The organism is Flexivirga meconopsidis (assembly GCF_026162425.1).
In the GTDB taxonomy this organism is placed as follows: Bacteria; Actinomycetota; Actinomycetes; order Actinomycetales; family Dermatophilaceae; genus Flexivirga; species Flexivirga meconopsidis.
In genome coordinates this window covers 333695-391365 of sequence record NZ_JAOBQJ010000004.1, presented here as the reverse complement: position 1 = coordinate 391365, position 57671 = coordinate 333695, and the positions used below count along the sequence as shown (strand labels likewise).

53 protein-coding genes (1 of these 53 cut by a window edge) are annotated in these 57671 nt (G+C 69.0%); 31 read left to right on the top strand and 22 right to left on the bottom strand.

All coding sequences use genetic code 11. The annotated features are described in order from the left end of the window. The 5 genes from N2M23_RS15395 to tkt all read right to left on the bottom strand — a co-directional run. A protein-coding gene (locus N2M23_RS15395; RefSeq protein WP_265446647.1) for a glucose-6-phosphate dehydrogenase assembly protein OpcA crosses the window boundary here: on the bottom strand, positions 1-1013 show its 5' portion. 178 nt of this gene lie to the left of the window's left edge; only the first 1013 of its 1191 coding nucleotides appear in the window; it begins with the start codon at positions 1011-1013; its stop codon lies off the left edge, out of view. Then, positions 1010-2551 carry a glucose-6-phosphate dehydrogenase gene (gene zwf / locus N2M23_RS15390; RefSeq protein ID WP_265446645.1) on the bottom strand — a complete coding sequence of 514 codons (1542 nt, stop codon included), beginning with the start codon at positions 2549-2551 and terminating at the stop codon, positions 1010-1012. Before zwf ends, N2M23_RS15395 begins: the two co-directional genes overlap by 4 nt. Positions 2552-2642: 91 nt before the next feature. Further along, complete coding sequence (locus N2M23_RS15385) at positions 2643-4271, bottom strand: glucose-6-phosphate isomerase (RefSeq protein WP_265446643.1); 1629 nt, start codon at positions 4269-4271, stop codon at positions 2643-2645. Continuing rightward, the gene (gene tal, locus N2M23_RS15380; protein WP_265446642.1) at positions 4268-5380 is read right to left on the bottom strand and encodes a transaldolase; all 1113 of its coding nucleotides are present in this window, start codon (positions 5378-5380) and stop codon (positions 4268-4270) included. The genes N2M23_RS15385 and tal overlap by 4 nt, the downstream gene beginning before the upstream one ends. Positions 5381-5413: 33 nt before the next feature. After that, on the bottom strand, positions 5414-7573 hold the full coding sequence (gene tkt / locus N2M23_RS15375; protein WP_265446641.1) for a transketolase: 2160 nt from the start codon (positions 7571-7573) through the stop codon (positions 5414-5416). 197 nt (positions 7574-7770) lie between these two features. Here tkt and N2M23_RS15370 point away from each other — a divergent pair, with 197 nt between their 5' ends. The 4 genes from N2M23_RS15370 to N2M23_RS15355 all read left to right on the top strand — a co-directional run bounded on the left by N2M23_RS15370 (position 7771) and on the right by N2M23_RS15355 (position 11663). Then, positions 7771-8736, top strand: coding sequence for a heme o synthase (locus N2M23_RS15370; RefSeq protein ID WP_425270248.1), 966 nt, complete (start codon positions 7771-7773; stop codon positions 8734-8736). Positions 8737-8845: 109 nt separating this feature from the next. After that, entirely contained in the window at positions 8846-9154 is a 309-nt protein-coding gene (locus N2M23_RS15365; RefSeq protein ID WP_265446640.1) for a FeoA family protein, read from the top strand. Further along, positions 9154-11091 carry a ferrous iron transporter B gene (gene feoB / locus N2M23_RS15360; protein ID WP_265446639.1) on the top strand — a complete coding sequence of 646 codons (1938 nt, stop codon included), beginning with the start codon at positions 9154-9156 and terminating at the stop codon, positions 11089-11091. Before N2M23_RS15365 ends, feoB begins: the two co-directional genes overlap by 1 nt. 53 nt (positions 11092-11144) lie before the next feature. Beyond that, positions 11145-11663, top strand: a complete 519-nt coding sequence (locus N2M23_RS15355; RefSeq protein ID WP_265446638.1) for a NifU family protein — start codon at positions 11145-11147, stop codon at positions 11661-11663. Here the strand turns inward: N2M23_RS15355 and N2M23_RS15350 are convergent. From N2M23_RS15350 to N2M23_RS15340, 3 genes are read right to left on the bottom strand one after another with little or no spacing between them, the layout of a single operon-like run. Further along, positions 11633-12664 carry a COX15/CtaA family protein gene (locus N2M23_RS15350; protein ID WP_265446637.1) on the bottom strand — a complete coding sequence of 344 codons (1032 nt, stop codon included), beginning with the start codon at positions 12662-12664 and terminating at the stop codon, positions 11633-11635. The genes N2M23_RS15355 and N2M23_RS15350 overlap by 31 nt on opposite strands. Further along, a complete protein-coding gene (locus tag N2M23_RS15345) occupies positions 12649-13392 on the bottom strand; it encodes an ABC transporter permease (RefSeq protein WP_265446635.1) in 744 nt (247 codons plus the stop codon). Before N2M23_RS15345 ends, N2M23_RS15350 begins: the two co-directional genes overlap by 16 nt. Next, on the bottom strand, positions 13389-14039 hold the full coding sequence (locus tag N2M23_RS15340) for an ABC transporter ATP-binding protein (RefSeq protein ID WP_265446987.1): 651 nt from the start codon (positions 14037-14039) through the stop codon (positions 13389-13391). The genes N2M23_RS15345 and N2M23_RS15340 overlap by 4 nt, the downstream gene beginning before the upstream one ends. 213 nt (positions 14040-14252) lie before the next feature. Here N2M23_RS15340 and N2M23_RS15335 point away from each other — a divergent pair, with 213 nt between their 5' ends. The 9 genes from N2M23_RS15335 (at position 14253) to N2M23_RS15295 (ending at position 22071) form a co-directional block, all read left to right on the top strand. Next, positions 14253-15416 (top strand): glycoside hydrolase family 3 N-terminal domain-containing protein, encoded by a 1164-nt coding sequence (locus N2M23_RS15335; RefSeq protein ID WP_265446634.1) that lies wholly within the window; start codon positions 14253-14255, stop codon positions 15414-15416. Positions 15417-15492: 76 nt separating this feature from the next. Continuing rightward, entirely contained in the window at positions 15493-16185 is a 693-nt protein-coding gene (locus N2M23_RS15330) for a helix-turn-helix transcriptional regulator (protein ID WP_265446633.1), read from the top strand. Then, complete coding sequence (sufB, locus tag N2M23_RS15325) at positions 16182-17600, top strand: Fe-S cluster assembly protein SufB (protein ID WP_265446632.1); 1419 nt, start codon at positions 16182-16184, stop codon at positions 17598-17600. Before N2M23_RS15330 ends, sufB begins: the two co-directional genes overlap by 4 nt. 43 nt (positions 17601-17643) lie before the next feature. Next, complete coding sequence (gene sufD / locus N2M23_RS15320; RefSeq protein WP_265446631.1) at positions 17644-18837, top strand: Fe-S cluster assembly protein SufD; 1194 nt, start codon at positions 17644-17646, stop codon at positions 18835-18837. After that, positions 18834-19187: a non-heme iron oxygenase ferredoxin subunit gene (locus tag N2M23_RS15315; RefSeq protein ID WP_265446630.1), complete on the top strand. Its 354-nt coding sequence runs from the start codon at positions 18834-18836 to the stop codon at positions 19185-19187. Before sufD ends, N2M23_RS15315 begins: the two co-directional genes overlap by 4 nt. Positions 19188-19207: 20 nt before the next feature. Next, on the top strand, positions 19208-19972 hold the full coding sequence (gene sufC, locus N2M23_RS15310) for a Fe-S cluster assembly ATPase SufC (RefSeq protein ID WP_265446629.1): 765 nt from the start codon (positions 19208-19210) through the stop codon (positions 19970-19972). A gap of 5 nt (positions 19973-19977) precedes the next feature. After that, a complete protein-coding gene (locus N2M23_RS15305) occupies positions 19978-21267 on the top strand; it encodes an aminotransferase class V-fold PLP-dependent enzyme (protein WP_265446628.1) in 1290 nt (429 codons plus the stop codon). Between the two features lies 1 nt (position 21268). Continuing rightward, positions 21269-21742: a Fe-S cluster assembly sulfur transfer protein SufU gene (gene sufU, locus N2M23_RS15300; protein ID WP_265446627.1), complete on the top strand. Its 474-nt coding sequence runs from the start codon at positions 21269-21271 to the stop codon at positions 21740-21742. Positions 21743-21744: 2 nt separating this feature from the next. Beyond that, a complete protein-coding gene (locus tag N2M23_RS15295) occupies positions 21745-22071 on the top strand; it encodes a metal-sulfur cluster assembly factor (protein WP_171158087.1) in 327 nt (108 codons plus the stop codon). Positions 22072-22283: 212 nt separating this feature from the next. Here N2M23_RS15295 and N2M23_RS15290 read toward each other — a convergent pair whose 3' ends face one another. Beyond that, a complete protein-coding gene (locus N2M23_RS15290; protein WP_265446626.1) occupies positions 22284-22856 on the bottom strand; it encodes an AMIN-like domain-containing (lipo)protein in 573 nt (190 codons plus the stop codon). A gap of 129 nt (positions 22857-22985) precedes the next feature. Next, a complete protein-coding gene (ypfJ, locus tag N2M23_RS15285; RefSeq protein ID WP_265446625.1) occupies positions 22986-23975 on the bottom strand; it encodes a KPN_02809 family neutral zinc metallopeptidase in 990 nt (329 codons plus the stop codon). 180 nt (positions 23976-24155) lie between these two features. Here ypfJ and N2M23_RS15280 point away from each other — a divergent pair, with 180 nt between their 5' ends. Further along, positions 24156-25754 (top strand): ABC-F family ATP-binding cassette domain-containing protein, encoded by a 1599-nt coding sequence (locus tag N2M23_RS15280; RefSeq protein WP_265446624.1) that lies wholly within the window; start codon positions 24156-24158, stop codon positions 25752-25754. A 40-nt stretch (positions 25755-25794) separates the two neighbouring features. Here N2M23_RS15280 and N2M23_RS15275 read toward each other — a convergent pair whose 3' ends face one another. Then, positions 25795-26376: a CGNR zinc finger domain-containing protein gene (locus N2M23_RS15275; protein ID WP_265446623.1), complete on the bottom strand. Its 582-nt coding sequence runs from the start codon at positions 26374-26376 to the stop codon at positions 25795-25797. Positions 26377-26486: 110 nt separating this feature from the next. Here N2M23_RS15275 and N2M23_RS15270 point away from each other — a divergent pair, with 110 nt between their 5' ends. Genes N2M23_RS15270 through N2M23_RS15260 form a run of 3 tightly spaced genes read left to right on the top strand, consistent with a single transcriptional unit; the run spans position 26487 to position 30336 of the window. Beyond that, positions 26487-27653 carry an MFS transporter gene (locus tag N2M23_RS15270; RefSeq protein WP_265446622.1) on the top strand — a complete coding sequence of 389 codons (1167 nt, stop codon included), beginning with the start codon at positions 26487-26489 and terminating at the stop codon, positions 27651-27653. Positions 27654-27688: 35 nt separating this feature from the next. Next, positions 27689-29557 carry an ABC transporter ATP-binding protein gene (locus N2M23_RS15265; protein ID WP_265446620.1) on the top strand — a complete coding sequence of 623 codons (1869 nt, stop codon included), beginning with the start codon at positions 27689-27691 and terminating at the stop codon, positions 29555-29557. A gap of 26 nt (positions 29558-29583) precedes the next feature. Then, positions 29584-30336 carry an enoyl-CoA hydratase family protein gene (locus tag N2M23_RS15260; protein WP_265446619.1) on the top strand — a complete coding sequence of 251 codons (753 nt, stop codon included), beginning with the start codon at positions 29584-29586 and terminating at the stop codon, positions 30334-30336. 11 nt (positions 30337-30347) lie between these two features. Here N2M23_RS15260 and N2M23_RS15255 read toward each other — a convergent pair whose 3' ends face one another. Continuing rightward, positions 30348-31148, bottom strand: a complete 801-nt coding sequence (locus tag N2M23_RS15255; RefSeq protein ID WP_265446618.1) for an SURF1 family cytochrome oxidase biogenesis protein — start codon at positions 31146-31148, stop codon at positions 30348-30350. A 33-nt stretch (positions 31149-31181) separates the two neighbouring features. On the opposite strand from N2M23_RS15255, the gene moaA reads away from it, so the two are divergent. Then, the gene (gene moaA / locus N2M23_RS15250; protein ID WP_265446617.1) at positions 31182-32198 is read left to right on the top strand and encodes a GTP 3',8-cyclase MoaA; all 1017 of its coding nucleotides are present in this window, start codon (positions 31182-31184) and stop codon (positions 32196-32198) included. Positions 32199-32219: 21 nt separating this feature from the next. Here moaA and N2M23_RS15245 read toward each other — a convergent pair whose 3' ends face one another. Both N2M23_RS15245 and N2M23_RS15240 read right to left on the bottom strand, forming a co-directional pair. After that, positions 32220-32450 (bottom strand): hypothetical protein, encoded by a 231-nt coding sequence (locus tag N2M23_RS15245; protein WP_265446616.1) that lies wholly within the window; start codon positions 32448-32450, stop codon positions 32220-32222. 19 nt (positions 32451-32469) lie between these two features. Then, entirely contained in the window at positions 32470-32772 is a 303-nt protein-coding gene (locus N2M23_RS15240; protein WP_265446614.1) for a DUF3099 domain-containing protein, read from the bottom strand. A gap of 113 nt (positions 32773-32885) precedes the next feature. Between N2M23_RS15240 and N2M23_RS15235 the strand changes: the two genes are divergently transcribed. The 3 genes from N2M23_RS15235 to N2M23_RS15225 are packed head-to-tail and all read left to right on the top strand — an operon-like array spanning position 32886 to position 36627. After that, entirely contained in the window at positions 32886-33602 is a 717-nt protein-coding gene (locus N2M23_RS15235; protein WP_265446612.1) for a beta-ketoacyl-ACP reductase, read from the top strand. A gap of 52 nt (positions 33603-33654) precedes the next feature. Beyond that, entirely contained in the window at positions 33655-34422 is a 768-nt protein-coding gene (gene fabI / locus N2M23_RS15230) for an enoyl-ACP reductase FabI (protein ID WP_425270247.1), read from the top strand. 21 nt (positions 34423-34443) lie between these two features. Beyond that, complete coding sequence (locus N2M23_RS15225; RefSeq protein ID WP_265446611.1) at positions 34444-36627, top strand: tetratricopeptide repeat protein; 2184 nt, start codon at positions 34444-34446, stop codon at positions 36625-36627. 27 nt (positions 36628-36654) lie between these two features. Here the strand turns inward: N2M23_RS15225 and cphA are convergent, their stop codons facing one another. The 4 genes from cphA to glgC all read right to left on the bottom strand — a co-directional run bounded on the left by cphA (position 36655) and on the right by glgC (position 42936). Further along, a complete protein-coding gene (cphA, locus tag N2M23_RS15220; protein ID WP_265446610.1) occupies positions 36655-39486 on the bottom strand; it encodes a cyanophycin synthetase in 2832 nt (943 codons plus the stop codon). 81 nt (positions 39487-39567) lie between these two features. Further along, on the bottom strand, positions 39568-40452 hold the full coding sequence (locus tag N2M23_RS15215; RefSeq protein WP_265446609.1) for a cyanophycinase: 885 nt from the start codon (positions 40450-40452) through the stop codon (positions 39568-39570). Next, on the bottom strand, positions 40445-41689 hold the full coding sequence (serB, locus tag N2M23_RS15210) for a phosphoserine phosphatase SerB (RefSeq protein WP_265446607.1): 1245 nt from the start codon (positions 41687-41689) through the stop codon (positions 40445-40447). Before serB ends, N2M23_RS15215 begins: the two co-directional genes overlap by 8 nt. Further along, complete coding sequence (gene glgC, locus N2M23_RS15205; RefSeq protein WP_265446605.1) at positions 41686-42936, bottom strand: glucose-1-phosphate adenylyltransferase; 1251 nt, start codon at positions 42934-42936, stop codon at positions 41686-41688. The genes serB and glgC overlap by 4 nt, the downstream gene beginning before the upstream one ends. A 41-nt stretch (positions 42937-42977) precedes the next feature. On the opposite strand from glgC, the gene glgA reads away from it, so the two are divergent. Beyond that, the gene (gene glgA, locus N2M23_RS15200; protein ID WP_265446604.1) at positions 42978-44177 is read left to right on the top strand and encodes a glycogen synthase; all 1200 of its coding nucleotides are present in this window, start codon (positions 42978-42980) and stop codon (positions 44175-44177) included. A 153-nt stretch (positions 44178-44330) separates the two neighbouring features. On the opposite strand, the gene N2M23_RS15195 is transcribed toward glgA, so the two are convergent. Continuing rightward, on the bottom strand, positions 44331-45089 hold the full coding sequence (locus tag N2M23_RS15195; protein WP_265446603.1) for a hypothetical protein: 759 nt from the start codon (positions 45087-45089) through the stop codon (positions 44331-44333). A gap of 90 nt (positions 45090-45179) precedes the next feature. Here N2M23_RS15195 and N2M23_RS15190 point away from each other — a divergent pair, with 90 nt between their 5' ends. From N2M23_RS15190 to N2M23_RS15170, 5 genes are all read left to right on the top strand, one after another. Next, on the top strand, positions 45180-45992 hold the full coding sequence (locus tag N2M23_RS15190) for an ABC transporter ATP-binding protein (protein ID WP_265446602.1): 813 nt from the start codon (positions 45180-45182) through the stop codon (positions 45990-45992). A gap of 8 nt (positions 45993-46000) precedes the next feature. Further along, positions 46001-46774 carry a sulfite exporter TauE/SafE family protein gene (locus tag N2M23_RS15185; protein WP_265446600.1) on the top strand — a complete coding sequence of 258 codons (774 nt, stop codon included), beginning with the start codon at positions 46001-46003 and terminating at the stop codon, positions 46772-46774. Positions 46775-46853: 79 nt separating this feature from the next. Then, positions 46854-47555: a restriction endonuclease gene (locus N2M23_RS15180; RefSeq protein ID WP_265446599.1), complete on the top strand. Its 702-nt coding sequence runs from the start codon at positions 46854-46856 to the stop codon at positions 47553-47555. A 52-nt stretch (positions 47556-47607) separates the two neighbouring features. Then, positions 47608-48456, top strand: coding sequence for a TrmH family RNA methyltransferase (locus N2M23_RS15175; RefSeq protein ID WP_265446597.1), 849 nt, complete (start codon positions 47608-47610; stop codon positions 48454-48456). Between the two features lie 43 nt (positions 48457-48499). Then, on the top strand, positions 48500-49798 hold the full coding sequence (locus N2M23_RS15170; protein ID WP_265446596.1) for a hypothetical protein: 1299 nt from the start codon (positions 48500-48502) through the stop codon (positions 49796-49798). Between the two features lie 66 nt (positions 49799-49864). On the opposite strand, the gene N2M23_RS15165 is transcribed toward N2M23_RS15170, so the two are convergent. Then, the gene (locus N2M23_RS15165) at positions 49865-50404 is read right to left on the bottom strand and encodes a YbhB/YbcL family Raf kinase inhibitor-like protein (RefSeq protein WP_265446595.1); all 540 of its coding nucleotides are present in this window, start codon (positions 50402-50404) and stop codon (positions 49865-49867) included. A 9-nt stretch (positions 50405-50413) separates the two neighbouring features. Then, positions 50414-51451, bottom strand: a complete 1038-nt coding sequence (locus tag N2M23_RS15160; protein ID WP_265446593.1) for an LLM class flavin-dependent oxidoreductase — start codon at positions 51449-51451, stop codon at positions 50414-50416. Positions 51452-51604: 153 nt separating this feature from the next. On the opposite strand from N2M23_RS15160, the gene N2M23_RS15155 reads away from it, so the two are divergent. The 3 genes from N2M23_RS15155 to N2M23_RS15145 are packed head-to-tail and all read left to right on the top strand — an operon-like array spanning position 51605 to position 55561. Further along, positions 51605-52360 (top strand): lysophospholipid acyltransferase family protein, encoded by a 756-nt coding sequence (locus tag N2M23_RS15155; protein ID WP_265446591.1) that lies wholly within the window; start codon positions 51605-51607, stop codon positions 52358-52360. A 34-nt stretch (positions 52361-52394) separates the two neighbouring features. Next, positions 52395-54494: a RecQ family ATP-dependent DNA helicase gene (locus N2M23_RS15150; RefSeq protein ID WP_265446589.1), complete on the top strand. Its 2100-nt coding sequence runs from the start codon at positions 52395-52397 to the stop codon at positions 54492-54494. 17 nt (positions 54495-54511) lie between these two features. After that, positions 54512-55561 carry a glucose 1-dehydrogenase gene (locus tag N2M23_RS15145; RefSeq protein ID WP_265446587.1) on the top strand — a complete coding sequence of 350 codons (1050 nt, stop codon included), beginning with the start codon at positions 54512-54514 and terminating at the stop codon, positions 55559-55561. Here the strand turns inward: N2M23_RS15145 and N2M23_RS15140 are convergent. Further along, positions 55558-56640 (bottom strand): dienelactone hydrolase family protein, encoded by a 1083-nt coding sequence (locus N2M23_RS15140; protein ID WP_265446586.1) that lies wholly within the window; start codon positions 56638-56640, stop codon positions 55558-55560. The two genes, N2M23_RS15145 and N2M23_RS15140, sit on opposite strands and share 4 nt — an antisense overlap. Before the next feature lie 143 nt (positions 56641-56783). Between N2M23_RS15140 and N2M23_RS15135 the strand changes: the two genes are divergently transcribed. After that, on the top strand, positions 56784-57662 hold the full coding sequence (locus N2M23_RS15135) for a helix-turn-helix domain-containing protein (RefSeq protein WP_265446584.1): 879 nt from the start codon (positions 56784-56786) through the stop codon (positions 57660-57662). Positions 57663-57671: the final 9 nt, after the last annotated feature.

Genomic DNA, 57671 nt, shown 5'->3' with positions numbered 1-57671 from the left:
AGGTCCGGGCCGTCCGTGGTCCGCTTGCGGGCGGCGCGGGCTGCCTTCTGCGGCGACGGCGCCGCACCGGAGGCCACCGCCTTGCTGGCGGTCACGCTGACGTTGGACACCATCGGCAGCCCACGCACCAGCGCCTCGCGGTAGAGATCGTCCTCGCCGAGCCGGCCGAGTTCTTCGGCCAACGACTCCGCCGTGCCGGGACGCGTCAGGTCCAGCCGCCGGATCGGCTGCCCCGGCTGGCTGAGCGTCGCCGTACGGCGATCCGGTCGCACCAGGTCGATCGGCCCGGAGGCGCGCTCCATACGCACACTGACCAGACCGGTGCCAGGACGCGAACGCGCCCGACGCACAGGGCATTTCAGCCGTACGGCGAGCCACCCGGCTACCAGATCGCTGCTCGCCGAGTCGGACGCCCCGGTCACGGTCACCGAGGTGACCGGCTCATAGGGGGGCAGGTCGAGAGCTGTCGCCAGCAGCCCGCGCCACCGCGTGCTGCGCGACCACGCCATGTCGGTGTCACCCGGTGCGTAGTCGGCACGCCTGCGCGCCAAGGCTTTTCGCGGATCCTTCGCAAGCGACGCATCGGTGATGCGCCGGCTCGCGAGCTTGCCGATGGGGGAGGACGCCACGTCGTTCGCGGCGCCGGGCCACCAGGCGACCACGGGAGTGTCTGCCGCGAGCAGCGGCGTGACCACACTCGCGCCGTGCTTGGACAGCTCCCCGTGCAGGCGGAGGATGACGATCTCGCTGACGCCGGCCTCGCCGCCGACGCGGACCTGCGCGTCCATCCGGCTCTTGCCACGCGGGTTGCCGGTGACCACGGCGATGATCCGGCTGGGGTGCTGCCGGCTGGCGTGCGTGGCCGCCTCGAGCGCGTCGTCGGCGCCCTCCTCGTCGGTGACGATGATCAGCGTCATCACGCGGCCGAGCGCGACCGCACCGCTCTCGTCGCGCAACCGGACCAGCTGCTTGCTGACGTCCTTGGTGGTGGTGCTCGGGAGATCCACAATCACGGCAGCCGCCATTCCCTTCCGTCGCGTTCCATCAATCGGTCGGCGCTGGCCGGCCCCCAGGTGCCCGCTTCATAGCCATCCGGCTTGCCCTTGCGCGCCCAGAACTTCTCGACCGGATCAAGGATCTGCCAGGACAGCTCGACCTCCTCATGCCGGGGAAAGAGCGGCGGGTCGCCGAGCAGCACGTCGAGGATCAGTCGTTCGTACGCCTCGGGACTCGACTCGTTGAAGGCGGTGCCGTAGCCGAAGTCCATGGTCACGTCCCGCACCTCCATCGTGGCCCCGGGCACCTTGGACCCGAAGCGGATCGTGGTGCCCTCGTCCGGCTGCACCCGGATCACGATGGCGTTCTGGCCGAGCTCCTCGGTCGCGGTGTCGGTGAACGGCAACGCGGGAGCCCGTTTGAAGACCACCGCGATCTCGGTAACGCGCTTGCCGAGCCGCTTGCCGGTGCGCAGGTAGAACGGCACGCCCGCCCAACGACGGTTGTGCACGTCGAGCTTCAGCGCGGCATACGTCTCGGTCGTCGACTTGGGGTCGATACCGTCTTCCTGCAGGTAGCCCTTGACCTTCTCGCTGCCCTGCCAGCCGGCGGTGTACTGCCCGCGAGCGGTCGCCGTCGACAGGTCCTTCGGCAGCCGGACCGCCGACAGCACCTTCTCCTTCTCGGCCCGAAGCTCGTGTGCCGAAAAGGAATTCGGCTGCTCCATGGCAGTCAGTGCGAGCAGCTGCAGCAGGTGGTTCTGTATGACGTCGCGCGCCGCGCCGATGCCGTCGTAGTAACCCGCACGGCCCGCGATGCCGATGTCCTCGGCCATCGTGATCTGCACGTGGTCGACGTAGTTGGCATTCCAGACCGGGTCGAACAACTGGTTCGCAAAGCGCAGCGCCAGCAGGTTCTGGACGGTCTCCTTGCCGAGGTAGTGGTCGATGCGGAAGACGGAGTCGGCCGGGAAGACCCGCTCGACGGTCTTGTTGAGCTCCCGCGCGCTGGCCAGGTCGTGACCGAACGGCTTCTCGATGACCACCCGCTTCCACGACCCCGGCCGCGGTGTCGACAGGCCGGAGCGCTCCAGCTGGGAGGTCACGGTGGAGAAGGCGCTCGGCGGGATCGACAGGTAGAACGCGGTGTTGCCACCGGTGCCGCGCTGCTCGTCGAGCTCCTGCAACTGCCGCGCCAACTCGTCGAATGCCTCGTCGTCGTCGAACGAACCGTGCACGAAGCGCAGCCCCTCCTCGAGGCCCTGCCACACCTCCTCCCGGAAGGGCGTGCGCGCGCCGGCGCGCACGGCGTCATACACGATCTTGGTGAAGTCCTGGTCGTCCCAGTCACGCCGGGCGAAACCGACGAGCGAGAACCCCGGCGGCAACAGACCGCGGTTGGACAGGTCGTAGATGGCGGGGAGCAACTTCTTGCGGGCCAGGTCGCCGGTGACGCCGAACATCACCAGTGCGCAGGGCCCCGCGATCCGCGGGAGCCGACGGTCGTCGGCGTCCCGCAGCGGGTTGCTCCCCCTCGCTACGCGAGCGGGGCTCATTGATTGTGCCTCCAAGAAATCAGAGCAGGAGTACCGCGGCGCGCGACGCGCCTGCGCAGCGTGCTGCGGCGGGCGCCGCGGGCAGCGACGCTCATGAACCGGTTACCTCCGCAATGGCCTGCTGCAGTTGGGCGATGCCTGCGTCGTGGTCGGTCAGGTGCAGCCGCAGCACCGGGCGGCCGTGGTCGGCCAGCACCTTGGCGTCACCGCCTGCCTGCGAGGCGATGAAGTCACCGAAGGTGAACTCCCTGCCCGGGATCGACAGATCCTCGGTCGGCGCCGTGGTGATCTGCAGATAGATCCCGTCCGCCGGGCCACCCTTGTGGTACTGACCGGTCGAGTGCAGGAAACGCGGGCCGAAACCGAAGGTGACCGGCCGGTTCAGCTTGCGTGCCAACGGGATTCGCACGTCTGCCAGCGACTGGTCGGCGATCCGGTCGACGTAGGCCATCACCGCGAGGTAGCCACTGGCCGGTAGCTGCGCGAGCAACGCCTTGAGCGCCTCCGCCACGGTAGAGGCACCGCCGAGGAAGTCGGGCCCGGCCGTGCGCACCTCGACCGCGCCGTCGGTGAACGCCGGGGCGTCGGCCGAGCCGGTGCCCTTGCCGAGCAGCTCGCGAGCTGCCGCCTTCGCGCTCTCCACGTCGGGCTGGTCGAAGGGGTTGATCCCGATCAGCCGGCCGGCTGCCGCGACGGCGGTCTCCCACAACAAGAACGCTGCACCGAGTGTGCCGCCGACGTCGACGGTCGCGGCGCCCTGCGGCTGCGAGTCGTCGCCCGTCGCGACCAGGCGCACCCAAAGCTCGTCGTCCAGCTGGTCACCGGTGGGGGAGTCGCCGACGACGACCGGGAGCAGCCCCTTGCCGTCCTTGCCGGTGCTTTCGGCGATGAGCTGCTCGGCCCAGTCACCGAAACCGATGGCCTTGGTCCCGGCGTCGATCAGCACGATCTTGTCGCGCAGCGGCTTGGTGCCGCCGAGCGCCGCGCCGAGCTGCAGACCGGGGTTGCCCTCGTCATCCGCGGCGAGGATGGGCGTGGCAGCCTCGGCCTCGTCGAGCAGCTGCCCGATGTCGGCGCCGGCCAGGCCGCTCGGCACCAGGCCGAAGGCGGTCAGCGCCGAGTAACGGCCGCCGACCGCGGGGTCGGCGTTGATGACGGTGTAACCGGCCTCGCGGGCCTCCTTGTCGAGCGGGCTGCCCGGGTCGGTGACGACCACGATGCGCTCGGCCGGGTCGATGCCGGCGTCCTTGAACGCCGCTTCGTACGCCCGGCGCTGCGAGTCGGTCTCGACAGTCGAGCCCGACTTGGAGGAGACCACCACGACCGTCTGCTCGAGCCGGTCGCCGAGGGCGGCGCGCACCATGTCCGGCTGCGAGGAGTCCAGGACGGTGATCGGCACTCCGGCCGTCTCGCAGATCACCTCGGGCGCGAGCGACGAGCCGCCCATGCCGCAGAGCACGACGTGGTCGACGCCCTTGTCGGTGAGTTTGCTGCGCAGCGAGGCGATTTCGTCGACCAGCGGACGGGATGACGACGCGAGACCGACCCAGGACAGTCGCTTGCTCGACTCGTCCTCCGCGGCCGGGCCCCAGAGCGTCGGGTCCTGCGCGAAGAGCTTGCTGGCGAACTTGTCGGATACCAGCCCCGGAACGTTGGTCGAGATCGCGTCGGCCGCCGACCCGACGGCAGCGACGGTCAGCTCTGCCTGAGACTCGCTCACTTCGCCGCCTTCTTCAGCTCCGAGTCGACCGAGCCGAGCAGCTCGGCCCACGACTTGTCGAACTTGTCGACGCCTTCGTTCTCGAGCACCTCGACCACGTCGGCGTAGCTCACACCGAGCTTCTCCAGGTCGTCCAGCACCTTGGCCGCGTCGGCGTAGTTGCCGGTCACCTGGTCACCCTTGAGGTCACCGTGGTCGGCGACCGCGTCGAGGGTCTTGGGCGGCATGGTGTTGACGGTGTCCTTGACCGCCAGGTCCACGACATACAGCGTGTCGGGGTAGGCCGGGTCCTTCACGCCGGTCGAGGCCCACAGCGGACGCTGCACGTGCGCACCGTCGTCGGCGAGGGTCTGCCAGCGCGGGGTCGAGAAGACCTCCTCGAATGCCTGGTAGGCCAGTCGAGCGTTCGCCACGCCCGCCTTGCCCTTGAGGCCCTTCGCCTCGTCGGAGCCGATCTGGTCCAGGCGCTTGTCGATCTCGGTGTCGACCCGCGACACGAAGAACGAGGCGACCGACCGGATCTTGCTCAGGTCGTGGCCGTTCTCCTTGGCCTGCTCCAGACCGGTGAGGTAGGCGTTCATCACCTCGCGGTAGCGCTCCAGGGAGAAGATCAGCGTCACGTTGACGCTGATGCCCTCGGCGAGTGTCTTGGCGATCGCCGGGATGCCCTCGCGGGTCGCGGGGATCTTGATCATCGTGTTCGGCTGGTCGACCTTGGCCCACAGCTTCTTGGCCATCTCGACCGTTGCGTCGGTCTCCCGCGCCAGGCCCGGCTCGACCTCGATCGACACCCGGCCGTCCTGGCCGTCGGTCGCGTCGTAGACCGGCTTCAGCAGCTCCGCCGCGTTGTGCACGTCCTGGGTGGTGATCTCGAAGACCGCCTCGTCGACGGTCGCACCCTTGGCGGCCAGCTGCGCCACCTGCTCGTTGTATGCCGAGCCGTCCGACAGCGCAGTCGCGAAGATCGTCGGGTTGGTGGTCACCCCGACGACGTTCTTGTCGTCGATCAGCTTCTGCAGGTCGCCGCCGTTGATCAGCGGGCGGCTGAGGTCATCCAGCCAGATGGAGACGCCGAGGTCACTCAGTGCCTGTGTGTTGTCGTTGCTCATCACGTGCCTCCTAGAAGATTGCAGAGATTGAAGTCAGCGGGTGGCGGCCTGGATGGACTCCTCGGCTGCGGAGACCACGTGCTCCGGGGTGAAGCCGAACTTCTCCATCACCACCTGGCCGGCTGCGCTGGCACCGAAGTGGTCGATCGACACCGTGCGGCCCGCGTCGCCGATCAGGTCGCGCCAGCCGAAGGGGCTGGCGGCCTCGACGCTCACACGTGCCTTGACGGCGGCCGGCAGCACTTCCTCGCGGTAGGCGTCGTCCTGCTGCTCGAACCACTCACGGCACGGCATGGACACCACACGAGCCTTAACACCCTTGTCCGCCAAAGCCTTCCGGCCGGCGAGCGCGAGGCTCACCTCGGAGCCGGATGCGATCAGGATCACGTCGGGCGTGCCGTCGGTGTCGGCCAGCACATAGGCGCCGCGGGCCACGCCGTCGGCCGACGCGAACTCCTTGCGGTCCACGATCGGCAGCGCCTGCCGGGACAGGATCAGGCCGGACGGGTTGTCGAAGTGCTCCAGGATCGTCTTCCACGCGACCGAGGTCTCGTTGGCGTCCGCGGGGCGCACGACGGCCAGGCCCGGTATGGCGCGCAGCGCCGCCAGGTGCTCGATCGGCTGGTGGGTCGGGCCGTCCTCGCCGAGGCCGATCGAGTCGTGCGTCCACACGAAGGTGACCGGCAGCTGCTGGATCGCGGCGAGGCGCACGGCCGGGCGCATGTAGTCGGAGAACACCAGGAAGGTGCCGCCGTAGGGCCGGGTCAGGCCCTCGAGCGCGATGCCGTTGAGCGCCATGCCCATGGCGTTCTCGCGGATGCCGAAGTGCAGGGTGCGGCCGTAGGGGCCGCCCTTCCACTCGTTGGTCTGGCGGTCTTCGGGCAGGAAGCTCGGCTCACCCACCATCGTGGTGTTGTTGGACTCGGCGAGGTCGGCCGAGCCGCCCCACAGCTCCGGCAGCACCGGCGCGAGCGCGGTCAGGATCTTGCCCGACGCCGCCCGGGTGGCGATGCCCTTCGGGTCCGGCTCCCAGGTGGGGAAGGCGCCCTCGAAGTCGTCGGGCAGCTTGTGCGCGAGCAGCCGGTCGAGCAGCTTGGCACCCTCCGGGTTGCCCTCCCGCCACTTGTCGAAGCCGGCCTGCCACTCCTTGTGCAGCTGCGCGCCGCGGTCCTTGACCTTGCGGACGTGCTGCAGCACCTCGTCGGACACCTCGAAGTTCTTCTCCGGGTCGAAGCCGAGCAGCTTCTTGGTCGCCGCGACCTCTTCGTCGCCGAGGGCGCTGCCGTGCGCCTTGCCGGTGCCCTGCTTGGTGGGGGCGGGCCAGGCGAGGATCGTGCGCAGTGCGATCAGCGACGGCTTGTCGGTGACCTTCTCGGCGGCCTCGATCGCGGCGAGCAGCTCGTCGACGTTCTCGGTGTAGGTCTTGCTGTTGCTGTCGGGTGCGTCCCCGGTGCGCCAGTCGACGGTCTGCACGTGCCAGCCGTACGCCTCGTAGCGCTTGGCCACGTCCTCGCTGAACGACACGTCGGTGTCGTCCTCGATCGAGATCTGGTTCTGGTCGTAGAACGCGATCAGGTTGCCGAGCTGCTGCTGGCCGGCGAGCGAACCGGCTTCTCCCGACACGCCTTCCATCAGGTCACCATCGGAGGCGATCACCCAGATGCGGTGGTCGAACGGGCTGGTGCCGGGTGCGGCGTCCGGGTCGAACAGGCCGCGCTGGCGGCGCTGCGCCATCGCCATACCGACCGAGGAGGCGATGCCCGAGCCGAGCGGGCCGGTGGTGATGTCGACGCCGTCGGTGTGCCCGAACTCCGGGTGGCCCGGCGTCAGCGAGCCCCAGGTGCGCAGGGACTCCAGGTCCTTCAGCTCCAGGCCGTAGCCGGAGAAGAACAGCTGGATGTACTGCGTCAGGCTCGAGTGCCCGGCCGACAGCACGAAGCGGTCGCGGCCGATCCAGGTCGGGTCGGACGGGTCGATCCGCATGACCTTCTGGTAGAGCAGGTAGGCCAGCGGCGCGAGGCTCATCGCGGTGCCCGGGTGACCGTTGCCGACCTTCTGCACCGCGTCGGCCGCGAGGACTCGAACGGTGTCGACCGCGCGCACGTCGGTCGGGGTCCAGCCGGCATTGGTGGCGATCGGCTCGGACAGGGACGCGTCACGTCCCGTGGTGGTGGCTGAGGTGTCCTGGCTCACGACGGACTGCTCCTTCGAGGGAAGTCGACGATGGTTGACTTTTCGCCACGAGCCTAGACCCGCGGCCGGCACCCGCGCAGGGTGGTCAACGACCGGATACCCGCTGCCCAGAGGCGGTATTCACGCGAGCTAGACTTGCGATCGCCGTATGGCGAAACGACCTGCACCACCGCAGCGACGAAAGAGACTGAAGACACGTGACCGCGATCGAGCCGCGCCCGGCCGGCGGCCGAGCCGACGCCGAACGCGGCACCCGCGGAAAACGTCCGGTTGGCACGGTGATTCGCGACTACGTCTCGCTCACCAAGCCCCGCATCATCGAGCTGCTGCTGGTCACGACGTTCCCGGTGATGTTCCTCGCCGACCGCGGCGTGCCGTCACTCTGGCTGATCCTGGCCACCCTCGTCGGCGGATCGCTGTCGGCGGGCTCGGCCAACGCACTCAACTGCTACCTCGACCGCGACATCGACCGGTTGATGCACCGCACCGAGGGCCGGCCGCTCGCCACCGGCGCGATCAGCCCGCGGGCCGGTCTGACTTTCGGCCTGGTGCTGGGCGTGGTCTCCGTGCTGTGGCTCGGGCTGCTCGTCAACTGGCTGTCGGCGGCGCTGTCGCTGGCCGCGATCGTGCTCTACGTCGGCTTCTACACGCTGCTGCTGAAGCGTCGTACCTCGCAGAACATCGTGTGGGGCGGCGTCGCCGGATGTATGCCGGCGCTCATCGGCTGGTCGGCGGTCACCAACTCGCTGAGCTGGTCGGCGGTCGTGCTCTTCCTGATCGTCTTCTTCTGGACCCCGCCGCACTACTGGCCGCTGTCGATGCGTTTTCGCGACGACTACGCCAGCGCCGGGGTGCCGATGCTGCCGGTGGTCGCCGAGGACGTCGCCGTCGCCCGCCAGGTCGTCATCTACAGCTGGGTGACCGTGCTGACCACGCTGGTGCTGGTGCCGGTCGCCGACATGGGCGTGATCTACACCGCGGTCGCGCTGATCGCCGGAGCGGTGTTCCTGCGCGAGGCACACGTGCTGCTGACCAAGGCGCGGGCGGGCGCGTCATACGCCGTACTGAAGCCGATGCGGTTGTTCCACTACTCGATCAGCTATCTGACGCTGGTCTTCGTCGCGGTCGCAGTCGACCCGCTGCTGCACATCTCGCTGCACTGACCACCTCCGGGACCGATGGCGGCCCATCGAATCCGCCGGGCAGGGTGGACTTTTCAGGAACGCAGGGTAGCCTTCCCTAACGTTCCAGATAGCCATCCGAAGGTCGTCCATGTCACTCGTCTCCGAGATCCTCGCCGGCCGGCAGTTGCCGGCCGTGGAAGCCAGCCAGGCCGATGCGGACACCTCGGCGACATCGCTCGCCGGGCTGCGCGTCGGTGACGAGGCCGCCGTGACCGGTTTCGCCGCTGCGGCACCCGCCGCGACCACCCGCCGGCTGCATGACCTGGGATTCGCGCCCGGCGCGCCGATCAGCGTCATACGCAAGGCACCACTCGGTGACCCGATCGTCTTCCGGGTGGCCGGCTACGAGATCGCGCTGCGCCGGGAGCAGGCGAAGCTGATCCGCGTCGACGCCTGATGGCGCACCACCACGGCGGCACGGCGGTCAAGGTCGCGAGCGGCACCACGCGAGTCGCCCTCGTCGGCAGCCCCAACTCCGGCAAGACCACCCTCTTCAACGCACTGACCGGGCTGCGTGCCAAGACCGGCAACTACCCCGGCGTCACCGTCGCCCGCTTCGAAGGGTCGGTCCGCACCACCGACGGCGAGATCGTGCTGGAGGACCTGCCGGGCACCTACAGCCTGGACGCGATCAGCCCGGACGAGCAGATCGTCACCCAGGTCCTGGACGGCGAGGACCTCTCCGTCGCCACCCCGGACGCCGTGCTCGTCCTGCTCGACGCGACCACTCTGCGCCGGTCGCTCGGTCTGCTGGCGCAGGTGCTGCAAGTGGGTCTGCCGACCGCCGTGGTGCTCACCTTCGGTGACGAATTGGCCCGCAGGCAGGGCGAATTGGATGTGCCCGCGTTGCAGCGGGCGCTCGGTGTGCGGGTCATCCCGGTGGTCGCCGGCACGAGAGACGATCTCGGCGTCCTCCGCGAAGAGCTGGCCCGGCCGGACTCCTGGCAGGCCCCGATCGTGCCACCGCCGGTGGACAGCACCGAACTGCGCGAATGGGCCGACTCGGTGCTCGACACGGCCGGTTACCGGCTGCCCGAGGCCGACCGCCGCACCGCGCGCATCGACTCGGTGCTGCTGCACCCCGTCTGGGGCACCGCGGTGTTCTTCGTCACGATGTTCGCCTTCTTCCAGGTCATCTTCACCCTCGCAGCACCACTACAGGACCTGGTGCAGGCCGGCTTCGACTGGCTGGCCGGGGTGATCGCCGACAACGTGCACGGCCCGTTCGGCGGATTCTTGTCCAGTGCGCTGATCGGCGGCGTGGGCAGCGTGCTGGTCTTCCTGCCGCAGATCGTTCTGCTGTTCTTGATGATCGCCGTGCTCGAGGGCAGCGGATACCTCTCGCGGGCGGCGTTCCTCATGGACCGGATCATGGCCCGCGCCGGGCTCGAGGGCCGTGCCTTCGTGGCCTTGCTGTCGGCGCTCGCCTGCGCCATACCGGGCATCATGGCGACCCGCTCTCTCCCGTCGGCGCGCGACCGGATCGCCACCATGATGGCCGCACCGCTCATGACCTGCTCGGCGCGGCTGACGGTCTACGTCCTGCTCGTCGGGCTGCTCGTCGACCCGTCCACCCGGTTCGGCCCGGTCGGTGCGCAGGGCCTGGTGATGTTCTGTCTCTACCTGGGTGGCGCGCTGGCCGCGATGGGCACGGCGTGGCTGTTCAAGAAGTTCACCGGCCGGCACGGGCCGGTGCTGCCGTTCTACATGGAGATGCCGAGCTACCGGCTGCCGCGCGCACGCTCGGTCGCGGTCGCCGTGTGGGACGCCGCGAAGGGCTTCCTGAGCAAGGTCGGTCGCATCATCCTGGTCGTGACCATCGTGCTCTGGTTGCTGCTCAATCTGCCCGCACGCGGGACCAGCGACTTCCGCGCGGCGGGGATCAACCCCGACGACACGACGGCCACCTCGTCATACGTGCTGGACCACAGTTTCGCCGCGGACGCCGGCCGCGCCGTCGAGCCGGTTTTCGAGCCGCTCGGTTTCGACTGGCGGATCAATGTCGGTGTGCTGGCGTCACTCTCGGCGCGCGAGGTCTTCGTGGCGACGCTCGGTCAGGTCGCGGCCGCCGACAACCCCGACTCGCCCACGACCGCCCTGCAGCAGATGCAGACCCCGGACGGGCACGGGGGAGAGCGCAAGCTCTTCGACGCTCCCACCACGGCCGCTCTGCTGACCTTCTTCCTCTTCGCGCTGCAGTGCATGTCGACGATCGGCGTGATGCGACGCGAGACCGGCACGTGGAGGTGGCCGGCGATCGCGTTCGGCTACATGTTCGCCCTTGCCTGGACGATGGCGTTCGTCGTGCACTCGGTCGTCTCGGCGGTCGCCTGATGGTCGCACTGCACCCGGAGCCGATCGCTGCCGATCCCAGGTCGGTGCGCTGGGTGACCGGCGCCGACGTGACGCCGTTCGTCGGCCCGGTGCGGCACGCGGCGCCGCCGCTGGAGGCACTGGTCGAGAACGGTACCGTCGAGTCACTGTGCTGTGAGAGCGACGCCGTGGTGGTACGTCTCGGCGCCGGTCACGACTGGCGTACGACGGGGGCGTCCGTCCGCTCGACGCTGCGCGAAGCTCTCACCGATCCGCAGCATTGGGAAGCGGATTCGGCCGATCAATGGAGCGACGATGCCAGGCTGGAGGCCGCCGCGCGGGAGGTGATCGCCGGCCCGGCCGGTGACTACGTGCGCTCGCACGGCGGCCAGGTGTGGCTCGAGTCGGCGCGCGGTGGCCGGGTCGAGATCGGATTCGCCGGCACCTGTTCGCACTGCCCTGCGGCGGGTTTCACCTTGCAGCATCGCATTGCTGCCGCCATTCGCGAGCGCCACCCGGGCGAGATCCAAGTGGTCGCCGCCCAGCTCGAGGCGTCCCGGCGTCAGCGGTGGCTGACGCTGCGCCGACGCTGATCGCCGGCCTCTTCTGCTTCGTCCATCGGGGCGGCCAGCTCGACCGGCCGCTCGCGCAGGCTCAGCACCGCCCAGGTGGTGGCGATGACCAGCAGGCACGCCAGGATCATGTGGATCTCGACCAGCCCGGCCGGCACCTCGAGGAAATACTGGGTGTAGCCGACGACCCCCTGCAGCACGATCACGCCGAGGACCGCACCCCACGCCCGCGGCGCACGGGTGTGACGCGCCACCAGCAGGGTCGCGATCAGCATCGCGACCACCAGGCCGGTGAGCAGCATGACAGTGTCGGCGTGCAGCCATGCGACCGTGCGCACGTCGAAGGACAGGCGGGCCGGGTTCTCCGCGTCGTCGCCGGAGTGCGGCCCGGAACCGGTGACCATGGTGCCGAGGAAGAGCACGACGAGCAGCACCGCACTCGTCACGATCGACAACCAGCGAATCTCACGCGGCACCAACGGATTCGGGGTGCCGTCGCCTTCGCGAGCTCGCCATACCAGCCAGGCTGAGGCCGAGACGAGCACCATCGAGGCAAGGAAATGAGTGGCAACGATGGCCGGGTTCAGGCCGGTGCGCACCGAGATGCCGCCGACCACCGCCTGGACGGCGATGCCGAGCAGGATGCCGACGACCGGCGGCCACAGGCCGCGCCGGCGGGAGCCCTTGCGTTGGTCGACGATGACCGCGATCAGCAGTGCCAACGCGACGATGCTCACCACGCTCGTCAGGGAGCGGTTGCCGAACTCGATGTACTTGTGCCACGACTGTTCCTGCTGCTTGGTCGGCGTGAGCGAACCGGGCACACACTGCGGCCAGTCGGGGCAGCCGAGGCCGCTCGCGGTCAGGCGGACCAGCCCACCAGTGGCGACGATCAGCACCTCGACGAAGAGGTTGAGCCAGAACAGTCGGCGCAACCAGAGCGCGAGCCCGGTCGAACGCTGCACCGGCGGCAGGATGCCGCGGGTAGGGGCGGGGGCGTCGGGCATTACTTGTCGTCCCATCGGAAGAATGTGGCGGTCAGGGCAGTAGCGGCCAGTCCCCAGAGAAGCAGGACCAGGATCGGCAGCAGCAGCGACCCCTCATGGCCGGTCAGCGCGTCCCGCAGACCGTCGCCGAGCGCGCCGGACGGCAGCAGCCGCACCACGTCCCCGACCATGCCGGGCAGCTTCGCCGTGGGGTAGAGCAGCCCGCCGGCAGCGGCGAAGATCACCCACAACAGGTTGGCGACCGCGAGCACTGCCTCTGCCCGCAGGACCCCGGCGAGCAGGAGCGCGATGGCCACCCAGGTCCAGGTGCCGAGCAGCATGAGCAGCGCCCCGACCAGGATGCCGCCGAGGTTCGGTTGCCAGCCGAAGAGGGCGCCGAGCACGCTGAGCAGGATCGTCTGGAGCACGACGACCACCAGCACCGCCAGCGCCTTGCCGGCAAGGAGCCCGGAGCGGCCGAGGGGAGTCACTCCAAGCAGGCGCAGCACGCCATACCGTCGATCGAAGCCGGTGGCGATCGCCTGCCCGGTGAAGGCGGTGGAAACGACCGCCAGCGCGAGCACGCTGGGTACGACGATGTCGATGCGGCGGCCGGGACCGAGGTCTGGCGTGCTGCTGACGGCCAGGCCGATCAGCGCCATGGCCGGCAAGATCAGCGAGACGAGCAGTTGCTCGCCGTTGCCGAGCAAGGTGCGGGTTTCGAACGCCGCCTGGGATCGGACGCGCACGGCGGGGGAACTCATCTGCTGGCCTTCGGAGCGCGGGTGAGGGCGAAATAGCTGTCTTCGAGGCCGGTGGCGCCGCCGACCTCCGCCACCGTCCCGTCGGCTACGACGGCCCCGGACGCGACGATGATCACCCGGTCGGCCAGGCGCTGCGCCTCGTCGAAGGAGTGGGTGGTGACGACCACGCAACACCCGCGGTCCCGGGTCGAGCGCACCAGGTCCCAGACGTCCAGACGGGCGTGCGGGTCGAGCCCCGCGCTCGGTTCGTCGAGGAAGACGACCTCGGGCCGGCCGACCAGTGCAGCAGCGAGCGCCACCCGCTGCCGTTGCCCGCCCGACAGTCTTCGCAATGATGTATGACGGAAGTCGTCGATGCCCAATTGGTCCACCAGAGAAGGCAATTCGCCGGGCGTTCCGTAGAGGGCCGCGATGTGCTCCAGGAGACGCAGCGGTTTGACCGAGCCCGGGAGGCCGCCGTCCTGCAGCATCACGCCGACCCGGCGGCGATGGTCCGCGTCGGCTCGCCACGGGTCGGTGCCGAGCACGCGCACCACTCCTGAGTCGGGGCGGCGCAGCCCTTCGGCCATCTCCATGACTGTGGTCTTGCCGGCACCGTTCGGGCCGAGCACGCAGGTGATCGCCGCTTCGGGAGCCGCCCACGACATTGCGTCGAGTGCTCGCCGGCTGCCGTAATGGTGCGTCACGCCGTCGACGACGACAGGCGGAACGGGAGCGGTCACAACGGGAAATTGTAGGTCGTGCCCGGTTGACGGTTTGCGCAAGGCCCACGCGGGACAACCCGTGCCCGGGGTAAGGCGTCCATACTGGTGTCAGGGCTCACATCAGGGGCGCTGTACCGGATTGAGGGGAAGTCCGTCATGCAGGTTCTTGGCAAGTTCGCAGCAGTCACCACCGTCGCGCTCGGGTCGGCAGCACTCGGCAGCGCGGCGACCGCCGCGCCACCGACCGCGCAGGGTGTGCCGAGCGTGGCCTCCGCCGCGTGCACCCCGAGCCAGGTCCTGGCCCGGATGAGTCTCGAGCAGCAGGTCGGGCAGATGTTCATGGTCGGCACGCCGGCGACCGGCGCCAACGCCACGGCACTGGGCCTGATCACCAGCAGGCATATCGGCAACATCATGTTGACCGGGCGGAGCACCGGTGGCACCGCGGTGCCGGCGAGGACGGTCGCGGCGTTCAAGGCGAAGGTCAACTCCGCCAGCACCTCATCGGTGCCGTTGCTGGTCGCCACCGACCAGGAGGGCGGTTATGTCCAGGTGCTGCAGGGCAGCGGGATCGACAGGATGCCGACAGCACTGACGCAGGGCACCTGGCCGTCCGCGACGCTGCGCAGCAGCGCCGCCCGATGGGGCGGCCAACTGCGGGCAGCCGGGGTGAACATGAACCTCGCGCCGGTCGCCGACACGGTTCCGCAGGGCCGTTACAACCCGCCGATCGGCTATTACGACCGCGAGTACGGCTACAACACCGACCGGGTCGGGCGGGCCGTCGTCGACATCCTCAACGGCCAGGAGTTCCAGGGTCACGTCGCGGTGACCGGCAAGCATTTCCCCGGTCTCGGGCTGGTTTCGGCCAACACCGACACCACCGCCACGGTGGTCGACAACTCGATCTCCAAGACCTCCGGCTACGTCACCCCGTTCAAACAGCTCATCAACGCCGGGGTGCCGACGATCATGATGTCGTCTGCGTTCTACAACAAGATCGACAGCAGCAGGCAGGCGGTCTTCTCCGGGCCGGTGATGAGCTGGCTGCGGTCGCTCGGTTTTCAGGGCGTGATCATGACCGACGACTTCGGCAACGCCAAGTCCGCGACCCGGTGGTCGTACGCCGCCCGTGGCACTGTCTCGATCAACAACGGTGTCGACCTGATCCTGTCGGTGAACCCCGCAGCGGTCGCGCCGATGTATGACGCCGCTCTGGCCAAGGCACGCACCGACGGCGGCTTCCGCGCCAAGGTGACCGCCGCGGCGCAGCGGGTGCTGGCGATGAAGCAGCGCTTCGGGTTGATGCCTACCTGCTGAGCCGCTTTCGGGCGCATCGCCCAAGTTAGGTAAGCCTGGCTGGATCGCCGTCGGGGAATTACGTCACACTGATGTTGTGTTTATCCCCGCCGGCGACGTCGGCACGCGTGATCGCGTGCTGCGCACGATCTCCGAGCGCGGCCCGATCACGGCGGCTGAGCTCGGAGAGTCGCTCGGCCTCACCCCAGCAGCGGTACGCCGTCATCTGGACTGCCTGTCGCACGACTCGCTGGTCGAGGAGCGGGACCAAAGTGGCAACGGCGAACGCAAGCGGGGGCGCCCGGCCCGCGCGTACGTGTTGTCCGACACCGGCCACGCGCAACTGCGTGGCGACTACGACACTCTCGCGACCGACGTGCTGCGCTTCATGCGCGACCACGCCGGCGGCGCGGCGGTGCACGAGTTCGCGCGCAAGCGGGCCGAGACGCTCGCCGGCAAGGTCCGTCCCGCGGTGGACGCAGCCGGTTCCGATATCGACGAACGCACGGCGGCCCTCGCCGAGGCGCTGACCGAGCAGGGGTATGCCGCATCGACCCGTCCGGTGGGGAATGGCACCCCGCTGGCGGGCGTTCAACTGTGTCAGGGGCACTGTCCCGTGCAGCACGTCGCCGCCGAGTTTCCGCAGTTCTGCGAGGAAGAAGCCAAGGTCTTCTCGGCCACCCTCGGCGTGCACGTCCAACGGCTTGCCTCGCTCGCGCACGGCGACCACGTGTGCACCACATTCGTTCCGACGCCCAATGCCCAAGCGACTGAAAGGGATTCGCGATGAGCACCATCGAAGAGCTCAACCCAGGACTGAAGGACATCGGCCGCTACGAGTACGGCTGGGCCGACAGTGACGTCGCCGGTGCCAGCGCCAAGCGCGGTCTGGGCCCCGAGGTGGTCCAGGACATCTCGCAGCGCAAGAACGAGCCGGAGTGGATGACCAAGCGCCGGCTGAAGGCGCTGAACCTCTTCGACAAGAAGCCCATGCCGTCGTGGGGCTCGGACCTGACCGGCATCGACTTCCAGAACATCAAGTACTTCGTGAAGTCCACCGAGAAGCAGGCCGCCAGCTGGGAGGACCTGCCCGAGGACATCAAGGCCACCTACGACAAACTCGGCATCCCGGAGGCAGAGAAGCAGCGCCTGGTCGCCGGCGTCGCCGCGCAGTACGAGTCCGAGGTCGTCTACCACCAGATCCGCGAGGACCTGGAGGAGAAGGGCGTCATCTTCGTCGACACCGACACCGGCCTGCGTGAGCACGAGGAGCTCTTCAAGGAGTACTTCGGCTCGGTGATCCCGGCCGGCGACAACAAGTTCGCCGCGCTCAACACCGCGGTGTGGTCCGGCGGCTCGTTCATCTACGTGCCGAAGGGCGTGCACGTCGACATCCCGCTGCAGGCCTACTTCCGGATCAACACCGAGAACATGGGCCAGTTCGAGCGCACCCTGATCATCGCCGACGAGGACTCCTACGTGCACTACGTGGAGGGCTGCACCGCGCCGATCTACAAGTCGGACTCGCTGCACTCGGCGGTCGTCGAGATCGTGGTCAAGAAGGGCGCCCGGGTGCGCTACACAACCATCCAGAACTGGTCGAACAACGTCTACAACCTGGTCACCAAGCGCGCGACCTGCGACGAGGGCGCGACCATGGAGTGGATCGACGGCAACATCGGCTCCAAGGTGACGATGAAGTACCCGGCGGTCTTCCTGCTCGGCGAGCACGCCAAGGGCGAGACCCTCTCGATCGCGTTCGCCGGCGAGGGCCAGCACCAGGACGCCGGCGCCAAGATGGTGCACGCGGCGCCCAACACCAGTTCCACCATCGTCTCCAAGTCGGTGGCCCGTGGGGGCGGCCGCACGTCATACCGCGGTCTGGTGCAGGTGCTCGAGGGCGCCGAACACTCCAAGAGCTCCGTCGTGTGTGACGCGCTGCTGGTCGATCAGATCAGCCGCTCGGACACCTACCCCTATGTCGACGTTCGCGAGGACGACGTCCAAATGGGCCACGAGGCAACGGTTTCCAAGGTCAGCGAGGACCAGATGTTCTATCTGATGTCCCGCGGTCTGTCCGAGGAGGAGGCCATGGCGATGATCGTGCGCGGCTTCGTCGAGCCGATCGCCCGGGAGCTGCCGATGGAGTACGCCCTCGAACTCAACCGCCTCATCGAGCTGCAGATGGAAGGTGCCGTGGGCTAATCCCCACGAAGTTCGCCATACAGCTCTTATCGGAAGGACAAAGTTGAACTCGCTGTTGACGTCTGGTCCGCAGACGCACACCGACCCGGCCGCACAGGTCGGGCTCGTGCCCGAGCAGTCGCGCGCCGAGCGCCGCACCTCCTTCGAGGTGGCGGACTTCCCGGTGCCGCACGGCCGCGAGGAGGACTGGCGGTTCACGCCGGTCGACCGCCTGACCGCGGTGCTGGCCGACGAGCCCGGTGACTCCGACGCGCTGACCGTCGAGGTCTCCGACCCGTCGGTGGTCGGCAAGCCGCTGGCCGTCGGGGAGGCCCCGCGCGGCACCGTGCTGGTGCCCGGCGACCGGGCGTCGGTGGTGGCGAGCGCACAGAGCAGCAAGGCGCTGCACCTGAAGCTCGCGGCCGACACCGAGTACGACGCGCCGATCCGGGTCGCCGTGCATGGCGCCGCCGGGAAGCGTTCGACCGGGCACGTGGTGATCGAGGCCGGCACCCACGCCAAGGGTCTGGTGATCATCGAGCACACCGGGTCCGGCGAGCACACCGCCAACGTCGAGATCGTCGTCGGCGACGGCGCGAACCTCACCGTGGTGAGCCTGCAGCAGTGGGACGACGACGCCCATCACCTGGCGCAGCACGAGGCGCAGGTCGGTCGCGACGCGACCTACCGGCACATCGCCGTCACCCTCGGCGGTGCGATCGTGCGACTGAACTCCAACGTCAAGTACGCCGGGCCCGGTGGCGAGGCCACCTTGCTCGGGGTCTACTTCGCCGACGCCGGTCAGCACCTGGAGCACCGTACGTTCGTCGACCACAACGCGCCGCAGTGCACCTCCTTGGTGACCTACAAGGGTGCGCTGCAAGGGGATTCGGCCCACTCGGTGTGGGTCGGCGACGTCCTCATCCGGGCCGAGGCCGAAGGCATCGAGACCTACGAGCTCAACCGCAACCTGGTCCTCACCGACGGCGCCCGCGCCGACTCGGTGCCCAACCTGGAGATCGAGACCGGCGAGATCGCCGGTGCCGGCCACGCCAGCTCGACCGGCCGATTCGACGACGAGCAGTTGTTCTACCTGCAAGCGCGTGGCATCCCTGAGGTGCAGGCCCGGCGGCTGGTCGTGCGCGGCTTCTTCGCCGACGTGATCAACAAGATCGGCGTGCCCGAGGTCGTCGACCCGCTGATGGCGGCGATCGACGAGGAGCTCGCCGCAAGCCCGGAGGCGCGAGCGAACGCATGAGTGCCGAGGAGTCCGTCCAGCTGACCGAAGACTTCGTTCGCGTGTGCGCGGTCGAGGAGCTGCCGGTCGAGACCGCAGCACTGGCCGAGATCAACGGGGTGCCGGTGGCGATGGTGCGCGACGACCAGGGTGTCGTGCACGCGGTCAACGACATCTGCAGTCACGGCCAGGTCTCGCTGTCCGAGGGTGACGTCGAGGGCTGCACGATCGAGTGCTGGCTGCACGGCTCCCGCTTCGACCTCAACACCGGCGATCCGACCGGGCTGCCCGCCACCCAGCCGATCGCTGTCTATCCCGTCATCGTCCAGGACGGCGACGTCTACGTCTCCGTCTCCGTCCCCGCAAGCTGAAGAAGAGAGTGCCAAAAGATATGTCAACGCTGGAGATTCGCGACCTGCACGTTTCGGTGGACACCGAGCAGGGCAGCAAGGAGATCCTCAAGGGCGTCAACCTGACGGTGAAGTCGGGGGAGACTCACGCGATCATGGGCCCCAACGGCTCCGGCAAGTCGACGCTGGCCTACAGCATCGCTGGCCACCCGAAGTACACCGTGACTTCCGGCACCGTCACGCTCGACGGTGAGGACGTGCTGTCGATGAGTGTCGACGAGCGCGCCCGGGCCGGGCTGTTCCTCGCGATGCAGTACCCGGTCGAGGTGCCCGGCGTGACCGTGTCGAACTTCCTGCGCACCGCCAAGACCGCCGTCGATGGCGAGGCGCCGAAGCTGCGCACCTGGGTCAAGGACGTCAAGCAGTCGATGAACGATCTGCGCATGGACGAGGGCTTCGCCGAGCGAGGCGTCAACGAGGGCTTCTCCGGTGGCGAGAAGAAGCGCCACGAGATCCTGCAGTTGGAGCTGCTGAAGCCGAAGATCGCCATCCTCGACGAGACCGACTCCGGCCTCGACGTCGACGCGTTGCGCGTGGTCTCCGAGGGTGTCAACCGCGCCAAGGACGAGACCGACGCCGGCGTGCTGTTGATCACCCACTACACGCGCATCCTGCGCTACATCAAGCCTGACTTCGTGCACGTCTTCGTCGACGGCAAGGTCGCCGAGGAGGGCGGCCCGGAGCTCGCCGAGCGGCTCGAGGCCGAGGGATACGACCGCTTCCTCCCGGCAAAGGCAAAGGCCTGATCCGAATGCCCGACCTGGACGTCGAAACGTTGCGGCAGGACTTCCCGATCCTGTCGCGGACGGTGCGCGACGGCCGCCCGCTGGTCTACCTCGACTCGGGGGCCACGTCGCAGAAGCCGACCCAGGTGCTCGACGCCGAGCGTGACTTCTACGAGCAGCACAACGCCGCAGTGCACCGCGGCGCGCACCAGCTCGCCGAAGAGGCCACCGACGCGTTCGAGGGTGCCCGGGTCACCGTCGCCGACTTCGTCGGTGCCCGTCCCGACGAGGTGATCTTCACCAAGAGCGCGACGGAGGCGATCAACCTGGTCGCCTACGCGTTCAGCAACGCCTCGGCAGGCGGCGATCTCGGCATACCCGAGACACCCGCGACCGACCGGTTCCGGATCGGCCCCGGTGACCAGATCGTGGTGACCCAGATGGAGCACCACGCCAATCTGGTCCCGTGGCAGGAGCTCGCGCGGCGCACGGGTGCGTCGCTGCGGTGGCTCGACGTGACCGACGGGGGAGAGCTCGACCTGGGCAACCTCGACGAGGTCGTCACCGAGCGCACCAAAGTGCTTGCATTCGCTCATGTTTCGAATGTCGTAGGCACGATCAACCCGGTCCGCGAGCTGGCCGACAAGGCGCGCTCGGTCGGTGCGATCACCGTGCTCGACGCGTGCCAGTCGGTGCCGCACCTGCCCGTCGACTTCGACGAGCTCGGCGTCGACTTCATGGCCTTCAGCGCGCACAAGATGCTCGGGCCGTATGGCGTGGGCGTGCTGGTCGGCCGGGCCGAGCTGCTCGCCGCGATGCCGCCGTTCCTCGGCGGCGGGTCGATGATCGAGACGGTGCTGATGGACCACTCGACCTACGCGGCTCCGCCGCAGCGGTTCGAGGCGGGCATCCCCAACCAGTCCCAGGCGGTCGGCCTGGCCGCCGCGTGCGACTACCTGTCGCAGGTCGGTATGGATGCCGTCGCGGCGCACGACCGGGAGATCACCCAGGCGGTGCTCGACGGTCTGGCGGCCCGCCCGTGGATCCGGGTGCTCGGTCCGTTGGACGCCGAAAAGCGCACTGGCAGTGTGGCTTTCGTGGTCGACGGTGTGCATCCGCACGACGTCGGCCAGGTGCTGGACGACTCCGGAGTCGCCGTCCGCACCGGGCACCACTGCGCGTGGCCGCTGCACCGCGCGCTCAGGGTGCCGGCGAGCACTCGCGCGAGCTTCGGCCCCTACACCACCGCCGACGAGGTGCAGGCGTTCCTGGACGCGCTCGACCGGGTGCCGAGCATCTTCGGGGTGGCGGTCTGAGATGGATCTCTACCAGGAGTTGATCCTCGACCACTCCAAGCGGCCGCAGCACGCCGGCCTGCGCGAGCCGTATGACGCGCAGACGCATCACGTCAACACCACCTGTGGTGACGAGGTGACCCTGCGGGTGCACCTTGCCGGGGACGGCCCGGATGCTCGCGTCGAGGACGTGTCCTACGACGCGGTCGGCTGCTCGATCTCCATCGCGTCGGCATCGGTGCTCGCCGAGGAGGTCATCGGTCATACGGTCGCCGAGAGTCTGCACACCTTCGACGCGATCCGCTCGATGCTGACCTCGAAGGGCGAGGATCCCGGCGACGAGGAAATCATCGGCGACGCCGTGGCGTTCGCCGGAGTGTCGAAATACCCGGCGCGAGTCAAGTGTGCCCTGCTGCCGTGGACGGCATACACCGATGCGCTGGCCCGCGCCGGCGTCGACATCGCCGACGCATCCGCAACGAAGTCTGGAGTGTAGAGATGACTGACGTGTCCACCCCGCCGAACGTGGCGGACGTCGAGGAAGCAATGCGCGACGTGGTCGACCCCGAGCTCGGCATCAACGTCGTCGACCTCGGACTGGTCTACGGCATCACCGTCGACACCGACAACCACGCGGTGCTCGACATGACCCTGACCTCGGCGGCGTGCCCGCTGACCGACGTCATCGAGGACCAGACCGCCGCCGCGCTCGAGGGCCTGGTCGAATCGCATCGCATCAACTGGGTCTGGATGCCGCCGTGGGGTCCGGACAAGATCACCGACGACGGCCGCGAGCAGCTGCGGGCGCTCGGCTTCAACATCTAAGAGCGGGCGGTCGCCCGGACCGGCCACTCGTCCACGTCAGGCGGACTTGTCCCGTCACGAGGGACTGGTCACGTCAGAAGGGGACTTGTCACGTGTTCTAGCACGTGACAAGTCCCCTTTGTACGTGACAAGTGAGCCCGGACGTGACGAGTGAGCTTGGACGTGACGAGTGAGCCCGGACGTGACAAGTCAGTCCGGTATGACGCAGCCGGTCACCAGCGATGCGCGACGTCGATCACCAGCCGCTGGCCTGCCGCGTCCTGGATCACGAACGCACGCATCGGCAGTCGAGCCCGGACGCCGAGCCCGAGGGTGGTCTCGCCCTCGAACGAATCGACATACGCCACCTGCCGGAACGTCTGGTAGCCGGAGACATTGACCGCATGCATCGGATCGGCCGGTCGATAGGTTGCCCGCCCGCTGCCGTCGTATGCCGGCGCCCACAGGTTGATCTGCAGGTCCGCAGCACCGGCGAGCGGGACGGGTGTGCCGGGGGTCCCGGTGACCGCGCTGACGTAGCGGACCGAGTAGCCGACGCTGCGGTCGTAACCGGAGAGGTCGACGACCAGCCGGTCGAAGCAGGCCTGCCGCCCGGCCCGGACGTTGCGCACTGTGTCGGTCGACATCGGACTGGCCGTTTTGGCGCCCGAACCCCACGTGATGCCGCAGTATGGCGCGGCGTCCGCCGGACCGGCGGTGCTCAGCGGCACCAGCGCTCCTGCGGCAAGGACGGCGCTGACGGCGGCCGCGCGCAGACGCGGGCGGCGTTGGATGGCGTGTGACATGACGGATCCCCCTCCGTAGGGCCCGCCGCCGCGCCTCGTCGAACCAGCCCCCTGGTGGACGCGACGGTCAGGCAACTGTGATGTGCCGCTCAGTCTACTTCCAGGTCGGCCACGACGGGCGGACTTCGGCTACTCGACGTTTGCCACGTCGAAGGTGTTGCACTGGTTGATGTCCCCGGAGTCGTAACCGGTCTTGAACCACTTCTGGCGGGCCGCCGACGAACCGTGCGTCCAGGTCTCCGGCGTCACCCGGCCCTGTGCCTTCTGCTGGATCCGGTCGTCGCCGACCGCGGCGGCCGCCGACAGCGCGGAGTCGATGTCCTTGGAGGTCAGGGGCTTCAGCAGCGGGTCGATCTTGACCTTGTCCTTCTTGGAGCCATCGGCGTACGCCGCCCAGACGCCGCCGAGGCAGTCAGCCTGCAACTCGGTGCGCACCGAGCCGGACTGCTCACCCTGTGGGTCCTGCTGAGCGCGACCGAGCAGGCCGAGGATGTCCTGGACGTGGTGGCCGTATTCGTGCGCCAGCACGTACTCCTTGGCGAGCTGGCCGCCGTCCGAGCCGTACTGGCTCTGCAACTCCTGGAAGAAGCCGGCATCGACATACACCTGCTTGTCGACCGGGCAGTAGAACGGACCCATCGCGCTGCTCGCCTGACCGCAGCCGGAGGAGGTCGAGCCGGAGTAGACGATGGTTTTGGCGGGGGAGTACTGCTGCTGGGTCGCGGTGGGCAGGTAGACCTTCCAGAAGCCCTCGACGCTGGCGACGGTCGCCTTGATCAGGCAGGTGTCGTTGTCGTTGGCCTGCTTGCCGGTGGTGCACTGGTCGAGCTGCTGCTGGATCGAGTCGTTGCCGGGATCGATCTGGTTGCCACCGTAGGGGTTGTTCGGGTCGGAGTTGATCTGCCCGGCGCCGCCGGCGCCACCGGTCCCGGAGTTGGGGTCGCCGGTGATGTTGCCGCCGAACAGCACCATCAGGATCATCAGGATGACGCCGCCGATGCCGCCGACCGCGATCCCGCCCGGCATCATTCCGCCACCGAGGCCACCACCTCCGCCTCCGCCACTGCCGCCACTACCGACGTTGCCGCCACTGATATCGGCGTTGTCGTTGAACGTCACGCGAGGTTCCTTCCGTCAGCGGCCATGGCGCGGATAACCGGTCGTGGCACCACACCTATCGCGCGTAGACTAGCGAGTCGAGAGCTGGAGGCGCCTGATCCGCGTGTCGTATGACGAGAGCGGCGGGCGCCGCTGCATGCCCGGAGCGTGCCGGGATGTCGTCGGGAAGGATTGAAGGTAGTGATCACCGCACAGGGGATCGAGCTGCGTGCGGGATCGCGAATCCTGCTGGACAACGCCACCTTCCGGGTCGCGCCCGGGGATCGCGTCGGACTGGTCGGCCGGAACGGCGCGGGCAAGACCACGCTCACCAAGGTGCTTGCCGGCGAGGGGCAGCCCGCCGCCGGCACGGTGACCGCGAGCGGTGAGGTCGGTTATCTGCCGCAGGACCCGCGCACCGGTGACCTGTCGATGATCGCGCGCGACCGCATCCTGTCCGCCCGTGGCCTCGACGTCGTGATCCGCGACCTGCGGGCCGCCGAGACCGCGATGGCCGACGAGGACGACGAGCGCCGGGAGCGCGCGATGCGCCGCTATGCCCGGCTGGACGCGGAGTTCCTCGGCAAGGGCGGATATGCCGCAGAGTCCGAGGCCGCGTCGCTCGCGTCCTCGCTGGGTCTGCCGGCGCGCATCCTCGACCAGCCGCTGCAGACCCTCTCCGGCGGACAGCGCCGCCGGGTCGAACTGGCCCGCATCCTCTTCTCCGGCGCCGAGACCCTGCTGCTCGACGAGCCGACCAACCACCTGGACGCCGACTCGATCGTCTGGCTGCGCGATTACCTCAAGACCTACTCCGGTGGGCTGATCATCATCAGCCACGACGTGGAGATGCTGGACACGGTCGTCACACGGGTGTTCCACCTGGACGCCAACCGCGGCGAGCTCGACCTCTACAACGTCGGCTGGAAGGCCTACCTGCAGCAGCGGGAGACCGACGAGCGACGCCGCCGCCGGGAGCGGCAGAACGCCGAGAAGAAGGCATCGGCGCTGCTCGCCCAGGCAGAGAAGATGCGCTACAAGGCGACCAAGGCCACCGCCGCGCAGAACATGATCCGGCGCGCCGAGCGCATGCTCGACGGCGCGGAGGGCGGCCGCCAGCAAGACCGGGTGGCCAAGTTGCGTTTCCCGACGCCCGCTGCTTCGGGCAAGACGCCGCTGACCGCCGAGGGGCTGTCGCGGTCCTACGGGTCGCTGGAGATCTTTACCGACGTGGACCTGGCGATCGACCGAGGCTCCAAGGTGGTCGTGCTCGGCCTCAATGGCGCCGGCAAGACGACCCTGCTGCGCATCCTGGCCGGGATCGACGACCCGGACACCGGCGCCGTCATACCCGGTCATGGGCTGAAGCTCGGCTACTACGCCCAGGAGCACGAGAACCTCGACCTGGACCGGTCCGTGCTGGACAACATGAAGTCCGCGGCGCCGGACCTGGGGGAGACCGACACCCGCAAGGTGCTGGGGTCGTTCCTCTTCAGCGGGGACGACGTCGACAAGCCCGCGCGGGTGCTGTCCGGCGGTGAGAAGACCCGGCTTTCCCTTGCGCTGCTGGTGGTTTCCGCGGCCAATGTGCTGCTGCTCGACGAGCCGACCAACAACCTCGACCCGGCGTCGCGCGAGGAGATCCTGGCCGCACTGCGCGGCTTCGAGGGTGCCGTCGTGCTGGTCACCCACGACGCCGGCGCGGTCGACGCGCTCGAGCCGGAGCGGGTGCTGCTGCTGCCCGACGGCGTCGAGGACCTCTGGGGTCCGGACTACGCCGACCTGGTCGAGCTCGCCTGAGCGCCGAGCGGCGCGCGAGCCGAGTGCTACGTCGCCCCGGCTACTCGCGACCGGCCGCCGCTGCCCGGCGAGCGCGGTGGGCCGCCGCTTTCACCCGGTTCTGGCATCGAGTGGAGCAGAACTGCCGGCCACTGTTGCGGGAGGTGTCGACATACACCCGGTCGCATCGATCGGCGGCGCACACGCCCAATCGACCGATCTCGTCGACGCCCAGGGCCATCGTGAGTCCGGCTGCGAGGCCGGCCGCCCAACCTGGACCGAAGCGGTCGTTGGGGCCGTGGAAGTGCAGGTGCCAGGTGCCGTCCGCGCTCTCGTTCAGCTGGGGTCGGGCGCCGGTGGATACCAGCAGGGCGTTGGTATGGCGAGCGGCCCCCGCCTCATCACCCGCGGCTGCCGCGTCGAACACCGCGCGCACCCTGGGCACGACCTCGAGCAGGATCTCGGCGTCCTTCGTCGAGACGGTGGGACGCCGCTCGAAGGTCAGCGCCGCCGCGACCGCGTCCGGCAGGGCACGACCTGAAGGGAGTGCCACCTCGTGGCCGCCGTCGAGACCGGGCGTGAGCGCATTGGTCAACCGAACGCCGACCGTCAGCAAGCGTTCGACATGACTGTCGAATCGCACTTGACCAGTCACCTCCAGGCTGAGTAGCGTCACTTTCCGTGACTGGTGAGAGTGTAAACGACAGTTACTCGCCAAAAATCCTCGCGACGTGGCGTGTCCTGCCAAGACCAGTGCGCGCTCTGCTCGTCGCCCGGATGATCAACCGGATCGGCGGCTTCTCGATGGCGTTTCTCGCCGTCCTGCTCACCGAGTCGTTGCATGCCTCCGTGTGCACCGCCGGCCTCGTCGTCGCCGCCTTCGGCCTGGCGACCATCCCGTCCCGACTGGCCGGTGGATGGCTGCTGGATCGGATCGGTGCCCGCCCGACGATCCTGCTCGGTCTGACCGGCTGCGCCGTGGCGCAGGTGGTGCTGGTAGCTGCGCCGAACGTTGCGGTGGCAGCGGTGGGTGCGATCGGCCTTGGGCTGGCCTACGAACTCATCGAACCGGCGACGCAGGGCATGATCGCCGACGTCAGCGACGAGCGCACCCGGCCGGCGTTGTTCGGGCTGCTCTTCGTCTCGATGACGGTCGCGGCCGTCCTTGCCGGTGGTATGGCGGCGCTCGTCGCCGGCTGGGACCTGCGCGTGCTGTTCGCAATCGACGCGGTGACTTGTGTCGCGTGCGCGCTCGTGGTGCGGATGTTCCTGCCGCCCGGTGCCCGGCGGCCTGCCGATGTGACGGTCCGGGTGGCGCCCTGCCGAGACCGGCGGCTCATGATCGTGTCACTGGTGGGCTCGGTGTTCACCACCGTCTACATGACCGCGATCTTCGGCCAGCCGCTCACGATCGCTTCGCGCCAGGCGGGGCTCTGGGTGATCGGTGCCAGCACGGTCGTCGCTGCCGTTGCGGCAGTGCTCGCGCAACCGCTTCTGAGGCGCCCGAAACTTAGCGCCGACAACGGAGTCCGCGCGTTGGTGCTCGGCTATTTGCTCCTCGCCGGCGCACTGGTCCTGCTGGGGTTCGCACAGCAGCCGGCGCTCTTCTTCATCGCTGCGGCGGTCTCCGCAGTGGCCGACGTTTTGCTGATGGGTCACCTTTACGCGACCGTGTCGGCGCTCGCCCCAGCCGGCGGATCGGGCCGTTACCTGGCCATCTTCGGGCTCAGCTGGGGCATCGCCACCACCGTCGCGCCGCTGGTCATCGGTGTCACCCTGCCATGGCACGACGGGCGAGTCCTCTGGTTCGGCGCGGCTGTGGTGAGCCTCGCACTCGCCGGCGTCCAGCCTCGGGTGACGCGGGTGGTGCGCGACCTCCGGCATACAAACGCCGGGAGCGTTGTTGGTGCTGACGCCTGAATGGGCCCGATCACGACAAGGAGCACCACCGCGCGATGAGCATGCAGGGCTGGCAGATGCTGCGGTCACTCAGCCAGGAGTCCGAGGCGTCAGCGAAACTCAAGCCCGGCACCACCAAACGGGTGCTGCGCTACGCCCGCCCCTACCGCAAGCCGATCGGGGTCTTCCTGGCGCTGGTGGTCTTCGACGCGCTGCTGGTGATCGCAACCCCGTTGATCCTCAAGGAGATCGTCGACCGGGGCGTTGCCGACAAGGACACCCGGCTGGTCGTCTGGCTCGCGGTCCTGGCGGGCGTGGTGGCCGTGCTCGACGCCGGCCTCGGCATCGTCGAACGCTGGCTGTCCGCGACCATCGGTGAGGGGCTGATCTACGACCTGCGACGTCAGGTCTTCGGGCACGTGTTGCGCCAGCCGATCGCGTTCTTCACCCGGGCGCAGACCGGCGCGCTGGTCACCCGGCTCAACTCGGACGTGATCGGCGCGCAGCAGGCGTTCACCTCGGTGATGTCGAATGTCGTTTCCAACCTGGTCAGCGTGCTGGTCATCATCGTCGCCATGCTCGCGCTGTCCTGGCCGATCACCCTCGCCGCACTGGTGCTGGTGCCGATCTTCGTCATCCCGACGCGCATCCTCGGCCGGCGGATCGCCGGCCTCAGCCGCGGCCAGATGGTCGAGAATGCCGACCTCGGCGCCCGTATGACGGAGCGCTTCAACGTCGCGGGTGCGCTGCTGGTGAAGCTGTTCGGCCGTCCCGCTCAAGAAGACCGCGAATACGCCGAACGCGCAGCGAAGGTAAGGGATTTCGGCATCAGCATCGCCGTGCAACGGGCGATCTTCCTGGTCGGTCTGACCCTGCTCGCGTCGCTGGCGACGGCCATCGTTTACGGCATCGGTGGCGTCATGGCGGTGCACGGCGCGCTGACTGTCGGCACCCTGCTTGCGCTGGCCGCCCTGCTCGGACGGCTCTACGCACCGCTCACCCAACTGTCCAGCGTGCGGGTCGACGTGATGACCGCGCTGGTCAGCTTCGAGCGGGTCTTCGAGATCCTCGACCTGCAGCCGCTCGTCGCGCAGGCGCCGGACGCCCGGCCGCTGCCGGCGGGACCGCTCGGCATCAGCTTCGACGACGTCACGTTCGCCTACCCGACCGCCGACCAGGTGTCGATCGACTCACTGCAGACCGTGCTGACCGCCGACAAGGGCGACGGTCAGGCCGTCCTGCACGACGTGTCGTTCGAGGCGCAGCCGGGTCAGCTGATCGCGCTCGTCGGCCCGTCGGGAGCGGGCAAGACGACCACGATCGGCCTGGTCTCCCGGCTCTACGACCCGAGCAGCGGCACGGTCCGCGTCGGCGGCACCGACCTGCGCGAAGCCACCCTCGACTCGGTGCGCGACCGGATCGGCGTGGTCACCCAGGAGGCGCACCTCTTCCACGACACCATCCGCGCCAACCTGCTGTATGCCGCCCCGGACGCGACCGAGGCGCAACTCGAGCAGGCGCTGCGCGACGCGCACATCTTCGAACTCGTCCAGCGGCTGCCGCACGGACTCGACACCATGGTCGGCGACCGCGGCCATCGGCTGTCCGGCGGTGAGAAGCAGCGGCTGGCTATCGCCCGCTTGCTGCTCAAGGCGCCCTCCGTCGTCGTACTCGACGAGGCGACCGCACACCTCGACAGCGAGTCCGAGGTCGCCGTACAACGCGCTCTGGACGGCGCCCTGGCCGGTCGGACGTCGATCGTCATCGCGCACCGTCTGTCGACCGTGCGCGATGCCGACCAGATCCTGGTCGTCGACCGCGGCCGGATCGTGCAGCGCGGCACGCACGAGGAGCTCCTCGCGAGCGGCGGGCTTTACGCCGACCTCTACCGCACGCAGTTCCGGGACGAGCCGGTCGGCAGCTGATCGCGACGGGCCGTTACCTTGCTCACATGACGACCGAACTCGTGCATCTGCAGGTCGGCGACGGTGTCGCCACCATCACCCTCGACAGTCCGCACAACCGCAACGCGCTGAGCAGTCAGCTGGTGACCGAGCTGGTCGCGGCGTTCGGGCAGGCCGACGCCGACGAGTCGGTGCGCGCGATTGTGCTGGCTGCCGCCGGCCCCGTCTTCTGCTCCGGCGCCGACCTGTCCGAGGCCAGTGCGGGCGGTATGACGACCGGCGCCCGCGGCCTGATCGACCTGCAGCGGATGATCCTGGCCGCCGACACCCCGGTCGTCGTCCGCCTGCAGGGACCGGTGCGGGCCGGCGGGCTCGGCATCGTCGGCGCCGCGGACATCGTGATCTCCGCCGACACTGTCACCTTCGCCTTCACCGAGGCGCGGCTCGGGCTGGCCCCTGCGGCGATCTCGCTCACCACGCTGCCGCGCCTCACCAGCCGGGCCGCCGCCCGCACCTTCCTGACTGCCGAGACGTTCGACGCGGCCGCCGCCGAGCAGATGGGCCTGATCTCACAGGCCGTGCCGGCCGAGCAACTCGACGCGACCGTCACGACGGTCACCGGGGACCTGCTCAAGGGCAGCCCGCAGGGGTTGCGGGAGAGCAAGAAGCTGGTCAACGCCCCGCTGATCGCGGGCATCGACGAGCGTGGCGACGCCCTGGCGGAGTTGTCGGCGAGCCTGTTCAACTCCGACGAGGCGCGCGAGGCCATGCTGGCCTTCCTCAACCGGAAGAAGAAGTAGGAGGGACGCGCTCACCCGTCCTCTTCGTCCCAGATGCGCACCTTCTTCGGCTTGCGCGGGCGCGGGCCGCGGGTGGCTTCGAGGTGTTCGCGCCGCATCCGGTAGAAGAGGAAGCCGAACCCGCAGACCGCCGCGGCCCACCACTGCAACGCGTAGCTGAGGTTGATGCCGGCATACGAACCGGGATCGGGTTTGGGCAGCGGCGCCGGTTTGGCCGGGACCGCGCCGGTTGCGGTCTTCTCGGTGCGCATCAGCACATAGCCGCCGGGGTGGATCGAGTCACCGGTCATCCGCCGGATCTCGGGGAGGTTGATCGAGGAGACCTGCCCGCTCACGCTCTGCTTGGCGGCGCTCTTCTCGCTCGGCAGCAACCAGCCGGTGATGGTGACCTCACCGCTCGGGGTGGCGGGCACGGACGCCGGCGCGGCTGCGGTCGGCCCGTTGTCGATCCAGCCGCGGTCGACCAGGACGGTGCTCCCGTCGTTCTGCCGGAACGGGATGAGCACCTCGTAGCCGTAGTAGCTGTTGTTGGGGCGATTACGCGCCAGCACGCGCTTGCCGTCGTCATACCGGCCGACGAGCCGCACCTGGGTCCACTTGTCGTCCGCGGTGAGCTTGCTGTCCGGCGTCTTCAGCACGGAGTCGACCGAGACGGGCGTGCCGTTGTAATTGTCGGACACCTGATGCTGCGACAGGGACTTGGATTCGTAGCGGTGCCACTGCCATCGCCCGAGGAAGACACAGGCGATCGCCCACACCACGGCGACCAGCAGCCAGGTCAACCAACGACGGGTGAGCAGCACACGAAGCACGCCAGGACGTTACCCGCCGTAGGCTGGAGGCCTATGACCCACCTCTCCCCGAACGCACCCGGACTGCCGGACGGCTTCGGTCGGGTCGCGACCGACCTGCGGGTCTCCGTGACCGACCGGTGCAATCTGCGCTGCACCTACTGCATGCCCGCCGAAGGGCTCGACTGGTTGCCGCGCCCGGAAATGCTGACCGACGACGAACTCGTCCGGGTGGTCGGCATCTTCACCGGGCTCGGGGTGCGGTCGGTGCGGTTGACCGGCGGCGAGCCGCTGCTGCGGCGCGGGCTGGTCGAGGTCGTACGACGCATCGGCGCGCTGCCGGAGGCGCCACGGATGGCGATGACCACCAACGGCGTCGGCCTGGACCGGCTGGCCGCCCCACTTGCCGAGGCGGGCCTGGCCCGGGTCAACGTCTCGCTGGACACCGTCGACCCCCGCCGCTTCGCCGAACTCACCCGGCGCGACCGCTTCCACGACGTGGAGCGCGGCATCAAGGCGGCACAGGACGCGGGGCTGGCGCCGGTCAAGATCAACGCCGTCGCGATGCACGACGAGTTCGGCCGGGACAACCCGGCCGGGCTGCTGCAGTGGTGCCTGGACCGCGGCCTCGAGCTGCGCTTCATCGAGCAGATGCCGCTCGACGCGCAGCACGCCTGGGACCGGGACCGGATGCTGACCTCGGCCCAGTTGCACGAGCGGCTCGGCGAGCGATTCACCCTCACCCCGCTGCCCGACGAGGCGCGGGGAAGTGCGCCGGCGCAGGTGTTCCTGGTCGACGGCGGCCCGGCGACGGTCGGGGTCATCGCGAGCGTCACCGCGCCGTTCTGCGCCGCCTGCGACCGCGTGCGGCTGACCGCAGACGGTCAGGTGCGCAACTGCCTCTTCGCGCGCGACGAGGGCGACCTGCGGACGCCGCTGCGTGCCGGCGCGAGCGACGAGGAGTTGGCTGCCGTCATACAGCGGACGATGCTGGCCAAGCGGCGCGGGCACGGCATCGGCGAGCCGACCTTCCGGCAGCCGGACCGCCCGATGTCGTCGATCGGCGGGTAGGACCACCCGGCGATCCCCGGGTCAGTCGCCGGGCAGATCCGCGATCGGCACGACCTTCATCGGGAAGCCGCGCAGGCTGAGAAATTCGCTGAGCGATGAGCGGTGCTCCTCGCAGGCCAGCCAGGTCTTGTGCCGATCCTCGGGGTGGATCTTCGGATTGCGCCACAGCAGGGCGTATGACGCATCCCGGCGGCAGCCCTTGGCGCTGCACTGCCGGGCTGCCGGCTGCGCGCCGGGCAATGGCAGGCTCATCGGGTGATCACCGCGGGGCTCACCGAGAGCTGGGCCCGTGCAACTGCCGGCGTGCATCGGATGGTGCCTGCCGACCGCGCACCACCTTGCGCTTCTGGTTGGCGGCGTTGGCTCCGATCACCGCAATCTCGGGCAGCAGCGCGGCCATCGCGACCAGCACCCAGCGGATCCAGCCGTCGAGCACGAACGCCAGGACGAACGCGAGAGTGCGGATGCCCATCGCGATCGCGTAGTTGCGCATGCGCACGTCCTGGTCATGCTTGGCCGGCAGCGGCAGGTTGGTTGCCGACTGCACGGGGCCATGCTCGGGGGGACGGGGCACCAGTCCAGTCTAGGCTCCCTGCATCCGGCGCCCGTGAGCGCTACCGCGTAGTAGTCCTCTAGGGTTTTTGCGGGCCGGACCGACCACGCCTCAACCGAAGGAGACAACACTTCATGCCGCAGCCACGGACCGTGCTGGTGACCGGAGGAAATCGAGGCATCGGCGCAGCGATCGCGCAGGTGTTCGTGGCCGGCGGTGACGACGTGGTGGTCACCTCTCGCAGTGGATCCGGTGGCCCGGAGGGCGCGACGGTGGTCGCCTGTGACGTCACCGACAGCGCGTCGGTGGACGCGGCCTTCACGGCCGCCGAGGAGAAGTTCGGCCGGCCCGTGGAGGTGGTGATCGCCAACGCCGGCATCACCCACGACACGCTGCTGATGCGGATGAGCGACGACGACTTCGACTCGGTGATCGAGACCAACCTCACCGGAGCATTCCGGTGCGCGCGGCGCGCGACCAAGGGCATGATCCGACTCAAGCGTGGCCGGATCGTCTTTGTTTCCAGTGTGATCGGGCTGCTCGGTGGGCCTGGACAGGCCAATTACGCCGCTTCCAAGGCCGGCCTGGTCGGGCTGGCCCGGTCGATCACTCGCGAGCTCGGCAAGCGGTCGATCACCGCCAACGTCGTCGCACCCGGCTTCATCGACACCGACATGACGCGTGCGTTGCCCGAGGAGCAGCGCACGGCGTATGTCGACTCGATCCCGGCCGGCCGCCTGGCCGAGCCGGAGGAGGTCGCACAAGTGGTGCACTTCCTGGCGAGTGACGCTGCGTCATACATCAGCGGAGCGGTGATCCCGGTCGACGGCGGACTCGGCATGGGTCACTGAAACCCGCTGACCCCGCACACTTTTCACCCGAACGACAAGACGAGGAGACGACGTGGCAGGCATCGTCGAAGGCAAGCGGCTGTTGATCACCGGCATCACGATGGAGTCCTCCATCGCGTTCCACGTCGCGCGGATCGCGCAGGAACAGGGGGCGGAGGTCGTCATCACCTCCTTCGGCCGGGTCATGCGCATCACCCAGACGATCAGCAAGCGGCTGCCGAAGACCCCGGAGCTGCTCGAGCTCGATGTCACCGAGGACGACCACCTGACCACGCTCGCAGATCGGCTGCGTGCTGCCGGGGTGGACTCGCTCGACGGCGTGCTGCACTCCATCGGTTTCGCCCCACCGGGTGCCTTCAACTTCCTGGAGGGCAGCTGGGAGGACGCGTCGATCGCACTGCACGCTTCGGCATACTCACTGAAATCTCTTGCGGTTGCTGCGCTTCCATTGATGACTAAGGGTTCGTCCCTGGTCGGCCTCACCTTCGATGCGAAGTTCGCCTGGCCGGTCTATGACTGGATGGGGGTGGCCAAGGCCGCCTTCGAGTCCACCAACCGCTATCTCGCGCGCGACCTCGGCGAACACGGGGTCCGGTCCAATCTGGTCGCGGCCGGCCCGATCCGGACCACCGCGGCCAAGTCGATCCCCGGCTTCGAACGCTTCGAGGAGGTCTGGGGGGAGCGGGCGCCGCTGGGTTGGGACATCAGCGACCCGGTGCCGGCAGCGCAGGCATGCGTTGCGTTGATGTCCGACTGGTTCCCCGCGACGACCGGCGAGATCGTCCACGTCGACGGTGGCGTGCACGCGATGGGTCAGTAGCTGCCCCTTACGATTTCGGTTATGGCCAGCAGTGCAGCCTCGGTCACCGAGGTGCGGGTTCTCGAAGGCCCCAATCTCTACTTCACTCGTCCCGCGGCGAAGATCACCGTGGAGGTGCCGGGCTATCTGTCCGGCGACAGTGAGCAGCTGCGCGCATTGGGGCGCTCGCTCGGCGTGCGCCGCAGCGACCCCGGCGATGCCGGCACCGAGACTCGCCGCCGGTTCGTGCTGCGCCTGGTGGAACGCGCCGTGCGGCTGCTGGTGCGCGAGACCGGTGCGTCGCGGCTCGGAGTGCGGGTGCGCCCGGGCAGCGCAGCGGATGAGATCGTGATCGCGTTCGCGTTGAACAACCGCGGCCGGGCCGAGGCAGTCGGCGCGGTGCTGGAGCCGCTGTTGTGCGACCTCATCGCCGGCGGGCCGTCCACCGATCGCGTCGGCGTTGCTGCCGCGACCGTGCTGGAGCAGCCGGCCGGAGAGACGCTGCGACCGGTGCGGCCGCGCATCCCCGTCGTCGCGGTCACCGGCACCAACGGCAAGACGACGACCACCCGGCTGGTCGCCCATCTTGCGATGTCCGCCGGCTTGCACACCGGCTGGAGCTCCACCGACGGCGTGCTGGTGCAGGGCGAACTCGTCGAACGCGGTGACTACTCCGGGCCGGCCGGCGCGCGCACCGTGCTGGATGCCGACGGCGTGGAGTTCGGGGTGCTGGAGACCGCGCGCGGCGGCATGCTGCTGCGCGGCCTCGGGGTTGCGGTCAACGATGTCAGCGTGGTCACCAACGTCAGTGCCGACCACCTCGGCATGAACGGCATCGACACCGTCGACCAGCTCGCCGAGGTCAAGGCGATCATCACCAAGGTCACCAAACCGGGCGGCTGGGTGGTGCTCAACGGGGACGACCCCCGCGTCTGGGCGATGCGATCGTCGGCCAGCGCGAAGCCTTGGTGTTTCAGCCTTTTCGCCGACTCACCGGCACTGCGCGAATCGCTGGACGCGCACGGGCGCGGCATCACGGTGCTCGACGGCGACATCACCGTGCTGCGCCCAGGAGAGTCGCCCGACCGGCTGGTCAGCCTGCTGGACGTGCCGATGACACTGGCCGGTCTCTCGGAGCACAACATCGCCAACGCGCTGGCCGGCGCAGCGGCCGGACTCGGTGCGGGGTTGTCCCGTGAGTCGGTCATCGAGGGCCTGCGCACCTTCGCACCCGACCACCTGCACAACCCCGGCCGGATGAACATCTACAGCGCACCGGTGACCGGTGGCGCCGCAACGGTCGTGCTGGACATGGCGCACAACGAAGCCGGCCTCGAAGCTCTGCTCCGGGTGTCTCGCGGCTTGTGTCAGCCGGGCTCCTCACTGCTGCTGGGACTCGGCACCGGTGGCGACCGCACCGACGAGATCCTGGTCGCGATGGGGGAGCAGGCCGGTCTGGCGGCCGACCGGGTGCACGTAGTGCACAAAGAGCACTACCTGCGCGGCCGGACGGTGGAAAACCTGGAATCCTTTCTGCGCGAAGGGCTTTCCCGGGTCGGAGTGACGCCGATCGCATCCTGGCCGGATGAGTCCAGCGGTCTGCAGGAGCTGTTGCAGACGGCACACGACGGAGATGTCGTCGCGTTGATGACCCACTCCGACCGGGCCAAACTGCACGACTGGCTGATCGGGCACGGCGCGAGCGCGGACGATGCCGCCGCGATCCGGCGCAAGGTCGTCGGCGCCCGCGGCGAGCACGAGGCGGAGCAGGAGCTGGCTGCTCTCTGGCAGGACGACGACGCGCAACGCCGGATCCGCACCGCGCAGGCGCTGTACGAGCGCTTCCCAGGGGACGGCCGGGTGCTGTATGAGTTCGCCGGCACCTACGATTCGGCAGGCGAGGAGGAGACCGCGCTCGCGCGCTACGACGAGGCGATCGCCGCCGGATTGCGTGAGCCGTTCCGGCATCGAGCGCTGATCCAGAAGGCCTCCACGTTGCGACACCTCGGCCGCCTGGACGAATCTCTCGTCATACTCGATCGACTCGTGAGCGACTATCCGGACAACACCGCGATCGTGCTCTTCCGCGCGCTCACGCTGCACGACCTCGGTCGTGACGTCGAGGCATTGCGTTCGACCGCAATGCATGTGGCGGCCGCGAGCACCGACACGGACGTGCAGCGCTACCACAACTCACTGGCCCGCTTCACCGCCGCGATCGACTGAGCGGCGCGCGCGGCGTGCCCACGTGAGTCAGCCCTCGCGGCCGTCCAGCACCTCGCGGAGTTCGCCGTCCTCCGCCGCCGATGACTCGGCTGCTTCGGAGGTCAGTTGCTGCGGGTCGAGGTCGGGATCGCCGGGGCGGTCCTCGTCGGTGCGGGCGCCGGCGGCGGCCTGGTGAGTGAAGCTCTCGAGCTCGGCCAGCACGGCGCCGTGCTGATCGACGCAGAGCATCACCAGGTCACCGGGGTTGGCCAGCCGCACCGAGTGGCGGGTGGCGTCGAGTTCGTCGAGCACGGTCACCACCTGACGGCATCGGGCACCGTCGGCCTGCGCCGCGCGCACGCCTTCCTCGAGCAGCTTGGCCGACTCACCCGGTGCGCGACGCCGCAGATTGGCGTCCTCGCGGAGCACGAGTACGTCGAAGTGCTGGGCCGCGATCGCCCCGAGCTCGCGGATGTCGTCGTCGCGCCGGTCGCCGGCCGCGCCGACCATGCCGATGCGGGAGATGCGGTGCTCGGCCGCGCCCTGGCGCGACTTCGCGTAGGACTCGACGAAGTCGCCGAGCATCCGCATGCCGGGCGGGTTGTGGCAGTAGTCGACGAACACCTCGGCGTGGTTGACCTCGACCCGGTTCAGCCGGCCGGGGGACAGGTAGTAGGTGGTGTCGAAGGTGCGCAAACCCTGCCGGATGTCGTGCAGCGGCGCACCGGCGGCGAAGGCTGCACCAGCTGCGGCCAGCGCGTTGGCGACATTCATCCTGGCCGCGCCGCCGAAGGTCGACGGCAGCAGATGCGTCCACGCGAGTGGCATCGAACGTCGTCCCTGCTTGAGCACGATCATCTCGCCACGATCGGATGGTTCGAGTACGACGGCACGCGCGCCTCGACGGCAGCGCTCGTCGATGAAGTCGCGCACCGGGCTGCCCGGCGGTTCCATCGAGAACCACACGATCGTGCCGCGGCAGCGGCGCCGCATCGCGCGCACCAGCCGGTCGTCGGCGTTGAGCACGGCGAAGCCGTCGCGCGGAACCGCTTCGACGACAACGGATTTCACATCGGCCAATTGCTCAAGAGTGTCGATGCCGCGCATGCCGAGGTGATCGGCCTGGATGTTGGTGACGACGGCGATGTCGTTGCGGTCGTAGCCGAGCCCCTCGCGCAGGATGCCGCCGCGGGCGACCTCCATGACCGCGAAGTCGACCCGGGGGTTTTGCAGCACCATCCGCGCTGAGCGCGGCCCGGACGCGTCGGCCCGGATCACCAGGCGTTCGTCGATCACGATGCCGTCGGTCGAGGTCATCCCGACTTTTCGGCCCAGGCCCTTCATGATGTGCGCCAACATTCGCGATGTGGTCGTCTTGCCGTTGGTGCCGGTGACAGCGACGATCGGCACTCGTGACGACGATCCGGGCGGAAACAGCAGGTCCACAACGGGTTTGGCGATGAACTGAGGCTCACCGACCGTCGGATGGGTGTGCATGCGGAAGCCCGGTGCGGCGTTTACTTCGCAGATGGCTCCGCCGGTCTCGCGCACGGGCGCGGTGATATCGGGACAGATGAAGTCGATGCCGGCGATGTCGAGGCCGATGAGTTGTGCGGCCTCCTCGGCGATCTCGACGTTGTCCGGGTGCGCGTCGAAGGTGCGGTCGACCGAGATGCCGCCGGTCGACATGTTGCCGGTGAGCGCGAGCTTGACCATGTCACCCGATGCCGGCACGTCGTCCATCGCGTAGCCCTGCTCGCGGACGAGCTCGACCGCGGCGTCATCCACGGTGATCCGGGTCAGCACCTTCTCGTGGCCGACACCGCGGCGCGGATCTGAGTTGGTGATCTCGACGAGTTCGGCGACGGTGTGCTCGCCGTCGCCGATGACATGCGCCGGGACACGCTCGGCGATGGCCGCCATCCGGCCGCCGATGATCAGGCACCGGTAGTCCTTGCCGGTGATGAAGGACTCGACCTGCACGATGCCGCGGCGGCTTTGCTCCTCTGCGAGCGGGAATGCCTCGCGCACCTGCTCATCGGACTGCAGGTCGAGGATGACGCCGCGGCCGTGATTGCCGTCCAGCGGCTTGACTACGACCGGGAAGCCGATGCGGCGAGCGGCGGCCACGGCCCCGTCCGCAGTGCGCACGGTCTCGGCCTTGGGCACCGGCAGCCCGGCCGAACCGAGCAGGGTCGCGGTGAGGTTCTTGTCGCCGGCGATGTCGACCGCCAACGCCGAGGTGTGCGACGTCATCGTCGCCCGGATGCGCTGCGCGTGCACACCCTGGCCGAGTTGCACGAGCGACTGCTGGTTGAGCCGCGTCCACGGGATGTCGCGGCTGACCGCCTCTTCGACGATCGCGGCGGTCGACGGCCCGAACGCGGTGCGCGCGGCGAGGCGCAAGAAGCGTTCGCGCTCTGCATCGAAGTCGAAATCCGATGTGGGATGGACCAATTCGTTGACCAGTCGGACGGCGAGTTCACCCGCGGCGAGTCCCACACGCTCGTCGTAGAAGCCGAAGATGACGTTGTAGACGCCCGGCCGGCCCTTGTCCTCTCGGGTCTTGCCGCGACGCAGGTCGTGCCCGGCCTCCTGCTGCAGCTCGAGGGCGACATGCTCTGCGACATGACCCAGCCAGGTGCCTTCCCGCATGCGTTCGACGAACCCGCCGCGGCGTCCTCGGGAGCAGGTGTGCTCCTCGATGCGCGGCAGCAATGCGACCAGCCGGTCGGTGAATCCGGCCAGCTTGTCGGTCGGGAAGTCCTCGAGCGCCCCGAGATCGATCACCAGATGGATCGCCTGGTCGTACGACCACACATTCGGGCCGCGGTAGACCCGGGTCTGCAGCACCGTGAGTCGGGCGTCTGCGGGAGGCATGGGGGAGTTCGTCGAAATGGTGGTCAATCCTTCCTCGGGCGAACGTGGGGGTAAAGCCAGACAGAGTCTGGTGCGCTCGGCTCAACGGCGCAACGCCGCGGCGGCGGTGGCCGCGTCGTGCCGGTCCCGGCTGGTCGAGACGGCCAGATCGGCATACTTCTCGGAGAAGTCGGTGAGGGTCGCCGTCGGCAGGTCGAAGGTCGCCCCGAACGGCAGAGTGTGTACGACGGCGCCGGTCACGAGCAGTGGCGCGTCCCGGCGTGCTTCGTGCGCGTCGGTCACCGCGTTGCGCGCGTCGACCACGAACACCGCGCCCGAGCCGACCACGGTCAGCTCGGTGCCGTCGGTGATCTCGGCGGCGGTGTCCTCGTCGATGCCCATGCCGAGCAGGCTCGGCGAGGTAGCCACCAGCGACAGCAACCGCCCGTAGCGGGCGCGCTGGTCGAAGTGCTGATCGACGATGACGCCGGGCAACAGCCCCAGGCCGGCGGTGAGCTGACTGGACCGCTGTCGGGGAGTCACCCCCTCGTCACCCATCGAGATCATGAACTGGCTCATGATCGAGGCGCCGGCGGAGGTGCCGGCCACGACCGCACCGCGCTCGTAGGCCTTGAGGATCGACTCGCCGAGCGGCGTGCCGACGATGAGTTGGCTGAGCTTCAGCTGGTTGCCGCCGGAGAGAAAGATCCCGGTCGAGTTGTCGACCAGGTCGCGCAGGTCCTGGTCGCTGCTGGCCACCCGGGTGCGCGGGTCGACCGCATCGATCTGCTGAGCGCCGAGCCGGGAAAAGACCGTCGAGTAGACGTCGACGACCTCGTCCGGCACCGACGAGGCGGTGGGTATGACGACGATGCGCGCCTTCCGACCACCGGCGAGACGCACGAAACGCCGCAGGATCGTCACCCGGCCGACCTTGTCCTCGGCTCCACCGATGACGAGCAGGGACCGGTGCGACGCCTCAGACATGGGATGAGTCTAGTGAGGCGGTCTGCGGATCCGCGGCGTCGTCCGCGTCTTCGACCTCCTCGCGTGAGATGCCGAGCATGAAGAGCACCGCGTCGAGGTAGGGCACGTTGACCGTGGCATCCGCCTGCTCGCGGACGATCGGTTTGGCGTTGAAGGCGACGCCGAGCCCAGCCGCGGCGAGCATGTCGAGGTCGTTGGCGCCGTCGCCGACAGCGACCGTGCGTGACAGTGGCAGACCTTCGGTCTGGGCGAATCGCCTGAGTGCACGCGCCTTTTCGGCCCGGTCGACCACCGTGCCCAGAACCCGACCGGTGAGCTTCCCGTCGCGCACCTCGAGCTGGTTGGCGTGGGCGTGGTCGATGCCGAGTTCGGTGGCAAGGGGACCGACGATCTCCAGGAAGCCGCCGGACACGACCGCGACCGTGAAGCCGAGCCGCTTGACGGTGCGCACCAGGGTGCGGGCACCGGGGGTGAGGCGTATGGCGGCACGCACCTGCTCGAAGACCGACTCATCCAGCCCGGCAAGCGCTTTCACCCGTTCGTGCAGGCTCTCGGTGAAGTCGAGTTCGCCGCGCATCGCGCGCTCGGTGACCGCCGCGACCTGCGCCTCGCGACCGGCGTGTTGGGCGAGTAGTTCGATGACCTCGTCCTGGATCAGCGTGCTGTCGACGTCCATCACGAGCAGGCGGCGTCCGCGCCTGGCAAGACCGCCCGGAGCGACCGCCACGTCGAGCGCGTTCGCCGCCGCCACCAGGGCCAACTCTCGGCGCAATGACGCGACATCGGCACCGGACAGGTCGAGTTCCAAGGTGGTGACCGGATCGCGGGACAGCCGTCGTACCCGGTCGATATTGGCCCCTTGCTCGCCGATTGTGGCGGTCAGCGCTGCCAGGCCGGTCGCGCGCAGGGGTGCGCCGATGACGACCACCGACGCACGGCCGGTCCGGCGAGCCGGGTTGTCACCACGCCCGGCGACCAGCCGGATCGTCAATCGGTGCGTCTCGGCGATCGCGCGCAGATCGGCCGACAGCCGCTCGGCGGTCCCGGCGGCCGGTCGCAACAGCGCGGTGAGCAGCAGCTGTCCACGCACCACCGCTTGTTCCAGGTCAAGGACGGTGGCGTCGGTCGCCGCGGCCGCGGCGAGAAGTTCGCCGGCGACACCCGGTCTGTCATCGCCGCTGAGCGTGGCCAGCAATGTGTCGTCGTGTGAAGTTGCTTGTGGTGCGGGGTGATTCACGCCTCGATGACCGTTCCCTTGCCGATGACGGTGAGGCCCGAGTCAGTGACGGTGAAGCCGCGCGCCCGGTCCTCCTCCGGGTCCAGACCAATGCTCGCGCCGGCCGGGACATGGACATCCTTGTCGATGATCGCGCGCCGGATGCGGCAATGCCGCCCGATGTCGACATTGTCCATCAACACCGAGTCGTCGACCTGAGCGAAGGAGTGCACCCGGACGTTCGGTCCGAGGATCGAGCCGACGATCACCGAACCGCTCACGATCGTCCCGGAGGAGATCATCGAGCCGGTCGCCATACCCTGCCGGGCGGACGCGCCGTGCACGAACTTGGCCGGTGGATATGAATTCGCATCCGTCAGGATCGGCCAGTCGTAGTTGTAGAGGTTGAAGATCGGGTGGATCGACACCAGGTCCATGTGCGCGTCGTAGAACGAGTCGATGGTGCCGACGTCGCGCCAGTAGCCGAAGTCGCGCTCAGTGACGCCCGGGATGTCGTTGTCGCGGAAGTCGTAGGCGTAGGCGTCACCGGAGTCGACGAAGGCCGGGATGATGTCGCCGCCCATGTCGTGCTTGCTGTCGTCCTTGTCGGCGTCGGCGATCACCGCCTCGACGAGTGCATCGGTGTCGAAGACGTAATTGCCCATCGACGCCAGCACCTCATGCGGTGCATCGGCCAAACCCACCGGATCCGAAGGCTTTTCGCGGAATGCAGCAATCTTGCGGTCGCCATCCGGACCGAGCTCGATCACGCCGAACTGGTCCGCGAGCGCGATGGGCTGACGGATGGCAGCGACACTCGCGCGGGCTCCGCTGTCGATGTGCTGGTCCAGCATCTGGGCGAAATCCATCCGGTAGACGTGGTCCGCACCGACCACCACCACGTAGTCCGGTCGCTCGTCGTGAATCAGGTTGAGGCTCTGGTAGATCGCGTCCGCGGACCCGGCGAACCATTGCTTGCCGCGGCGTTGCTGTGCAGGCACGGGAGCGACGTAGTTGCCGAGCATCGTGGACATCCGCCAGGTCTTGGTGACGTGGCGGTCGAGGCTGTGCGACTTGTACTGCGTCAGCACGACCATCTTCAGGAAGCCGCTGTTGGCGAGATTGGACAACGCGAAGTCGATCAGCCGGTAGATGCCGCCGAACGGAACCGCCGGTTTGGCCCGATCCGCCGTGAGTGGCATGAGTCGTTTGCCCTCGCCCCCGGCGAGCACGATTGCCAGAACGGAAGGTCCACCACGTCGCGCCATACGCATAACTTAGGACCCACGGAGGGATAGCGTCTGGTCTTGTGCGAGTTGATCTGCTGACGAAGGAATATCCGCCCAACATCTACGGCGGCGCGGGGGTGCACGTCGCCGAGTTGGTGCGCGCGCTGCGTGAGCGGGGCGACACGGTGCAGGTGCGTGCGTTCGGTGCACCGGTAGCAGAACCGGACACGACCGGCTACGCCGATCTGCGGGAACTGGCTGCGGCCAATGCCGCGTTGCGGACGATGGGAGTGGATCTGCAGATCGCGCAGGATTGCGCCGGTGCGGATCTGGTCCACTCGCACACCTGGTATGCCAACTTCGCCGGCCACCTCGCCTCCTTGCTGCATGGCATGCCGCATGTGGTCACCGCCCACAGTCTCGAGCCGTTGCGACCGTGGAAGGCAGAGCAACTCGGTGGCGGCTACCGACTCTCCTCGTATGTCGAGAAGACCGCGTACGAAGCGGCAGCCGCAGTGATCGCGGTCAGCCACGGGATGCGGGCCGACGTGCTGGCCAGCTATCCCGATCTCGACCCGGCCAAGGTGCACGTGGTGCACAACGGCATCGATGCACAGCTGTGGCAACGCAATACCTCGCCGGAGGCGACCGAGATCGTGCGGCGGCACGGCGTCGACCCGGAGCGGCCGAGCGTGATCTTCGTCGGCCGGATCACCCGGCAGAAGGGCTTGCCCTACCTGCTCCGGGCGGCAGCGGAGCTGCCACCGGAGGTGCAACTCGTGCTCTGCGCGGGCGCGCCGGACACCCCGGAGATTCTCGCCGAGGTCGAGGCGTTGGTCGACGGGCTGCGCCGGGACCGCACCGGCGTGGTCTGGATGCCGGACATGCTGCCGCGGGCGGATGTCATTGCATTGCTCTCTGCCGCAACGGTTTTCGTCTGCCCGTCGGTTTACGAGCCGCTCGGCATCGTCAACCTGGAGGCGATGGCGTGCGGTGTCGCGGTCGTCGGCACTGCCACCGGCGGCATCCCGGAAGTGGTCGCGGACGGCGAGACCGGCTGGCTGGTGCCGATCGATCAGGTCACCGACGGCACCGGGACCCCGAAGGACCCGGACCGTTTCGTGCGGGATCTCGCGGACACGCTGACTCGCGCGGTGTCTGATCCGGCCGAAGCACATCGCCGTGGTGCAGCCGGGCGCGAGCGCGCAGTGCGCGAATTCGGTTGGGACACCGTCGCTTCGCGCACTCAGGAGGTGTATGACGCGGTGCTGCGCGGTTGAGGGGTGCTGGTCTCGATACGCCTCGCCTAGCGGCTCGGCTACTCGACCAGCGGGCTTTGGCTCGGCTACCCGGCCAGCAGCCTTACCCCGAACCAGTGGCTTGGTGCTGATCGAGTAGCCCGGAGGAGCGAAGCGGGGGAGGGCGTATCGAGATCAGTCGCCGGCCCGCATGCCGGCGAGGTTGAGGGCCGCTGCAGTCGTCGCCTGTGCCATCGCGGTGTCCGCCGCGGACTGCAGGTCGAGAAGCGCCCGCTGCCGGCCGGCGTCGGAGGAGAGATCGACTGCTGGCGAGTGCGTCAGCGCGAAATCGACTGCGGCACCCACGGTTCCGGCGGTCTGCAGCACGCGCAGGGCTCGGCCGGGTAGACCTGGCGGAAGCCCCCACTCACGCAACGCGACCACGTCGTCGGCCGTCGCGCGCAACGTCGAACCGACGAACGGCTGCACGTCCAACTGCTCCAACGCCTGCGTCGAACGGGCCAGTCGGCCGCGCAGTTCGCGTTCGATCTGCGACTCGTGCAGCGCCTCCAGCGCATGCGCCGGCGTCGGTGCGCTGTCGAACGCGGTGAGCCGCACCGTCGTACCCTCGTCGCCCTCGGGGCCGAAGATCTCGACGGTCGGCACCAACGCGCCACCGAGCGCGGGCACGTAGACACATTCACCGGCCTCGGTGGCTGCGGCCACCAGATCGGGGTTGCCCCTCGGCATACCGGTCAGGTCGCCGGAGCGGGGGAGTGCACAGGCGAGCACCCGCTCGCCGAAGTCCTGCCAGGTGCGCAGGTATTCGGTGTCACCGGTGAGGTGGTCGATATCCGGCAGCGCGCGTCGTACGGCCTCTTCCAGGTCGACGTGTCCTGCCCAGGCAGCCGTCACCCAGAGGCTGAGGCGCACGGAGGCGGGCAGCGTCGACATCCCCGTCACTGTAAAGAGCCCGGGCACACCCGACGCGCGGGCCCGCCCCACTGGCACGCCCATCACGGTGCAGGCAATAGGGTTCGAGCCATGAGCGATGTGCTGGCTCTCGCCGATGTGAGCGTGGTGCGGGGCGGCAAACGCCTGCTCGACAGTGTCGACTGGGAGGTCGAGGAGGGCGAGCGCTGGGTGGTGCTCGGCCCCAACGGCGCCGGCAAGACCACCCTGCTGCAGCTGGCTGCGGGGCGCCTGCACCCGACGTCCGGCGTCGTGGGCATCCTCGAGGAAGTGCTCGGCGCGGTCGACGTCTTCGAACTGCGACCGCGCATCGGGCTGGCGTCGGCCAGCATCGCCGAACGCATCCCGAACGCCGAACGCGTCGGCGACGTGGTCGTGACGGCGGCATACGGCATGGTCGGTCGCTGGCGAGAGCGGTATGACGACTTCGACCACGGCCGTGCCGCGGAGCTTCTTGACGCGTTGGGCGCGGGGGCGTTGGTCGACCGCCGCTTCGGCACGCTCAGCGAGGGCGAACGCAAGCGGGTGCAGATCGCCCGGGCGCTGATGACGGATCCGGAGCTGATGCTGCTGGACGAACCGGCTGCGGGGCTCGACCTCGGCGGCCGCGAAGACCTGGTCACCAGGCTCGGTGAGATCGCCCAGGACGTCGAGGCGCCGGCGCTCGTGCTGGTGACCCACCACGTCGAGGAGATCCCGGCCGGGTTCACCGACGTGCTGATGCTGCGGGATGGCAAGGTGGTCGCGCAGGGTCCGCTCGAGGCGACGCTGACCGCCGAGAACCTGTCGGCGACCTTCGGTATGCCGCTGGCCCTCGACCGGCACGCCGACCGCTGGACTGCCCGGGCGGTGTCCGCTCCGGCTGCGCGCCACGCCGCGCACTGAGGGCTGCGTTGTCACTGACGCAGGCGCTGCTGATCACCCTCGCGGGGGTGGCCGCCGGCACGATCAACACCATCGTCGGGTCCGGCACGCTGGTGACCTTCCCGACACTGTTGGCGTTCGGTTACCCACCGGTGGGTGCGAACATCTCCAACTCGCTCGGTCTTGTCGCCGGTGGCGTGTCCGGCTCCTGGGGCTACCGATCCGAGGTGTCCGATGCCAAGCAGCGGTTGCGGCAGCTGGCACCGATGTCCTTCCTGGGCGCGGTCACCGGCGCCCTGCTGCTGATCTGGCTACCGGCCTCGGCGTTCAAGGCGATCGTGCCTGCGCTGATCCTGGTCGGCATCGTCCTGGTGTTGATCGGTCCGTGGCTGCAGCGCCGGGCAGCGGCCGCGCACCACGACGAACCCGGCGACGACCCCGGGCGCGGCAGGCTGCTGCTCTCGATCGGGGTGTTCGGCGCCGGTGTCTACGGTGGCTATTTCGGCGCGGCGCAGGGTGTGCTGCTGATGGGCCTGATGAGTGCGTTGATGACCGATCCGCTGCAACGGATCAACGGCATCAAGAACGTATTGGGCACCGTCGTCAATGCGGTCGCGGCGTTGACCTTCCTGGTGGTCGCGTTCGACAAGGTGCATTGGGACGTGGCGGGACTGATCGCCCTCGGCTCGCTGATCGGCGGACTGATCGGCGCGAGCGTCGGGCGCCGGCTGCCGCCGTGGGCGTTGCGGGCGTTCATCGTGCTCGTCGGCGTCGTCGCGATCTGGCAACTTCTCCTCGGCTGACGCCAGATCCCGCAAACTTGTCAACTGTTCGGATAGTCTCCCGTCGTGCTGAAGAACTGCCAGCCCGGGTGATCTCCCGATGATCTTCGATGAACTGATCCGCACGCACGGCATCTCCACGGTGCCTGCCGCGGTGCCTGCCGCGGTGCCCTCCACGATGCCTCGCGCCGGCCTGGCCATGTCGCATCCGGTCCGGCCGGCCGTGCGCCCCGAACCCACCGCCTCCGGGCCGGCCACGACAACGCTCGCGCCCACTACAGCGCTGGATGAGCTCGAGCAGGTCCGCCGCAGCCTGCGGCAGTATCGGGTTGCGCTCGGCGACAACCTGGCCGAGGTGGTCGGCACGCTGCCCGGTGCCGCCTTCGGCACCCTCGTCGCGGAACTGCTGCGCAGGACCGGTTACACCGTCCTCGGCGCTCTCGCGACCACCATCTCCGGCAGCGGGTCGGCTTCGGAGGGACTGGTCTCGCGGGACCCGCTCGGCGTCGAACGCCTCTGGCTGCGCGCCGTCCAGCTGCCGCCGCGATGGATGATCGATCGCTCGCACCTGCAGGGCTTCGTCGATGCCACCCAGTTGGCCGGCCTCGAGCACGGGCTGCTGATCTCGACCGCGGTGTTGACTGCCGAGGCACGCACGGCTGCGGCACGTTTGGGCGCCGCGGTCACCGTCATCGACGGTCCGCGGTTGATCGAACTCATGCTGCAGCACGACCTCGGCCTGGCCGCGGAGTTCCGGGTCACCGTGCAGCGCGTGGATCCGGGCTTCTTCGCCCGTTTGTAGTTGCGGGGTCAGATCGGCTCCGCTCACCCTCGGCGATCTAGCCTTGGCCGACGTGCCGGTCATCGACATCACCGATCCCGCCGACGAGCGGGTCAAGGACTACTTCGGGCTCACCGACGTCGCGCTGCGACGTCGGCTGGAACCCGAGAACGGTCTCTACCTCGCCGAGAGCGAGAAGGTGATCCGCCGGGCGCTGGCGGCGGGACACCGGCCACGGTCCTATCTGATGGGGCGCCGCTGGCTGACCGATCTCGCCGACCTGGTGGACCAGGCCGATCGTGACGGGGTGCCGGTGTATGTCGGTGATCCCGACGTCATCGAGACCATGACCGGATTTCACCTGCATCGCGGCGCGCTGGCGTCGATGCACCGCCCCACCCTCCGGCCGTATGGCGAATTGGTCGCCGATGCACAGCGGGTCCTGGTGTTGGAGGACATCGTCGACCACACCAACGTCGGAGCGATCTTCCGGTCGGCGGCTGCGCTCGGTGTCGATGCGGTGCTGATCACGCCGCGGTGCGCGGACCCGCTCTACCGGCGCAGCGTGCGCGTGTCGATGGGCACGGTCTTCCAGGTGCCGTGGACCCGGGTGGAACCATGGCCGCAGGCGGCGAAAACCCTGCGGGAGCAGGGGTTTTCGGTTGCGGCTCTAGCGTTGTCCGAGGATGCGGTGACCTTGGACGAGCTGGTCGCCGATCTGCCGGAGCGGCTCGCCCTGGTGCTGGGCGCGGAAGGGGACGGATTGTCCCGTCATACGTTGGAGGTGAGTGACCAGGTGGTGCGCATCCCGATGGCCGGTGGCGTCGACTCACTCAATGTCGCCGCTGCGACGGCTGTCGTGGCGTGGGCGACACGCCCGACCACCCACCGGGGTGAACCGCGAGAGCCGAATTCGCAGTAGCGTCAGGCGGAAGACTGTCCGCTACGTCGAAAGGCGCACGATCATGGACGCAACAACCTGGTGGATCATCATCGGCATCGTGGTCGTCATCGCGATCCTGGTGATCATCGCGATGGTGATGAACAAGCGGCGGGTGGCCGCCCACCGAGAAGAGGCGCAGCAGCTGCGGCAGCAGGCCCGTCAGGGCGAGCCCACGGTGGCCGAAGCCCAGCAGCGCGCCGAGACGGCGACCGAGCGAGCCGATCGGGCACGCGCCGAGGCCGATGCCAAGGAGCAGCAGGCCCAGGAGCTGGAGCAGGAGGCGCAGTACGAACAGGACACCGCCGCGGCCGTCCGACGCGACCACGCCGACACGCTGCGCCGCGCCGACGAGCTTGACCCCGACACACCGACCGATCGGCACGGGCGCCGCGTGGAGGGCACCCGAGACGAGGCCAAGCAGGAGCGCTACCGGGACGAGGCGACCCCGGCGGGCGCGGCGACGGCCGGCGGGGTCGACGACCGGGCCCGCGACGACATCGCCGACGAGCGCGGTGTGGCCGGGCAGCGTGCCGACGACACCTATGCCGAGGGTGTTCGAGCCGATGAGACCGGCACCGATGACCGCAGCGCTGCCAATCAGCAGGGTTACGAGCAGCAGACCACCGGCACCGGCAACGAGAGCAGCGGCGCCGGGTATGCGGCGACCGACGCCGGGCGGGGCACGCACAACCGGCGTGCGGACGATCAGCCGTACGACGCGCAGTCGCCGTCCGGTTCGACCTACGACCCGAGCTCGTCGTACGGCCAGACCGCGGCCTCCGGTCAGCAGGAATACACCTCGTCCGACAGGAGCTCGTCGTACGGCCAGGACTCGGCGTCCGGGCAGCAGGAATACACCTCGTCCGATCGGACCTCGTCGTACGGCCAGGACTCGGTGACCGGGCAGCAGCGTCAGCCGTCATACGACCAGCCACGCCCCAGCGGTCAGGGCGCGTACGACCAGCAGCCCCAGGCCGGCGCGCAGGCGCCGGATCGGTCGGCATCGGACGCCGCCGGCACCCCGGTCTACGACCAGACCAGCGGACGCCACTCGGCGACGAACGGCGCCGCCGGGACCAGCTGGAGCGACCGTTCGGACACCTCGGCGGCAGAGGACGGCGGCGTTGCGGCGCAGTCCGACGGAGTGCGTGCTGACCGGCACGTGACCTCCGAGCGCGACCTGGCCGACGACGGCTACGCCGCGCCCGAGGACGGTGGCGACGACGCACAGCCGGGCGGCGGCAAGCGTCGCCCCGGTTTCGTCGACCGGCTCAAGGGTGTTCGCGACGACCTGCAGGACCGACGCAACGACGGCCGCTGAGCGGCAGCAACGAGAGGAAGGGCCCTGCGGCAAATGCCGCAGGGCCCTTCCTCTGGTTACCCGAGACTACTTCGCGTTGTAGGTCGCGGTGATCACGCCGCGGGCCAGCAGGTTGCCTCCTGCGGTGAACATGGCGACCGCCGGAGTCGCGCTGTCGTCCAGGCCGAGATCTGCGCCGACCGCATGCACCGCGAACATGTAGCGGTGTGGCCGCACGTCGGCAGGCGGCGCGGCGCCGCCGTAGTCCTTGGTGCCGAAGTCGTTGCGCACGTGGAACGCGCCCTCCGGCAGGTTCGCACCGCTGCCCGCGCCCACGTCGAGCGACGTGACATCGGCCGGGATGCCCAGCAGCAGCCAGTGCCAGAAACCGGAGGGGGTCGGTGCGTCCGGGTCGAAACAGGTCACGACATAACCGGTGGTGCCTTCCGGAGCACCGCTCCAGGACAGCTGAGGGGATTTGTTCTCGCCGCTGAATCCCCAGTCGTTGTAGACCTGTTCGTTCGGCATGGTGTCGCCGTCGGCGAACGACTCACTGGTCACCGCGAGCGAGGGCACCTGCGGCAGAAGGGTGTAGGGGTCGGGTGCTTCGGGGCGTTCGAGATCCATGGGCCCACGCTACTCACCGGACACGCGCTCGCGCATCGCCTCCATCAACAGCGTGTATGACGCCTGCCGCTCCTCCGGGTCGTGCACGTTGGTGGTGACCATGAGCTCGTCCGCACCGCACGCCAGCGCCCGCCGCCGGATGCCCGCTGCGACCTCGCGGCCGGTGCCGCTTGTGACAAAACGCCCCAGCTTGGCGACGATCGCCTCCTCCTGCGGGGTCCACTCGTGCGCCGCGGCCTCTTCCGGAGTGGGAAGCGGCCCGGGCCGGTTCTGCCGCAGTCGCACGGTCGACAGAGCAGCCGCGCGCTCGAGCGCGGCCGCCCGCGCAGGTGTTTCGGCCACGATCGCGGACACCGCGAGCATGCTGTGCGGCTCGGTGAGCCCGCCGTCCTGCCCGTTGGGCCGGAACGACTGCCGGTACATGTCGAAGGCCTCTCCCGGATCGGCGTCGCCGAAATGACCGGCGAAGGCGAAGGGCGTGCCCAGCAGTCCGGCGGCCTGAGCGCCATACAGGCTGGAGCCGAGGATCCAGATCGGCGGGAGCGGCACGTCGACCGGTTGCGCGCTGATCGGCGCGAACGGGTGGTCGTCCGGGAATCCGTCGACATACGCACGGAGTTCGGCGAATTGCTGCGGGAAGTCGTCGGCGGTGAGCGCCTCGCGGCTGCGCCGCAACGCGAACGCGGTCAGTTGATCGGTGCCTGGCGCCCGGCCGATGCCGAGGTCGATGCGTCCCGGGTGCAGCGCCTCCAGCACGCGGAACGTCTCGGCGACCTGCAGCGGCGCGTGGTTGGGCAGCATGACGCCGCCGGCCCCGACCCGGATCGTCTGCGTCGCGGCCGCGATGGTCGCGATCATCACCGTCGGCGACGTGCTTGCGACGCTTGCGATGTTGTGGTGTTCGGCGACCCAATACCGCTCGTAGCCAAGGGATTCGGTATGCCGAGCCAACTCGATCGACTCGTGCAGCGCGTCGGAGGCGGTGCGTCCCGTCGAGATGGGGGACAGGTCGAGCACGGACAGCGGAATCGGCAGCGCATCAGTCACCTCAGATGCAACACGTCGGACGGCGCGACATTCCAACCCGGCGCGTCAGGAGCCGGGGGAGCTGGTCGAGTAGCCCGGGGGAGCTGGTCGAGTAGCCGGAGGAGCGAAGCGGAGGAGGCGTATCGAGACCACCGACCCACTACAGTGCGCGGCATGGAACCCCTCTACTCGGGAGTAATCAACTTCGCGCTGGGCGTCTTCGCCGCGCAGGGCCTGAAGTTCGAGCGCACCGGCTCGGACAACATCCCGCGCACCGGCGGCGCGGTGATCGCGATGAACCACGTGGGCTACTTCGACTTCGCCTACGGCGGCTACCCGGCGCACGACGTCGGGCGGATCGTCCGGTTCATGGCCAAGAAGGAGGTCTTCGACCACCCGGTGATGGGTCCGTTGATGCGCGGCATGAAGCACATCCCGGTGGACCGGGCGGCCGGAGCCGGCGCCTACCAGGAGGCGGTGGCGGCGTTGCAGCGCGGTGAGCTGATCGGTGTCTTCCCGGAGACCACCATCTCCCGCTCGTTCGAGCTGCGCGACTTCAAGAGCGGCGCGGTCCGGATGGCGCAGGAGGCCGGAGTCCCCGTCATACCGATGATCATCTGGGGTTCGCAGCGGGTCTGGACCAAGGACCACAAGAAGACCCTGCTGCGGCCGAAGGTGCCGGTGACCATCACCACCGGCGCCCCGATCGACATCCCGGCGGGTGCCGACGCGGACGCCGAGACCGCGCGGCTGCGCACGCTGATGGAGGGCATGCTGCACGAGGCTCAGGACTCCTACGAGCCGCTCACCGGCGACGACCGGAAGTACCTCCCGGCGCGGCTGGGTGGCACCGCCCCGACACCGGAGCAGGCGGCCGAGATCGAGCGTGCGGAGGCCGAGCGCAAGGCGGCCAGGAAGGCCGCCGGCTGACGGGCTTGTCGGTGGTCGCACGCAGACTGCGAGCATGACCACCGTGGATGCACCGACGATCGAGGACACCGCCGCCGACGTGCTCGGCGTGCTCGCCGGCCCGGACGCGCGGTTGCGGCCTGGGCAGCTGGAGGCGCTGCAGGCGCTGACACAGCCCGGCGCGCGGGTGCTGGTGGTGCAGGCGACCGGCTGGGGCAAGTCGGCGGTCTACTGGATCGCCACCTCGTGGATCCGACGCGCCGGCGGCGGGCCGACGCTCGTGGTGTCGCCGCTGCTGTCGCTGATGCGCGACCAGGTGGCCGCCGCCGAGCGCGCCGGCCTGCGGGCGGCGACGCTCAACAGCTCCAATTTCGATGCCTGGCAACAGATCGAGGACGACCTGGCCGCCGGTGAGATCGACGTGTTGCTGGTGTCGCCGGAGCGATTGGCCAATCCCGGCTTCGGCGCCCGGGTGCTGGAGTCGCTGGCCGGTTCGCTCGGTCTGGTGGTGATCGACGAGGCACACTCGGTGTCGGACTGGGGCCACGACTTCCGGCCCGACTACCGACGGGTGACCGACGTGCTGCGGCGGCTCAACCCGCAGACGCCGGTGCTGGCGACAACCGCGACCGCCAACTCGCGGGTAGTGACCGATGTCGCCGAGCAGTTCGGCGACGACACCGTGGTGTTGCGCGGACCGCTGGCCAGGTCGAGCCTGCAACTTGCGGTGCTGCCGATGATGGACCCGCTGCAGCGCTACGCCTGGGTGGTCGACCACCTGCCGCAGTTGCCCGGCTCCGGCATCGTCTACACGCTCACCGTCGCCGATGCGGAGCGCCTGACCGAGGCGCTGCAGCGGCGCTATGCCGACACCCCCGGTATGACGGTGGCGGCATACACCGGCGGCCTTGACAGCGCCGACCGCGAGCGGCTCGAGGAGGACCTGCGCGCCAACCGGGTCAAGGCACTGGTCGCGACCTCGGCACTCGGCATGGGTTACGACAAGCCGGATCTCGGCTTCGTGGTGCACGTCGGCGCGCCGCCGTCACCGGTGTCCTACTACCAGCAGGTCGGTCGTGCCGGGCGTGCGATCGACCACGCGCTCGTCGCGCTGCTGCCGTCGGCCGGCGACGACGCCGTGTGGGACTACTTCGCCACCGCGACGATCCCGAAGGAGCCGCAGGTGCGCCGGCTGCTCGACGTGCTCGAAGCGGCCGACGCACCGATGTCAGTGCCGGCTCTGGAGGCCGAGACCGGCCTGCGCCGCAGCCGGGTCGAGCTCTTGCTCAAACAGCTTGCGGTGGACGGCGTCACCGAGCGGCTGACCGACGGCTGGCGGGCCACCGGCACGGCGTGGGAGTTCGACCAGGCGCACTACGACGGGGTGCTGGCAGTCCGCCGCCGGGAAGCCGACATCATGCGCAGCTACCTGCGCGGTGAGCAGTGCCTGATGCAGTTGCTGCAACAGTCGCTGGACGACCCGCAAGCCGAGCCATGTGGTCGCTGCTCGGTGTGCCTGGGCAAGCTGCCGGAGCCGCTCGGCGCGACCGCCGACCCACAAACGGTGGCCGCGGTGCGCGAGGTGCTGCGCGCAGAAGAGCATCTGCTGGAGCCGCGCAAGATGTGGCCCGGCGGATCGTTCGGCGCGCGGGGCAAGATCCCCGCCGCGCTGGCCGCCGACGAGGGCCGGGTGATCGTCCACGCTGACGCCGCCGAGTGGGGTGATCTGCTTGCCGGTGCGCTACGCCGGGACGCGCCGCCACCGCAAGACCTGCTCGCGGCCGGGGTCGCGACCCTCAGCCGCTGGAGCGGCGCGTGGGCGACCCGTCCCGAGGTGATCATCGGGCTGTCGGCAGCCGGTCATCCGCACCTGGTGTCGGGTGTGGCGGACCATCTCGGCACGGTCGGCCGACTGCCGACGGCATCCTGGCCGCTCGACGTGCGCGTGCCCGACGACCTGACGTCGTCGGACGAGGCGGCGTTCTGGCGAAAAACACTGGGGGAGAGCGACATTCCGGACGTTGCCGACAAAGCCGTGTTGTTGGTCGTCGATGAGTCGTCGTCCGGTTGGGTGATCACCGTCGCTGCGGCCACGTTGCGCGAGCAGGGGGCGACCGCCGTCCTGCCACTCCTGCTGCACCGAACCGTGGGCTAGGTCGATACCGTCGGCGCATGCGCGCTCTCACGGTCATTCCGCAGAAGAAGGACTCGCTGTCGGTGCAGGACATGCCCGACCCCGATCAAGCCCTCGGTGATGTGCTCGTCGACGGCCTGCAGGTCGGCGTGTGCGGCACCGACCACGAACTCGCCGAAGGTCTCTACGGCTGGGCCCCGCCCGGCTCCGATCGGCTGATCATCGGTCACGAATCCCTCGGCCGGGTCCGGGAGGCGCCGGACGGCAGCGGCTTCGCCCCCGGCGACCTCATCGTCGGCGTCGTCCGGATGCCCGACCCGGTGCCGTGCGGCGCGTGCGCTCACGGGGAGTGGGACATGTGCCGCAACGGTGAGTACACCGAGCACGGCATCAAGGAAGTCGCCGGGTTCGCAGCACAGCAATGGCGGGTGCAGAGCAAGCACGCGGTGAAGCTCGACGCATCGCTGGAGTCGGTGGGCGTGCTCATGGAGCCGACCACGATCGTCGCCAAGGCGTGGGAGCAGGTCGACAAGATCGGCGGCCGCGCCTGGTTCGAGCCGAAGTCGGTGCTGATCACCGGCGCCGGACCGATCGGCTTGCTCGCCGCAATGATCGGCGTCCAGCGCGGCCTCGACGTCCACGTGCTCGACCGCAACTCCGGCGGCCCGAAGCCGAGGCTGGTCGCCGACCTCGGCGCGACCTACCACACCGAGCCGATCGACCAGGTCCTCGAGTCGGTGAAACCCGACGTGGTCATCGAGGGCACCGGAGCGACCGCGGTCATCGCCGCCGTCCTCGCCGCCGCGAAGCCGTATGTCGTGACCGTCCTCACCGGCATCTCCAACCCGGGCGACAAGGTCGACCTCGACCTGGGTGCGATCAATCGTGACGCGGTGCTCGGCAATGCCGCGATCGTGGGCTCGGTCAATGCCAACCTGCGGCACTACGAGCTTGCCGCCAAGGCGCTGGCCGACGCCGACCGTTCCTGGCTCGAGCGGCTGATCACCCGCCGGGTCCCGTTGGAGCAGTATGCCGACGCCTTCACCAAGCAGCCGGATGACGTGAAGGTCGTCATCACCCTCGGCTAGTCGGCAGGGTCGAGCTGGTTGGCCAGACCGAGGGCGGCATTGATGGTCCGCGGGAACCCGGCATACGGCAATGCCTGCAGGACAACCTCGCCCAATTCCTTTGCGGTCACGCCCTGTTCGCGGGCCGCGGCGGCATGCGCCCGGAGCTGGCGGCCACTGTCGCCGAGTGCGATCAATGCACCGAGGACCACCAGTTCGCGGTCGCGGCGGGACAGCCCGGAGCGGTGCAGGACGGTCTCGTGCGCGAACTCCCGGGCGTATCTGCCGAGATCGGGCAGCACCCGTTCGAGGGTTGTGTATGCCGGGGCACGCAGTTCCTGTGCAGACTCCGCGTCGCCGGACGCCGGCGTCGCGTGCTCGGCAATGAAGGCGAGCACCCGCTCCCACGCGTCCCGACTTGCCGCGGCCCACTCGGAGGCGGAGCGATCGAAGAACGAGTGCGGCGCACCGTCATACACCTGCTGCTGGTGCGGCACGCCTGCCTCGGTCAGGTCCCGTTCGAACTGCTCGGAGCGGTCCCGGGAGGTGGCAACGTCCGCTCCCGCGACCAACAGCAGCATCGGGCGGTGCAGCCGGTCCAGCTCCGGCTGCACAAGATCCGGATTGCCGTAGAAACCGACGACTCCCGCCAGCGGCAGGTCCGAGGCGGACAACAGCCAGGACTGGCTCCCGCCGAAACAGAAGCCGACCGTGTAGGCGTCGCGCACCTTGTGCCGGGCCAGGGCGTCCAACGCCGCGGCGACGACCGGTTGCACCGTGGCGGGATCCACCTTCGGCAGCTTCGCCTGCCAGTCGAAGTCGTCGTCCCTCGCGGGGTCGTCGGTCAGGTGCCCGTAATAGTCCACCACGACCGCGTGCAGACCGGCCTCGGCGAAGCGCACGGCCAGCCGGCGGTAGAACTCGTGTGCACCGCGCACGTCGGGCAGGATGACCACGCCGCGCCGGCTCGGTGCTGCCGGATGGGCTTCGTAGGCCACGCTGCGCACGCCGGCGGCGGTGCTGAGGAAGAACTCTCCGTGATCCTCGGTCGGAGTGACCACCGGCGGGCTGGGCGGCTGGGACTGGCTGGAATGGCACATGATTTGCGACTCCTCGTCGGCGTGCTGCACGTCGTGGACGGCTCCACCGTGGTCGGCCCGACCGGCGACCCGGAAGGCCCGGTCGATACGCGTACTGCCAGGTCCCTTGCGGGCGGTGACCGCTCCCGACGACACTTCTCGGCATGGCGGTGGCGACCAACGAGCTCGGGGCGTTCCTCACCCACCTGCGAGCTCGCCAACAGCCTGCCGACCACGGCGTGGTCGTCACCGCCCGCCGCCGGGTGAGCGGACTGCGCCGCGAAGAAGCTGCGCAGTTGATCGGGGTGAGCAGCGAGTACTACGCCCGCCTCGAACGCGGCATCGCCCGGTCGCCCTCGCCGGCCGTGCTCGACTCGATCGCCGCCGTGTTCGGCCTCAGTCCGATCGAGCTGGCGCACCTGCGGCAGCTGGCGGCACCGGTGCCGCACCGGGCGAAGGCAACACGTCAAAGGTCGGCTAGCCGGTCGCTCCGGCCGCAGTTGCGTGGACTACTGGACGCCATGCCCGGGCCGGCACTGGTGTCCAACCACCGCTTCGACGTGCTCGGCGCCAACCGCCTCGCCAAGGCGGTGTTCTTCGATTTCGACAGCGCGCATCAGGCAAACCTGGCCCGGTTTCTGTTCGCCGATCCCGAGAGCATGCGCAGGTATCGCGACTGGCCGCAGATCGCGGAGGCAACCGTCGGACAGTTGCGCGTTGCCAGAGCGCGTTACCCGCACGACGAGCAGTTGGAGCAGCTGGTGTCCGACCTGATGACCGATGGACACCACTTCGCCCGGCTCTGGCGCGGCCGGGACGTCGCCGAACGTTCCTTCGGCACGAAGCGCTTCTGGCTCGACGCCGTGGGCGCCCTCGACCTGGACTACGAAAACCTCGAGCTGCCGGAGGATCGCGCGCTCCGACTCGTGGTTTTCCACGCCCCGCCGGGCAGCGCCGCCCACGACCAGTTGCGGATCCTCGCCTCGCTCGACGCCCCCTCTGTCGATCGAGCCGCTGGCCGCTCGGCGGTCGCCTCCGACTGAGGGCTCGCC

Bases quoted from the DNA above. Each gene is read 5' to 3' on its own strand.
- zwf (WP_265446645.1), bottom strand. From the start codon at position 2,551: ATGAGCCCCGCTCGCGTAGCGAGGGGGAGCAACCCGCTGCGGGACGCC.
- tal (WP_265446642.1), bottom strand. From the start codon at position 5,380: ATGAGCAACGACAACACACAGGCACTGAGTGACCTCGGCGTCTCCATC.
- N2M23_RS15365 (WP_265446640.1), top strand. From the start codon at position 8,846: ATGTCACTCGTCTCCGAGATCCTCGCCGGCCGGCAGTTGCCGGCCGTG.
- feoB (WP_265446639.1), top strand. From the start codon at position 9,154: ATGGCGCACCACCACGGCGGCACGGCGGTCAAGGTCGCGAGCGGCACC.
- N2M23_RS15350 (WP_265446637.1), bottom strand. From the start codon at position 12,664: ATGGGACGACAAGTAATGCCCGACGCCCCCGCCCCTACCCGCGGCATC.
- N2M23_RS15345 (WP_265446635.1), bottom strand. From the start codon at position 13,392: ATGAGTTCCCCCGCCGTGCGCGTCCGATCCCAGGCGGCGTTCGAAACC.
- N2M23_RS15340 (WP_265446987.1), bottom strand. From the start codon at position 14,039: ATGTCGTGGGCGGCTCCCGAAGCGGCGATCACCTGCGTGCTCGGCCCG.
- N2M23_RS15335 (WP_265446634.1), top strand. From the start codon at position 14,253: ATGCAGGTTCTTGGCAAGTTCGCAGCAGTCACCACCGTCGCGCTCGGG.
- sufB (WP_265446632.1), top strand. From the start codon at position 16,182: ATGAGCACCATCGAAGAGCTCAACCCAGGACTGAAGGACATCGGCCGC.
- N2M23_RS15315 (WP_265446630.1), top strand. From the start codon at position 18,834: ATGAGTGCCGAGGAGTCCGTCCAGCTGACCGAAGACTTCGTTCGCGTG.
- sufC (WP_265446629.1), top strand. From the start codon at position 19,208: ATGTCAACGCTGGAGATTCGCGACCTGCACGTTTCGGTGGACACCGAG.
- N2M23_RS15305 (WP_265446628.1), top strand. From the start codon at position 19,978: ATGCCCGACCTGGACGTCGAAACGTTGCGGCAGGACTTCCCGATCCTG.
- sufU (WP_265446627.1), top strand. From the start codon at position 21,269: ATGGATCTCTACCAGGAGTTGATCCTCGACCACTCCAAGCGGCCGCAG.
- N2M23_RS15295 (WP_171158087.1), top strand. From the start codon at position 21,745: ATGACTGACGTGTCCACCCCGCCGAACGTGGCGGACGTCGAGGAAGCA.
- N2M23_RS15290 (WP_265446626.1), bottom strand. From the start codon at position 22,856: ATGTCACACGCCATCCAACGCCGCCCGCGTCTGCGCGCGGCCGCCGTC.
- N2M23_RS15265 (WP_265446620.1), top strand. From the start codon at position 27,689: ATGAGCATGCAGGGCTGGCAGATGCTGCGGTCACTCAGCCAGGAGTCC.
- N2M23_RS15260 (WP_265446619.1), top strand. From the start codon at position 29,584: ATGACGACCGAACTCGTGCATCTGCAGGTCGGCGACGGTGTCGCCACC.
- moaA (WP_265446617.1), top strand. From the start codon at position 31,182: ATGACCCACCTCTCCCCGAACGCACCCGGACTGCCGGACGGCTTCGGT.
- N2M23_RS15245 (WP_265446616.1), bottom strand. From the start codon at position 32,450: ATGAGCCTGCCATTGCCCGGCGCGCAGCCGGCAGCCCGGCAGTGCAGC.
- N2M23_RS15235 (WP_265446612.1), top strand. From the start codon at position 32,886: ATGCCGCAGCCACGGACCGTGCTGGTGACCGGAGGAAATCGAGGCATC.
- N2M23_RS15225 (WP_265446611.1), top strand. From the start codon at position 34,444: ATGGCCAGCAGTGCAGCCTCGGTCACCGAGGTGCGGGTTCTCGAAGGC.
- cphA (WP_265446610.1), bottom strand. From the start codon at position 39,486: ATGCCTCCCGCAGACGCCCGACTCACGGTGCTGCAGACCCGGGTCTAC.
- N2M23_RS15215 (WP_265446609.1), bottom strand. From the start codon at position 40,452: ATGTCTGAGGCGTCGCACCGGTCCCTGCTCGTCATCGGTGGAGCCGAG.
- glgC (WP_265446605.1), bottom strand. From the start codon at position 42,936: ATGGCGCGACGTGGTGGACCTTCCGTTCTGGCAATCGTGCTCGCCGGG.
- N2M23_RS15195 (WP_265446603.1), bottom strand. From the start codon at position 45,089: ATGTCGACGCTGCCCGCCTCCGTGCGCCTCAGCCTCTGGGTGACGGCT.
- N2M23_RS15190 (WP_265446602.1), top strand. From the start codon at position 45,180: ATGAGCGATGTGCTGGCTCTCGCCGATGTGAGCGTGGTGCGGGGCGGC.
- N2M23_RS15180 (WP_265446599.1), top strand. From the start codon at position 46,854: ATGATCTTCGATGAACTGATCCGCACGCACGGCATCTCCACGGTGCCT.
- N2M23_RS15170 (WP_265446596.1), top strand. From the start codon at position 48,500: ATGGACGCAACAACCTGGTGGATCATCATCGGCATCGTGGTCGTCATC.
- N2M23_RS15165 (WP_265446595.1), bottom strand. From the start codon at position 50,404: ATGGATCTCGAACGCCCCGAAGCACCCGACCCCTACACCCTTCTGCCG.
- N2M23_RS15155 (WP_265446591.1), top strand. From the start codon at position 51,605: ATGGAACCCCTCTACTCGGGAGTAATCAACTTCGCGCTGGGCGTCTTC.
- N2M23_RS15150 (WP_265446589.1), top strand. From the start codon at position 52,395: ATGACCACCGTGGATGCACCGACGATCGAGGACACCGCCGCCGACGTG.
- N2M23_RS15145 (WP_265446587.1), top strand. From the start codon at position 54,512: ATGCGCGCTCTCACGGTCATTCCGCAGAAGAAGGACTCGCTGTCGGTG.
- N2M23_RS15140 (WP_265446586.1), bottom strand. From the start codon at position 56,640: ATGTGCCATTCCAGCCAGTCCCAGCCGCCCAGCCCGCCGGTGGTCACT.
- N2M23_RS15135 (WP_265446584.1), top strand. From the start codon at position 56,784: ATGGCGGTGGCGACCAACGAGCTCGGGGCGTTCCTCACCCACCTGCGA.